Source organism: Saccharopolyspora spinosa NRRL 18395 (assembly GCF_000194155.1).
GTDB lineage: Bacteria > Actinomycetota > Actinomycetes > Mycobacteriales > Pseudonocardiaceae > Saccharopolyspora > Saccharopolyspora spinosa.
This window is the reverse complement of record NZ_GL877879.1, coordinates 1,358,767-1,415,448: the sequence shown is the minus strand read 5'-3', so window position 1 is coordinate 1,415,448 and position 56,682 is coordinate 1,358,767. Positions and strand designations below refer to the sequence as shown.

Sequence of the window (56,682 nt, the reverse complement as noted above, 5' to 3'; positions counted from 1 at the left end):
TTATGCACGCACTGCGGGAGGCGGCGGCAGTACGTGCCTACACGGGCTCATCGACAGACCGGGCCGTGGTCGCACGAGTGAACGGGCTTGGGGTGCTACAAGATCTGTCGATACCCGACGCGGAACTCCGCTCCGGTCATCCATCGGCCCTAGAGGGAAAGATCCTGGACGCGATCACTTCAGCACGGGCACAGGCGACCGATGACTCCAATGCGAAGCTGATCGAGGTCCTTCCGGGGTTTGGGAGCTGAAAGGTCTTGTCGAAGCAGTCATCAGAACGCATCGCAGAAGAGTTGGCCCAAGCACAAGACCGCTACAAGCGGGCGGTGCAGCAAGCGGAGGAGCTGCGCGAAAAACAGGTCGTGGTCGACCTGGAAAGTGACCTCGGACAGCTCGTGCTGACCGCATACGGCGAGCTCGTCGCCGTACGGCTGAACACAGAAGAGCTTCGCTACGCCAACGGGCGAAGCTTGGCCGAGGCCATCAAGCGCGCCCTCGAACAAGGCGAAGAACAAGCACGTCAGCTCCGCGAACCCGAAGAGCCGAAGGGCTGGATCTGATGAGCGACTACACAGTCGTCCCCGAAGCGTTGCGCAAGAACGTCAAGTTCCTCTACGACGCTGCCGACGCTTGGGGTGAAGCTCTTCAGGCGCTGACTGGTAAGGATCTCAACGAGGATGACCTCGGACTCCTTGGCGGGCCTTCCGGGGCAACCAGGAGCCACAACCTGGCACTCGATGACGCCCTGGAACGCCTCAAGAAAGGCCAAGAAGTCCTCGAAAAGGCAGGCGACAGCCTGAAAGCAGTGGCTGACGACTACGAAAGCCGAGACGTCGAGTATTACGAGCAGTTCGGGTACCTGAAAGACGATATCAATCAGTGACTTCGCCGCAGAGGAAGGAATGCTGTGACCGTCACGTTTGAGCCCCTTGCGCCGTTTCCGGAGGACGCGGCGCAAAGAGTGTTGGAGTATGCGAAAAAGCTTGGGCTGGAAGCTGTCTCTAAGATTATAGATACGATTCGCGACTTGTTCGGTCACCCAGAGAACATCGGTGCTCGTATCGACGCTTGGGGTGATAAAGCGAAGCGGGCGATCGATGATTCAATCGATTCAATAACGAATTCTAGGGCCGACCTCAAGGCGTACTGGGAGGGTTCTGCATATGATAGTTATAGCATATACGTGGACCATCTCGAAAAAGTATTCAACACGGCTGCGCAAGTGTTCGGGAAGATGAAGGATCATCTTCAGGATATCGCGGCAACAATGACGGATTTGTACAACAAAGCGATTCGTTTTCTTGTTGACTGTGCGACCATTATCGTCCGCGCCACTGGCGGCATAATTGCGAACATTAAAGAAGCTTTCTTTGGTGTAGCGGAGCCGGTTGCCAATGCGATCGCATCATTTATTGACAGTGTTGGAAATGTTGTCACCGAAGTCAATGCCGTTATTTCAGAATATCGACGTTCCGGTCAAGATTTAAAATTTGAGATCACGGAGTTGAAGGTTCCTGAGACGATTCCGATGTCATCCGTCGACGCCGACGGCTGGGAAGTCCGGAAAAGGAAGTAAAGGCATGCGGAAGATTGCTGCTCGATTTGGGCTTTCATTCGGCATGGTAGGAGCACTGCTGCTCGGCGCGTGTGGCACACCTCCTCCTGCTGCTGCGCCAGACCCCTTCTTGTCGCTACCGGATGCCTGCGAAGTGCTCAGTCGGCAAACTATTCAGGAAATCGTCGGCGGCACACCTGGTCGCAGCAGGTCGGCCGACGCCAAAACGGGTAAATCCTGCCAATGGCAATACAGCGCGGACAATGCCCCAGTTCCACCTCTGCAAGGCGTTACCCCTAGCGACCTGGGGCTGTCTGTGACGCTCTACCTGTACGAGAGGCTCCCCAGTCAACAGGATGTGGGTGGCGTCCAGATGGCCAGTGACTCCTTCGCTGCTGGGCGCAACCGCCAAGGTGTGGCCGACAGTGATTCGATCGACGGGATCGGTGACGAAGCATATGGCAATTTTAACGATGCGAATGGATCCCTCACATTCCGTACCGGAAATGTCATCGTTGAGTTGCGCTACCAAGGCTCGGGCGAGTCACAGCAGGGGGCGACTGGCTTGGGGCGAGAGGCAATCCATGTAGCATTGACCAAGGCTGCAAAAGATATCCCCCAGCATCTTCGGAAATAGTATCGCGGAATGGATGCTCAATTGGCTGGTGTGACAGCTTGTGTTCGCGCCGGGAACGATGCGTGACGATCGGCGATTTACGTGAGGTGTGCTGGTGTCAGGGCGAAACGACCCGTCCGTGCTGCGGTGGCTGATCGGCGTGGAACTCTCCGCGTACCGCAAGCATGCCGGACTCATGTTGCCGGAACTTGCGACGGCAACCGGCATCACCAAGCCGAAGCTCGGCCACATGGAAAGTGGTCGCTACCAACAGCACCTCGACGACATCGCTACAGCGCTGCGGGCTTGCGGCGCGGACGAGCGAACCGTCGACCGGTTGGCGTCCCTGAGCGGCCGAGGTGATTCCAAGTCCTGGTGGGCGCCCTGGGCGCATGTGGTGCCGGACTGGTTGAAGACCTTTGTCGGTTTGGAAGGGCTGGCAGACTCGGAGTCCTTGTACGAGCCAACGGTCCTACCGAGGATGATGCAGACGGAGGACTATGCCCAAGCCGTGACCGCTGCGACAGGTTTCGTCCGACAGAACCACAGCGAACGCGCTTGAACCCGCTGAATCGGTTGAATTCGTGAAAGCATTGATGTCCGAGACGTAGCCGGAGGGACACCGTGTCCGCCCCAGTCTGGAGAAAGTCGAGCTACAGCGCGAACAACGGAGTCTGTGTCGAGGTTGCGTTCGCGACCGCCGATGCAGCTGGCTGGCGGAAGTCCAGTTATAGCACGAACAACGGCGAATGCGTCGAGGTCGCCTTGGCTGACGAGGTCGTCGGGGCTCGGGACTCGAAGAATCCTGGTGGGCCGGAGCTTTGGTTCGGTGGGGCTCGGTGGGGGAGCTTCGTCGCCGCCATCAAGGCCTTGGCGGTTCGACCTCGCATGACTGCCTGAAGAGGCTGTTTTGGATGTGGTGCAGCAGGTCGTGGCATTGCCGGTGATGGGTGGATGAAGCGAACGGACCGTTTGTGCCGTCTATTGGCGTGAACGGTCCGTTCGCTTCAACCAGCAGCTGCGGCTTACGTGGGACGCCGCCTGATCGACGGGATCCGGTAACCCCAGTAGCAGCAACGCGGAAGGCCGGTGGTCGCGCCCACCGGCCTTCCGCTCGCGGTTGGCTCAGGGGGTGAAGAAGTTGGCCACCACGGCCTGATTCTCCGACGCCCACTTCCGCGCGGCGTCGTCCTCCTTGCCCTTCTCCGCGCTGTTGATCGCGTTCTCCAGCGACGCGAGCTGGACGTCGTCCAGCTTGAACTTCTTCACCATCTCGGTGACCTCGGGGAAGTCCTGGCTGAAGTTCTTGCGGCCGATCGCGTGGATCTGCTCGGCCTTGCCCATCGCACCCAGCGGATCCTGCAGGTCCTTGATCGGGTACCGGGCGTAGGCCCAGTGCGGGTGCCACAGCGTGACCACGATCGGCTTCTGCTCCTTGGTCGCCTTCTCCAAGGAGGCCAGCATCGCGGTCGTCGACGAGGTCTGCAGGGTGAACTCGCCGCCGAGCCCGTAGGCCGGGATCACGTTGTCCTTGGTGATGCGGGTGAGCCCGGCGCCCGGGTCGATGCCGGTGATCATGCCGTTGAACTCCGCGCCCCTGCCCTTGAGGTCGGCGATCGAGTTCACGTCCGTCATGTACTTGGGCACCGCGAGGTTCAGCGTCGCCTGGTCGTACCAGACGTTGAGGTCCTCCAGCTGCGGGCCGTACTGCTTCCAGTAGTCGGCGTGCGTCTCCGGCAGCCAACTGTCCAGGAACAGGTCGATGTTGCCCTGCGCGAGCCCGGCGTACATCGGGCCGGCCTCCAGCTCCTGGGCGTTGACCTTGTAGCCCTTCTGCTCCAGCAGCACCTTGTAGAGGTGGGTGACCGCGATGTCCTCGTCCCACGCGATGAAGCCGATGTTGATCGCCTTCGCCTGCTGGCCGGTCTGCGCCGAGCGACCGCCGCACCCCGCGGCCACCGCCACCAGCGCGACCAGCGCGGCGAAGAGAGCGAGAAGGCGTCTTGATCTTCTTCCGGTGAACATTCCTGCCCTGCCTTTCTGCGAAAACGTCATCCGGTCCGGGCCGCCTTGCGCTCCGCCCGCGCGACCGGCGAGCGGTCCGACAGCACGGCTGTGATCCGGTCCAGGTAGACCGCGAGGATCACCACCGACAGGCCTGCCTCGAAGCCGAGGCTGAGCTGAACCCGGGTGACCGCCTGGTAGATGTCGGTCCCCAGTCCCTGCGCGCCGACCATGCCGGCGATGACCACCATCGACAGCGACAACATGATCACCTGGTTGATCCCCGCCATGATCGACGGCATCGCCAGCGGCAGCTGGATGCCGGTGAGGATCTTGCGCTCCGGCGCGCCGAACGCCTCGCCGGCCTCGACGACCTCCTTGTCCACCTGCCGGATGCCCAGTTCGGTGAGGCGGACCCCCGGTGGCAGCGAGAAGACCACGGTCGCCACCACGCCCGGCGTTGTCCCGATGTTGAAGAACAGGATCGCCGGGATCAGGTAGACGAAGGCCGGCATGGTCTGCATCAGGTCCAACACCGGCCGCACGACCATGCTGACCCGGGCGCTGCGCGCCGCCCAGACTCCCAGCGGGATGCCGATCAGGACCGCGATCACGCTGGCCACCAGCACCAGCGACAGGGTCTGCATCGCGGCGGTGAACTCCCGCATGCTCGCGATCAAACCGAAGCCGATCAGGCTGAACAGCGCGAACCGCCAGCTGCGCAGCCACAGCCCCAGCGCCGCGAACAGCAGCACCATGCCCAGATCGGGCAGGAAGGTTAACGCGTAGGTAAGGCCCGTAACGGCCGATTCCACCACCAGGATGATGAAGTCGAACAACGGGCCGATGTTGTTGTTCAGCCAGTTGACCAGGCTCGTGAACATGTCGCCGATGGGGATCCGCGGCAGCTCGAACTGGGCGGCGTGGAGGAACGCATTAGACATCGGACGCCTCCTCGATCTCGGCGTGTTCGCCGTCGCCGACCGCCGGAACCTCCCGGCACAGCGCCTTGAACACCGCAGCCGGGGTGACCACGCCGAGCACCCGCTGCTGCTCGTCGACCACGGGAACCGGGACCGCGCGGGCGCTCATCCTGGTGAACAGGTCCGCCATCGGCGTGTCGGAGGGCACCGGATCCTCCCCTGGAGGGGCCGTGGCCTGCGGCTCGACGATGGACGCCGCGGTGAGCACCCGGCTGCGGTCGACGTCCTTGACGAAGGTGGCGACGTAGTCGTCGGCTGGCTCGTTGAGGATCTGCTCGGCGGTGCCGACCTGCACGATCCGCCCCGCCCGCATCATCGCGACGCGGTCACCTAGCCGCATCGCCTCGTTGAGGTCGTGGGTGATGAAGATGATGGTCTTGCCGAGCTTCGCGTTCAGGTTCAAAAGCTGGTCCTGCATCTCCCGCTTGATCAGTGGGTCCAGCGCGCTGAACGCCTCGTCCATCAGAAGTACGTCGGTCTGGGCGGCTAAGGCGCGGGCGAGTCCGACGCGTTGCCGCATGCCGCCGGAGAGCTGCTGGGGGTAGCGCTCCTCCCATCCCTCCAGGCCGACCAGGCTCAGCGCCTCGCGTGCCTGCTCATTGATCTCGGACTTGCTAGTGCCCCGGATCTGCAGGCCGTAGCCGGCGTTGTCCAGCACGGTGCGGTGCGGGAACAGGGCGAAGTGCTGGAATACCATGCTCATCTTTTGCTGGCGCATCGCGCGCAGCGCCGGGGCGGACATCCCGGTGATGTCCTCGCCGTCGACGAGTACCTGGCCGGAGGTGGGCGTGAGCAGCCCGTTGAGCATGCGGATCAGCGTCGACTTGCCGGAGCCGGACAGCCCCATCACGACGAAGGTCTCGCCCTCTCCGACTTCGAACGACGCGTCTACCACCGCGGCGGTGGCGCCCGCCGCCTTTATCTCTTCCTGGTCGGCTCCTGCCTCCAGGCGGCGAACCAGCTCCGTCGGCTGTGGCCCGAAGATCTTGTAGAGCCGCTCCACGCGTACCGATGTCACCGATCGCCTCCACCTGCTTCGCCGGAGCCGGATGGTTTTCACCCGGCTGTCGGGGTCTGCGCGAATTGTCGGTTCTCTGCCGATCAACTCACCGTGTCGCGAATTCGCGTTCGCGTTCTCTCGTCTGGGCCTTGATCATACTTAGCGGGATGTCCATGTCCAGCCATTCGGGTGAAGATCTGATTGCGTTACGACTGTCCGATTTGACTTTTCAGTCCGGTTTCCTGAGCCGTTGCCAAGCCTCTGACGTGCGAATATTCGACTTCTAAAGGGAATGATCCCACCTCGGCACCGGCGTCGCGAAGTGACGAATTCGGATGATCTGAATGGGTGGTTATGCGTTGTTTAGTACGATTTTTCCGCTCTGCTAATTGATCTTTTGCCGAGACGAGTTCGGTTAGTTGTTAACTTGAATGTAGCTTGTTTTGGTAAAGATTTTTTCGCTCGGTGGGGATTCGAGAAGTCGCCGATCTTCCCACTATGTGATACGGCCGATGGTCCGGTCGGGGGCGTCCACCCGCCTCGGACGTTTAAGGTCGGATGCATGCAACCCTGGTCATCGGTTCCCGTGCCTCAGGTGCCGGGCACGCCCAGCCCGCTGCACCTCTTCGACACCGCCGCCGGTGAGGTCAGGCCCACCGAACCCGGGCCCGTCGCGAGGATGTACGTCTGCGGCATCACACCGTATGACGCGACCCATCTCGGCCACGCCGCGACGTACCTGGCGTTCGACCTGGTCCACCGGGTTTGGCTGGACAACGGTCACCAGGTGCACTACGTGCAGAACGTCACCGACATCGACGACCCGCTGTTGGAGCGCGCCGAGCGCGACCGTGAGGACTGGATCGTACTCGCGATGCGCGAGACCGCGCTGTTCCGCGAGGACATGGAGGCGCTGCGGGTGGTGCCGCCGGCCGACTTCGTCGGCGCGGTCGAGTCCATCCCGGAGATCGTCGAGGCGATCGGCAAGCTGCTGGCCTCGGGTGCGGCCTACCGGGTCGACGGCGAGCACCCCGACATCTACTTCCGGCACCAGGCCTCCGGCAACTTCGGCTACGAGTCCAACTACGACGAAGCGACCATGCGCGACTTCTTCGCCGAGCGCGGCGGAGACCCCGACCGGCCCGGCAAGGAGCACCCGCTGGACGCGCTGCTGTGGCGGATGGCCCGCGACGGCGAACCGTCCTGGGAGTCCGAGCTCGGCGCCGGTCGGCCGGGCTGGCACCTGGAATGTTCGGTGATCGCGCTGAACCGGCTCGGCCTCGGTTTCGACGTCCAGGGCGGCGGCTCGGACCTGATCTTCCCGCATCACGAGTTCAGCGCCGCGCACGCCGAGTCGCTGACCGGCGAGTTCCCGTTCGCCAAGCACTACGTGCACGCCGGGATGATCGGCCTGGACGGCGAGAAGATGTCGAAGTCCAAGGGCAACCTGGTGTTCGTGTCCCGGCTGCGCGGCGACCGGGTGGACCCGATGGCCATCCGGCTGGCACTGCTGGACGGTCACTACCGCACCGACCGGTCATGGACGGATGACGCGCTGATCAACGGCTCCGCGCGCCTGGCCCGGTGGCGGGAGGCCGTTGCGCTGGATGCGGCTCCGGCAGCGGAGCCGGCCGTCGCACGGCTGCGCGAGCGGCTGTCGGACGACCTGGACACCCAGCAGGCGCTGCGCGCGATCGACGCCTGGGCCGACGAGACGCTGGCCTCCGGCGGCTCCGACCGGGGCGCGCCACAGCTGATCCGCACCGCTGTCGACGCCCTCCTCGGCGTCGAGCTCTGAAACCGCTGACCGACACCGCGGCGAACGGAAGCCGGGATCCCGGCTTCCGTCCCGGTCGCGTTCAGTAGGCGTCGTGGGCCTCGGCGAACTCGGTGCCGTGGTAGGCATAAAAATGGACTAGACCATTGAGCGGGTCAAGGTCCAGTCCATTGGTTGCCAACGGCCGCGCCGGTCAGCCGGGGCCGGGCCCCAACGGGCCCTTGCCGCCGGGTCCGCCGGGTCCGCGGCGGCGCAGGTAGCGCTCGAACTCCGCCGCGATCGCGTCGCCGCTGGCCTCGGTCAGCTTGACCTCGGCGTCCCCGCGCTCCTCCAGCGCGCGGACGTAGTTGCGGACGTCCTCGTCCTCCTCCGCCATCTCGCTGACGGTCTGCTCCCACTCCTCGGCCTGCTCCGGCAGATTGCCGAGCGGAACCTCGACGTCGAGCGCGTCCTCGACCCGGTGCAGCAGCGCCAGCGTCGCCTTCGGCGACGGCGGCTGCGAGACGTAGTGCGGCACCGCCGCCCAGAACGAGATCGCCGGGATCCCGGCCTGCACGCAGGCGTCCTGGAAGACCCCGACGATCCCGGTCGGGCCCTCGTAGCGGGAGCGCTCCAGGCCGTACCGGGCCGCCGAGTCGGTGTCGTAGGCCGCGCCGCTGACCGGCACCGGCCGGGTGTGCGGAGCGTCCGCGAGCAGCGCACCGAGGGTGACCACGGTGCGGGCCCCGATCCGCTCGATCTGCTCCACGAGTTCGGCGCAGAACGCCCGCCAGCGCATGTTCGGCTCGATGCCGTGCACCAGCACCACGTCGTGATCGCAGCCGGGCGGGCGGCAGACCGTCAGCCGGGTGGTGGGCCAGGAGACCTGGCGGGTGATGCCGTCCACCAGCTTCACCGTCGGACGGGTGACCTGGAAGTCGTAGTACGGGTCCGGGTCGATCTCGCTCAACGGCGTCGCGTCCCAGATGAGCTGGAGGTGCTCGATCGCGGAGCTGGCGGCGTCGCCGGCATCGTTCCAGCCCTCAAAACCAGCTATGACGATGGGGCTCTCAAGCTGGGGAAGGTCTTGCTTCTCGCTCACGCGAACCTCCCTCCGAAGCGACGGCGCGATCGCGGCGGTTGGGAAAGCCCGCCGGTCCAGCCCTCGAAAGCGCTGACCACGATCGGATCGGCCAGTTGGGGCGGTTCGGCGCGCGGTTGTTCGGTGTCGTGTGCGTCGCGATCGGTCACGGCGCCAGCCTACGACGCCACGCCGACGCGAGCGCCCGACGTCCGTGCACCGCTCGTGACCGTCCGGGCACCACAGGTTGCCGGTTTGACGTGAGGTTTCGGTGGCAAGACCCTTTACCCAAGTCACCGTGGGTGTCAGCGGAGAGGGAACCCGATCCAGCAAGTGGACAGCACCAGATCGTCACCGAGCGAGGGGACTGGGATATCCCCGAAGTCCCGGTTGCGGTTGTCGATCGGCCGCCGCCCCGCGGACCTCGCCAAGCTGCTCGTCGCCAGCGGGCTGCTCACGCTGAGCGTGCTGCTGGTGCTGGTGCCCGCCAACCCCGTCGAGGTCGCGATCTACCAGCAGCTCGGGCGGATCCCGGCGATCTCCGATCCGGTTTGGGTGGTGCTGGTCTGGCTTGGGAGCTGGGCCGGGATCGCCGGGGTGACCGCGGTGGCGATGTACTTCGGCTGGATCCGGGTGGCGCTGCTGTGCGCGGGATCTGGCGTGCTGACCTGGGGCCTCGCCCAGGTCATGCACCAGGTGCTGCCCGCCCGGGCGGTGCCCGCGCCGATCTTCGAGCCGCCGGGCGGATTCCCGTTCCCCTCCAGCGAAGTGGCCATCGTGACGGTGCTGGCCGTGGTCGCCGCGCCCTACCTGGGCGGGCCCGCGCGGCGCGTCGGCTGGGGTCTCACCGTGCTGGTCGGCGTCGCCGTGGTCCACCTGGGTGTCCAGCTGCCGTTGGACACGGTGGGTGGCGCGCTGCTGGGTTGGGGCGTCGGGATGCTCTGCCACCTCGTCTGGGGCGCGCCCGGCCGGAAGGTCTCCCAGCACGTGATCTTCGGCGAGCTGGAGCTAGCCGGGCTGAAACCGGTCTCGATCGTCGCGCTGCGGCACCGGCTGCTGGTGCCGCGCGAGTTCGCGGTGCGGACCGGGGACGGGCGGACGCTGCTGGTGAAGGTGGTGCGGCGGATGAGCCGCCGCGCCGGACCCTGGTACAAGATCAAACGGCTGCTCACGCTGCTCGACGTCCAGGACGAGCCGCGGCTGTCGACCCCGCACCACGAGGTGGAGCACGAGGCCTACGTGACGCTGCTGGCCGAGCGGGCCGGGGTGCGCACCCCGCAGGTCGTGCTGGCCTGCGACGTCAAGCACGCGCCCGCGCTGCTGGTGGTCGGGCAGGTGCGCGGACGCCGGTTGTCGGAGATGCGGGGCGACGACGTCGACGACGAGCTGCTGGCGGCGATCTGGGCGCAGCTCGCGGCCCTGGCCGGGGCCCGCATCGCGCACCATGACCTGCGCGCGAAGAACATCCTGGTGGACGACGAGAACCGGCCGTGGCTGCTGAGCTTCACGTTCAGCCACGCGGGTGCGGACGAGGCGCGCTGCGCCCAGGATCTGGCCGAGGCGATGCTCTCGCTGGCGACGGTGGTCGGCACCGAGCGCACGGTGTCCACCGCGATCCGCGAGCTGCCCGCCGAGCAGCTCGCGGCGGCCCTGCGGAACCTGGTCCCGCTGGCGCTGCCCAGGCGGATCAGGAACCAGGCGCCGCACGGCCGCTTCCTGCTGCCCGAACTGCGCGAAGCCCTGGCCGACGGGTTGGGCCTGCCGATCCCGGGGTTCCGCTCGCCGGTCCGCCCGATCACCGTGATCGGCCTGCTGCTCATCGCCGCAGCCGTCTACCTGCTGCTCCCGGAGCTGTCCAGCATGGGCGCGGTGCTCACGGCGGTGCAGCACGCGAACTGGGTCTGGTTGGGTGTGGCGGTGGCGACCGGATTCCTGGCGATCCTGCTGTCGTCGATTTCCGTGCAGGGCTCCAGCCGGGTTCCGCTGCCGTTCTGGCAGACCCTCCTCGTGCAGGTGGCGGCCGCGTTCACCGGGCGCACCACGCCCAGTGGTGCCGGGTTCTTCGGCATCAACGTGGTGTACATGGAGCGGCTCGGGCTGCGGCGGCGGGTGGCGGTCGGGGTGACGCTGCTGAACCAGGCGGGCACCGGAGCGGTGGCGTTCGTCGTGGCCGTGTTCGGGGTGTTCGCGGTCGGCTTGTCCGGGACGTTCACCAACCTCTCTATCCCGACCGACTGGCCGGTGGTGGTCGCCGTGGTCGCGGTGCTGGTGGTCGCCGTGGTCGTGGTGGCCTCGCCCTTCGGCCGCCGCCGGATCGTGGCACCGTCGGTGGAGGTCGGGCGCGAACTGCTGGAGACGCTGCGCCACCCGGTGCGCGCGCTCCAGCTGTTCGGCGGCGCGCTGGGCTACCTGGTGGTCTCGGGCTTGGGCTTGGCGGCGTCGCTGGCCGCGCTGCACCCGGACTTCTCGTGGGTGGCGGTGACGGTCGTGTTCATCATCGGCAACACCCTCGGCCACCTGGTGCCCTCGCCCGGCGGGCTCGGCGCCGTCGAGGCGGTGCTGCTCGCGGGCCTCGGTGCCATCGGCGTACCGGCGACCGCGGCGATCACGGCGGTGCTCATCTCCCGCCTGCTCACCTACTGGCTGCCTGTGCTCCCCGGCATCCTCGTGTTCCGCTACCTGCAACACCGCGGCGTGATTTGAGGGCCACCCCGGGTACCACAGTGTGGGAATCCGGTTGGCCGCCGCTCGTACGCTGGTTGGCATGCCGCATTCTCCCTGGTCACCCCTGCTGGAGGCGCTGGAGCGCCGAGTCCTCGTCGCCGACGGCGCGATGGGCACCATGCTGCAGGAGGTGCCGCTGGGCCTCGACGATTTCGCGGGGCTGGAGGGGTGCAACGAGATCCTCAACGCCACCCGCCCGGATGTGGTGCGCGACGTGCACCGCGGGTACCTGGCGGCCGGGGCGGACGCGATCGGGACCAACACCTTCGGCGCGAACCTGGCCAACCTCGGCGAGTACGGCATCGCCGAGCGCATCCGCGAGTTGGCCGAGCGCGGCGCGCAGCTGGCGCGGGAGTGCGCCGACGAGTTCGCCACCACCGGCCAGCCCCGGTTCGTGCTGGGCGCGATGGGGCCGGGCACCAAGCTGCCGACGCTGGGGCACGTGGGCTTCGAAGCGCTGCGCGACGCCTACGAGGAGCAGACCGTCGGCATGCTCGACGGCGGGATCGACGCGGTCCTCGTGGAGACCTCGCAGGACCTGCTGCAGACCAAGGCGTCGGTGCTGGCCGCCAAGCGCGGCATGGCGCGGGCCGGGCGGCGGGTGCCGATCATCGCGCAGGTGACCGCGGAGACCACCGGCACGATGCTGCTGGGCACCGAGATCACCGCCGCGCTGACCGCGCTGGAGCCGCTGGGCATCGACCTGATCGGGATGAACTGCGCCACCGGACCGGCGGAGATGAGCGAGCACCTGCGGCAGCTGGCCAAGCATTCGCGCGTGCCGCTGTCGGTGATGCCCAACGCCGGGCTGCCCGAGCTCGGGCCGAGCGGAGCGGTGTACCCGCTGACCCCGGAGGAGCTGGCCGAGGCGCTCGCCGAGTTCGTCGCGAACTTCGGCGCCCGCCTGGTAGGCGGCTGTTGCGGCACGACCGGCGAGCACATCCGGCAGGTCGTCGAGGCGGTGCGGGAGCTGGACCCGCCGCCGCGCGAGCCGCGGCCCGAGCCGGGCGTCAGCTCGCTGTACCAGGCGGTGCCGTTCGACCAGGACGCGTCGGTGCTGGTGATCGGGGAGCGCACGAACGCCAACGGCTCCAAGGCTTTTCGCGAGGCGATGCTGGCCGGTGACTACGACGACTGCATCGAGATCGCCAAGGCCCAGACCCGCGACGGCGCGCACCTGATCGACCTCTGCGTGGACTACGTCGGCCGCGACGGGACCGCCGACATGGCCGAGCTGGCCGCGCGGCTGGCCACCGCCTCGACGCTGCCGGTGATGCTGGACTCCACCGAGCCTCCGGTGCTGCGCGCCGGGCTCGAACGGCTCGGCGGCCGGTGCGTGGTCAACTCCGTCAACTACGAGGACGGCGACGGCCCGGACTCCCGCTACCGGCGGGTCGTGGAGCTGGTCCGCGAGCACGGCGCGGCGGTCGTGGTGATGTGCATCGACGAGGACGGGCAGGCCCGCACCAAGGACAGGAAGCTGCGAATCGCCAACCGGATCATCGACGACCTGACCGGCAACTGGGGGTTGGCCGAGTCGGACATCATCGTCGACACCTTGACCTTCCCGATCTCGACCGGCCAGGAGGAGGTGCGCCGCGACGGCATCGAGACCATCGAGGCGATCCGCGAGCTCAAGCGCACGCGCCCGGAAGTCCGCACCACGCTGGGGATTTCGAACGTCTCATTCGGACTGAACGCGGCGGCCCGCCAGGTGCTGAACTCGGTGTTCCTCAACGAGTGCCGGGAAGCGGGGCTGGACACCGCGATCGTGCATGCCTCGAAGATCCTGCCGATGAACAAGATCCCGGACGAGCAGCGGCAGGTCGCGCTAGACCTGGTCTACGACCGGCGCCGCGACGGCTACGACCCGTTGCAGCGGTTGATGGAGCTCTTCGAGGGCCAGACCGCGAAGTCCAGCCGTGCCTCGCGTGCCGAGGAACTCGCGGCGCTGCCGCTGTTCGAACGACTGGAGCGGCGGATCGTCGACGGCGAGCGCAACGGGCTCGAAGCCGATCTGGCCGCGGCGATGGCGGAGAAGCCGCCGCTGGAGATCATCAACGAGAACCTGCTGGCCGGCATGAAGGTCGTGGGCGAGCTGTTCGGTTCCGGGCAGATGCAGCTGCCGTTCGTGCTGCAGTCCGCCGAGGTCATGAAAGCCGCGGTCGCTTACCTGGAGCCGCACATGGCGAAGGACTCCGCCGGCGGCAAGGGAACCCTGGTGCTGGCCACGGTCAAGGGCGACGTGCACGACATCGGCAAGAACCTGGTCGACATCATCGTGTCCAACAACGGGTACAACGTGGTCAACCTGGGCATCAAGCAGCCGATCGGCACGATCCTGGACAGCGCGCGGCAGCACGGCGCGGACGCCATCGGCATGTCCGGGTTGCTGGTGAAGTCCACGGTGATCATGAAGGAGAACCTGGCGGAGATCAACGCCAGGGGAGTGGCCGAGGAGTTCCCGGTGCTGCTCGGCGGCGCGGCGCTGACCCGGTCCTATGTGGAGAGTGACCTCGACGGGCTGTACGAGGGCGAGGTGCGCTACGCCCGCGATGCCTTCGAGGGCCTGCGGCTGATGGACTCCATCATGGCCCGCAAGCGCGGCGGCGTGGTGGCCCCGGACCCGGCCGAGGAGGCGAAGAAGGCCGAGCGCAAGGCTCGCCGGGAACGGTCGCTGCGGATCGCCGAGAAGCGCAAGGCAGCGGTGGAGGAACCCGCGCCGGTGAGCCGCTCGGACGTGGCTGCCGACGTTCCGGTGCCGACGCCGCCGTTCTGGGGGCGGCGCGAGGTGCGCGGCGTGCCGGTCGGCGAGTACGCCGCCTACCTGGACGAGCGGGCCACGTTCCTCGGCCAGTGGGGGCTGCGCGGCGCGAAAGGCGGTCCGTCCTACGAAGAACTGGTCGAGTCCGAGGGGCGCCCGCGGCTGCGGTACTGGATGGACGAGCTCGCCACCGAGGGGATCCTGCAGCACGCGGCGGTGGTCTACGGCTACTTCCCGTGCGTGTCCGAGGGCGACGACCTGGTCGTGCTGGACAAGGACGAGGCGGACGCGCCGGAGCGCTGCCGCTTCACCTTCCCCCGGCAGGCCCGCGACCGGCACCTGTGCCTCGCGGACTTCTTCCGCTCGCGGAAGCGCGCCAAGGAGTCCGGGCAGGTGGACGTGCTGCCGTTGCAGCTGGTCACGATGGGCCAGCCGATCGCGGACCACGCCAACGAGCTGTTCGCCCGCAACGCCTACCGCGACTACCTGGAGATCCACGGCCTCGGGGTGCAGCTCACCGAGGCGCTGGCGGAGTACTGGCACCGCCGCGTCCGCCAGGAACTGCTGTTCGCCTCCGGCGCCCCGGTGGCGGCGGAAGATCCGTCCACAGTGGAGGAATTCTTCCGGCTCGGCTACCGCGGCGCGCGCTTCTCGCTGGGCTACGGCGCCTGCCCGGACCTGGAGGACCGGGCCAAGATCGTCGACCTGCTGCAACCGGAACGGATCGGCGTGACCCTCTCCGAGGAGTTCCAGCTGCACCCGGAGCAGTCCACCGACGCGATCGTCGCCCACCACCCGGAAGCCAAGTACTTCAACACCTGATCCGACGAGGGATTGGACACTTTCGCTGGGGGTGATCGGGCACCGGATGCTGTACTGGAGGCGGTCCTGGTCAAAACCTCCTCCCCGAACGGAGAATCCCGAGTGACCCGCGACGCCGGTCAAACCTCGCCCGCCGCAGTGCTGTTCGACATGGACGGCACCCTCGTCGACTCCGAGAAGTTGTGGACCATCGCGCTGGGCGACTACGCAAGGCATCGCGGGGGCGCGCTCACCGACGCCACCAGGGCGGCGATTGTCGGCTCCAACATGACGCGCAGCATGCGGATGTTGTTGGCTGATGTTGGGATCGCGGGCACCCCAGAAGAAATCAGCACTGCCGAGGTCGACGCGGCGGCCGAGTGGGTCACGGCCCGCATGGAGGAGCTGTTCGAGCAGGGCCTGCCGTGGCGGCCGGGCGCGCAGGAGGCGCTGCGCGAGGCCCGTGAGCTGGGCATCCCCGCCGCGCTCGTGACCTCCACGATCCGGTCCCTGACGGAGCTCGCGCTGGAGACTCTCGGCCGCGGTTCGTTCGACCTGACGGTCTGCGGCGACGAGGTGGACGGCAAGAACAAGCCCGCCCCCGAGCCGTACCTGAAGGCCGCGCGACTGCTCGGCGTGGACCCCGCGGACTGCGTCGCGATCGAGGACTCACCGACCGGCGTGGCTTCGGCGGAAGCCGCCGGCTGCCTGGTGATCGCCATCCCGTGCGAGGTGCCGCTGCAACCCGGCCCGCACCGGGTGCTGCGCGACTCGCTGTCGGACGTCGACTTCGCCGCCCTCGGCGAGCTGTTCGTGCGAGCGGCGTGATGATCGAAGTCCCGATCCTCCTGGCCGGGTACGGCCCGGTCGGACGCGAGTACGCCGAACTCGTCCGGCAGTACCGCGCGCAATGGTGCGACCAGTACGGCGCCGACCTGCGCGTCGTCGCCGTGCGCGGTCGCAGTTCGCAGGCCGAGATCGCCGACGCTGTGCCACCCCGCGAGCAGTGGGCTCCCGCCGAGGAGGTTGCGGAACTGCTCGCCCGGACCGGTGCCCGGGTGCTGGCGCAGGCCGTGCCTTCCGACGGCGGTGAGCAGCCCGCGCTGGACGCGTTGCAGGCGCTGCGGCAAGGCGCGCACGTCGTGACCGCGACGAAGTCGCACCTGCTGACGCACTGGCGGCAGCTCGACGAGACCGCGCGGCGGGCCGGGCGGTCGGTGCGGATCTCGGGGGCCACCGGGGCCGCGATGCCCGCCGGTGACCTGGCCCGATCGGTGCTGCGCGGCTTCGACGTCCGCGCCGTGCAGGGTTGCCTGAACGGCACTGCGACCTTCGTCCTCGACCAGCTCGCCGCCGGCCGGGAGCTCGCCGAGGCGGTCGCCGAAGCCCAGCGGCTCGGCATCGCCGAAGCCGATCCCACTGCGGACCTCACCGGCAAGGACGCGGCAACCAAACTGCGGCTGCTCGCCGGCCTGCTGTGGGGCTGGGATCCGGCGGACATCGCGGTCGAAGCGGAGCCGATCCGCGACCAGCTGCCGGCCGCCGACGACGGGCATCGGCTCCGGCAGGTCGCCGGCGCCTCGCGCGACGAGCCCGGCTTGGTCCGGGTCGAGCTGCGCGCCGAGCCGGTGGCGGGCCCGCTCGGGGCGCTGGTCGGGCCGGAGAAGGCGGTCCGCTACGACTGCGGCGACGCCGGCGCGGTGGCCGTCACCGGCGGCCGGTCGAGCCCGCGGGGCGCCGCGCTGGCCATGATCAAGGACACGCTGGGCGCGGCCCTGGAGGCGACCACCGGGTTCCGGTGAGATGGCCACCAGGTGACGTGTCGTGATGGAACCCGCGAACGACCGGGTCCGCCGTCGAGGTCGGCGACCCGGGATGCAAGGATCGTGCACTGTGAAGACCTTCGACGAGTTGTTCGCCGAACTGCAAGATCGGGCCCGCACCCGGCCGGAAGGCTCGGCGACGGTAGCCGCGCTCGACGCCGGGGTGCACGCCCAGGGCAAGAAGGTCCTCGAAGAGGCCGGCGAGGTGTGGATCGCCGCCGAGCACGAATCGGACGAACAGCTCGCCGAGGAGATCTCGCAGCTGCTGTACCGGCTGCAGGTCATCATGCTGGGGCGCGGACTGTCCCTCGAGGACGTGTACCGCTACCTGTGAACCCGACCCAGGAATAACCGAGGAGATCGAGTCCCATGCTGCGTGTGGCTGTGCCCAACAAGGGCACGCTGGCCGGTCCCGCCTCCGAGATGCTCGCGGAAGCCGGGTACCGGCAGCGCCATGAGCAGCGGGACCTGACCGTCCTGGACACCGCCAACGAGGTCGAGTTCTTCTTCCTGCGTCCCAAGGACATCGCGATCTACGTCGGCTCCGGCGAGCTCGACCTGGGGCTCACCGGCCGCGACCTGGCCCGCGACTCCGGCGCGCCGGTCGAGGAGCGGCTCGCGCTCGGCTTCGGCGGCTCCACGTTCCGCTACGCCGCCCCGGCGGGCCCGCACGAGTGGACCGTCGCGGACCTGCAGGGCAAGCGGATCGCCACCTCCTACCCGAAGCTCGTCACCAACGACCTCGCGCAGCACGGCGTGACGGCCGACGTCATCCGGCTCGAGGGCGCGGTGGAGATCTCCATCCAGCTCGGCGTCGCGGACGCCATCGCCGACGTCGTCGGCTCCGGCCGAACGCTGCGCCAGCACGGCCTGGTGGCCTTCGGCGATCAGATCTGCAACTCCGAGGCGGTGGTCATCGAGCGGCGCGGCTCGGACGAGGAGCAGGCGAAGAACCAGCTCATCGCCCGGCTGCAGGGCGTGGTGTTCGCCCAGCAGTACGTGATGCTGGACTACAACTGCCCGCGCGAGCTGCTCGACGACGCCACCAAGGTGACCCCGGGCCTGGAGTCGCCGACCATGTCGCCGTTGGCCGACGACCGCTGGGTGGCGGTGCGCGCGATGGTCTCCCGCAAGGAGGCCCCGGCGATCATGGACCGCCTCGCGGCCGTCGGCGCCAGGGCGATCCTGTCGTCCGACATCCGCGCCTGCCGCCTCTGACGGCTGCGCTGAACGCGCGGTTGTCCGAAAAGTCGGGATGCTCCACCGAATTGTGACCCGACTGCCCCACCAGGCCGCACCCGTTGCGGATAATGGGGGCGAGGCGATCTCGAGCGAGCCGGTGGGGGGGACGAAATGGCCGTCGTGGTACCGGGGAAGACCCCGCCTCGGTGGGAGCTCTACGAAGGAATGCCCTGCTGGATAGAGCTGATCACCACGGATCTGGAACGGGCCCGCGAGTTCTACGCCGGGCTATTCGCCTGGGAGTACGAGACCCACAGCGACCCGCTCTCCGGCGAGCACGTGATCGCCCTGCACGAGGGGTTCCCGGTGGCGAGCCTGCGCGCCGCCTCCGGCGACGAGTCGAGCTGGCGGCTCTACCTGGCCACCGCGGACTGCGCGGAGTTCACCGAGCGGGCCGTCAACCACGGCGCCGTCGTGACCGTTCCGCGCAACCACGTGCCCGGGTTGGGCACCAAGACCGTGCTGTTGGGGCCGGCTGACGCCGAGTTCGGGCTGCTGGAACCCGAGGAGTCCTGGCAGTTCGATGTCGGGCTGCCGGGCACCCTGATGTGGGCCGAACTGGTCACCATCAAGGCGCAGACCGCAGACAACTTCTTCCAGGAGCTGTTCGGCTACAGCGCCGAGCAGTTCGGCACCGAGCACCGCTCGGACTACTCGGTCTGGTACCTCGGCGACGAATCGGTGTGCGCCCGGGTCAGCATGATCCGCGACTTCATCACGGAATCCACCCGGCCGCACTGGCTGCTGTACCTCGGCGTGGACGCGGAGGTCGGCACCGACGCGCTGGTGCGCAACGCGATCACCCTCGGCGGCCGCGTGCGGGTGGACCCGTACGACTCCAGCATCGGCCGGGTCGCGGTCCTCCGGGACCCCACCGGCGCCCGCTTCGCGGTCATCGACCCCACCCAGGCCGGTGACTTCGGCACCGCCGCCAACTACGACCCCTACGAGGACTGAGCCGGACCGGTCAGTCGGCGCGGTCGAGGACGGATTCGGGGCCCGGGTCGGGCTCCGGCCAGCCCGGGTATGGCGGTGGGGTGCCGTCGAAGGCCGGGCACAGCGGCTTGTGGTCGCAGTAGTCGCACAGGCGGCTCGGGTTCGGCCGGAAGTCGCCGGTCTTGCCCGCCCGCAGGATCGCCTGCCAGATCGCCTCCAGGGTGCGCTCGAAGCGGCGCAGCTCCGTCTCGTCCGGCGTGTACGCCAACCGCTGCTTGCTGGCCAGGTACATCAGCAGCAGCTGGCGCGGGATCTCGCCGCGGGTGCGCCACAGAACCAGGGCGTAGAACTTCATCTGGAACATCGCCTTGGCCTCGCCGATCTCCCGCGGCGCGGCACCGGTCTTGTAGTCGACCAGCCGGATCTCGCCGGTCGGGGCCACGTCGACCCGGTCGATGAACCCGCGCAGCAGCACCCCGGAATCCAGCTCGGTCTCCACCCGCAGCTCGCAGGCCTGCGGTTCCAGCCGCTGCGGGTCCTCCAGCTCGAAGTAGGCGTCCAGCAGCGCGTTCGCCGACTCCAGCCAGCCCGCCAGCTCCGGGTCGTCGGGCCCGTCGAACAGCTCGCCCAGCTCGGGCTGCTGCGCGAGCAGCTCCTCCCAAGCCGGCTGCAGCAGTGCCCGCGCCTGCGTCGGGTCGCGCTCGGCCGTCGGCAGCCCGAAAAGCCGCTCCAGCACCGAGTGCACCACCGTGCCGCGCACCTGCGCCTTGGTCGGCGTTTCCGGCAACCGGTCCACGGCGCGGAACCGGTACAGCAGGGGGCACTGCTTGAAGTCGCTCGCGCGGGACGGGGACAGCGCAGGACGCCTGGTCCCGCCGTCCTGGAGCGTCCCGCCTGTTGCCGCCTGCGCTGATTCCGTCATGGCCCGAAACCCTAAACGAGCGGACCGACACGCGATCACCCGCCGCACGGATCACAACCGCCTCACGTGTGGCGCACTACCCTGCGTGCATGCCGTCGACCGCATCCCCGCCTGCCCGGCCCAAGCTGAACGACGGCGGCCTGCTGCTGTGCCGCGTCGCCGGAGTGCCGGTGCTGCTTTCGCCGTCGTGGTGGCTCGGGGCGGCGCTGATCGTGCTGCTGTACACGCCGCTGGTGGGCCGGATCCTGCCGGACGCGGGCATCTGGGAGAGCGCGGTGCTGGCGGCGGTGTTCACCGTGCTGCTGGCGGTTTCGGTGCTGCTGCACGAACTCGGGCACTGCATCGTCGCGCTGCGCCTGGGGCTGCCGGTGCGGCGCGTCCGGCTGTTCCTGCTCGGCGGCCTGTCGGAGATATCCCGGACGCCGCCGAAGCCGACCCAGGAGGGCCTGATCGCCGCGGCCGGGCCGGCGGTATCGATGGTGCTGGCATTGGCCACCGGCATCGGCTGGTTCGCCCTGGTGCCAGGCGGCGCGATCTGGCTGCTGGTGGCGCAGACCTGCGTGGCGAACCTGGCCGTGGCCGTGTTCAACCTGCTGCCGGGGCTGCCGCTGGACGGCGGCCGGATGCTGCGGGCGCTGACCTGGCGGATCACCGGCAAGCGCGCAGCAGGCACCACGGCGGGCGTGATCGGCGCGGGAGCGGTCGCCGCGGCCCTGATCGCCTGGGCGCTGGTCGGGCTGCTCGACAACGCCCAGGACCAGTGGTTGCGGCTGGGCGTGTGCGTGCTGATGGCGTGGTTCGTGGTTGCCGGGGCCAGCGCGGAACACGCCGCCGAGCAGCGCAAGAGCTGGCCGACCGGGCTGGAGCTGCGCGACCTGGTGCGCCCCGTCCTGCAGCTCCCGGCGGAGAGCCCGGTGGGCGATGCGCTGCTGGCGGCGGCAGGCCGGGGAGTGGTGCTGGTGCGCGCCGACGGCATCGCGGCCGGCCTGCTCGACCAGACCGCGGCGGAGCGGCTGGCGACTCACGCGCCCAAGGAACCGGCCGAGCGAGCCGCCGAACCGGTGGACCCGGACACCATCCTGCTCGACAGCGAAACCCCGGACGCGATCCTGGAGCGCGTCCAGTCGGTGCTGGCCTGGCAGTTCCTGGTGGTCGACGGCGAAGGCCGGCCGAGCGGAGTCCTGCGCCGCGAGGACCTCCGCAGCGCCTTGCGCACCCGTCGCGCGTGACGGCGGGTCGTTTCCCTTCGCCACGCACGTCGCCCGCACCACCGAGCAAGCCGACCCGAATACTCCTTGGGTCTTCTGCGACGATGGTGCGCTGTACCAGCGTGGAGAAGGTAGGCAGCAGTTGAGCAGCACCGTCAGCGGTGAGTTCCAGCCCGGCGACCGGGTTCAGTTGACCGACCCGAAGGGCCGCAAGTACACGGTCGTCCTGGAGCGGGGTGGGGAGTACCACACGCACCGCGGTGCGCTCGCGCACGACGACCTGATCGGCAAGCCGGAGGGCTCGGTGGTGGCCTCGGCGGGCGGCACCTCGTTCCTGGCGCTGCGCCCCCTGCTGGCCGACTATGTGCTGTCCATGCCGCGCGGGGCCCAGGTCATCTACCCCAAGGACGCGGCGCAGATCTTGATGTGGGGCGACATCCGGCCGGGCGCGCGGGTGCTGGAGGCAGGTGCCGGATCTGGCGCGCTGAGCTGTTCCCTGCTGCGCGCGGTCGGCCCGGGGGGCAGCGTCACGTCGTTCGAGGTGCGCGAGGACCACGCGGAGCACGCGGAGCGCAACGTGCGGCGGTTCTTCGGCGAGAAGCCGGACAACTGGACGTTGCAGCTGGGCGACGTGCAGGAGTACGACGGCGAACCGGTCGACCGGGTCGTGCTCGACATGCTCGCGCCGTGGGACGTCCTGGAAGCCGTCCACGGCAAGCTGCGCCCAGGTGGGGTGCTGATCGTCTACGTCGCCACGACGACCCAGCTGTCCCGGATCACGGAGGCGATCCGCGAGCAGCAGAACTGGACGGAGCCCGAGGCCTGGGAAACCCTCCTGCGCCCGTGGCACGTGGTGGGCATGGCGGTCCGCCCCGAGCACCGGATGGTGGCCCACACGGCGTTCCTCCTGACCACCCGCCGCCTGGCCGACGGCGTGACCCCACCCCGGGTGCAGCGCCGCCCGAGCAAGGGCTGACGCGAGGAGGCCCGCCCCCCGAATCGGGGGCGGGCCTCCGCACGTGATCAGGTGTGGATCAGCAGAGCTTCCAGGAGCCGTCTTCGACGATCAGCTTGAACTCCTCGTCGATCGGCTGGTCGGGGATCAGGTCGGCCAGGTTCTGACCCATGATCTCGACGTCGGCGGTGATGCTCATGTTGCCGGTGACCTTGGCCGTGGCGGTGTTGTCGCCGTTGTCCTTGACGTTGCCCAGCTGCAGCTCGATCTTCATGCCGTCGATCAGCTTCTGGATGTCGGAGTCGGTGACGCCGAATTCCTTGAGCTCGTCGAACTCGCCACTTTTGCCCTCGAAGGTGTCGAGCATCTTCTGGAAGTCTTCCTGGTCCTTCTTGCAGGCCAGCGGCTGCAGACCGGCGAAGTCCTTGGAGTTGATCATGTCGACGCCCTGCTGGGCGACCTTCCGGGGGTCGCCGGGGCCCCCGGTGAAGACCACGATAAGGGTGATCACCAGGCCGATGACGAGCAGACCGCCGACGCCGCCGAGGATCCAGGGGAGCGGGGACTTCTTCTTCGGGGCGGCTAAGCCCGGCTGGCCGTATCCGCCGCCCTGCGGCGGGTACGGGGGCTGCTCACCGAAGCCCTGCTGCGGCTGCGGCCCGCTCTGCGGGTACGCGCCGCCCGGCTGGCCGTACCCCTGCTGGGGCTGACCGCCGCTGGGCGGGTAGGCGCCGCCTGGCTGCTGCGGCTGGGGGGGGGCTGCTGCGGCTGGCCACCGCTGGGCGGGTACTGGCCGCCGGGCTGCTGCCCCCAGCCGCCCTGTCCGGGTGGCTGCTGCGGTGGGTACGTCATGGGTCCTCCCCCGTTTTGAAATTCTCAGCTTGCGGGCTCACTGGTCGAGTTGACAGACCTTCCAGGTGCCGTCCTCGACGATCAGGCCCATCGTCTGGTCCACAGGTGTGGACGATCCGTCGGCCTCGTAGGTTCCGGTCAACTTTGCGGTGGCCTGGTCGCCACGCTCGGTGACGTTGCCCAGCTTGATGTTGAATTTCCACTGCTTGAGCTGGCCCATGTCCTTGTCCAGCTGGGCCTTGTTGGACTGGCAGAACAAGCCGCTGACACCGGCGAAGTCACCGGCGTTGACCTTGTTCACGACCTCCTGGGCCACCGGACGGGCCTCGCCGGGGCCGCTGCCCAGCCAGAAGAACACCCCGACGCCGATTCCGGCGACGACGACCAGCGCCCCGACCAGACCGAGGATCAGCGGCAGCTTCGACTTCTTCTGCCGCGGCGGCTCGACGTCGGCGAAGCCGTTGGGTTCCTGGAGCCAGGAACCGGGGCCGAACTCGCTGCCCCACTGCGGGGGCATGGGCGCCTGCTGCGGCTGTTCCTGCTGCTGGCCCCAGCCGGTGTGCTGGTTGCCATACCAGGCGGGTTGCTGCTGCGGGGTTCCCGACGGGCCCTGCTGCGGGAATCCGTTGCCCGTGGGTTGCTGGCCCCACCCGCCCGGTCCAGGTTGCTGTGGCGGATAGGTCATGAACTCCTCCCCCGGAGTGGTGTTGAGTCTCGCGGCCGCAGTGTGCGCGGCGGCCGTAAGTAGATCAGAGCCTGCGGCGTGACGTGCATGGAGTGGACTTTTCGGCATTTAAACGTCACGGAGCGTTCGTCCCGCGTGAGTGGTGTCCGAGCGCAGTTGTTCCAAATGATGGGAGAAGTGCTGCGTGTGCCGACGTGCGGACCGCCGCAACGCCACCCGGTTGCCGGATCGGTTAACCCGGATGTCCGCCGACCGCCGCGATCCGCGTGGCGCAACGGAAAACCGGTGCTCGCGGGGCCGAGCGACCCGGCGTCGAACGTATCGAACGGACCATGATCGTCAACGCAACGTGTCCGCCCGGCCGGGGAATTGCCCGACCCGCGGGTATCAACCTTGCCCAACTCGTGGGTATTCGCGGATTTTTGTGGCACGCTGGGCGATCCGGCGGGCATCAACGACGCCGCCGTCGTCGGTGATCGCCGGTACCGTGGTGGTACGAGCACGGGAGGAGGGTGCCGACATGCAGCACGACCGTCCCGGCAGCCGGCCTGAGGAGGGCGGCGAGCAGTACAGCGGTGGCTCCGCAGAACTCCGCAGCCAGATTCGTCTCCTGGAGGACGAGGTTGCGCTGCTGCGCCGCAGGCTCAACGAGTCTCCCCAACAGGTCCGGTTGCTGGAAAAGCGGCTGGCCGAGGCATCCGAGCGAGTGAGTCAGCTCACCGAACGGAACGCCAAGCTCACCGAGACCCTAAAGGAAGCGCGGGGCCAGCTGATGGCGCTGCGCGAAGAAGTCGACCGACTTGCCCAGCCCCCCAGCGGCTACCTGAACCGCTACGAGGACAGCACGGTCGACGTGTTCACGTCTGGTCGCAAGATGCGGGTGGCGGTGTCGCCCAACGTCGAGACGGAGGAACTGAGACTGGGCCAGTCAGTGCGCCTCAACGAGGCCCTGACGGTGGTGGAGGCTGGTGCGTTCGAACAAACCGGTGAGGTCTGCACCTTCCGGGAGCTCATGTCCAGCGGTGCCGGGGAGAGCCCCCGGGCGCTGGTGCTGGGCCACACCGACGAGGAACGCGTGGTGTGGGTCACCGAACCACTGGCCACGTCCGGCCTGAAGTCGGGCGACTCGGTGCTCGTCGACAGCAAGGCGGGCTACGCCTACGACGTCGTGCCGAAGGCCGAGGTCGAAGACCTCGTGCTGGAGGAGGTGCCCGACGTCGGGTACCAGGACATCGGCGGGCTGGCCGGCCAGATCGAGCAGATCCGGGACGCGGTGGAGCTGCCGTTCCTGCACTCCGACCTCTACATCGAGTACCAGCTGCGGCCGCCGAAGGGCGTGTTGCTGTACGGCCCGCCTGGCTGCGGCAAGACGCTGATCGCCAAGGCTGTCGCCAACTCGCTGGCGAAGCAGGTCGCCGCCGCGCGCGGGGACGACGACGGTCAGGCCAAGTCCTACTTCCTGAACATCAAGGGCCCCGAGCTGCTCAACAAGTTCGTCGGCGAGACCGAGCGGCACATCCGCCTGATCTTCCAGCGGGCTCGCGAGAAGGCCTCCGAGGGCACCCCGGTGATCGTGTTCTTCGACGAGATGGACTCGATCTTCCGGACCCGCGGCAGCGGGGTTTCCTCCGACGTGGAAACCACCATCGTGCCGCAGCTGCTCAGCGAGATCGACGGTGTCGAGGGGCTGGAGAACGTCATCGTCATCGGCGCCTCCAACCGCGAGGACATGATCGACCCGGCGATCCTGCGCCCGGGCCGACTGGACGTGAAGATCAAGATCGAGCGTCCGGACGCCGAGTCCGCCAAGGACATTTTCTCCAAGTACCTGACCAAGTCGCTGCCGATCCACGAGGAGGACCTCAAGGAGTTCGGCGGCGACAAGGGCGCGTGCGTGGAGGCGATGATCCAGACCACGGTCGAGCGGATGTACGCCGAGACCGAGGAGAACCGGTTCCTTGAGGTCACCTACGCCAACGGCGACAAGGAAGTTCTGTACTTCAAGGACTTCAACTCGGGCGCGATGATCCAGAACATCGTGGACCGGGCGAAGAAGGCGGCCATCAAGTCGGTGCTGGAGACCCGCCAGCCGGGTCTGCGCGTGCAGCACCTGCAGGACGCCATTATCGACGAGTTCGCCGAGAACGAGGACCTGCCCAACACCACCAACCCGGATGATTGGGCCCGCATCTCCGGCAAGAAGGGCGAGCGGATCGTGTACATCCGCACCCTGGTCAGCGGGAAGAACCAGGAGTCCGGTCGAGCGATCGACACGGCCACCAACACGGGCCAGTACCTGTAAGGAAGCAGCCGGGGCCGCCATCCCCACGCGGGTGGCGGCCCCGAGCTGTGCGGCGCAGCGACAGCGATTACTTTCCAGGCATGTTCCCAGCCCAACAACCCGTACAGCGCCTAGGACTCGGCCTCGCCGCGCTCGGCAGGCCCGCCTACATCAACGTCGGGCGCGCCGACGTGCTGCCCGTGCAGCGCACCGCGCAGGCGATGCGGGAACGCACCCGAACGGTGCTCGACGCCGCGTACGCGAACGGGATCCGCTGGGTGGACACGGCACGCTCCTACGGCAGCGCCGAGCAGTTCCTCGCGGAATGGCTGCGCGAACGCGGCCACCAGGACGTCACGGTGTCCAGTAAGTGGGGCTACGCCTACGTCGCGCAGTGGCGCATCGAAACCGAGGTGCACGAGGTCAAAGAGCACTCGGTGGAACGCCTGCGCACCCAGTGGGCGGAGACCCGGACGCTGCTCGGCGACCGGATCGACCTGTACCAGGTGCATTCGCTGACCACCGGCAGCCCGCTGTTCGAGGATCTGGCGCTGCAGCACGAGCTGGCCCGGATCCGGGACGCCGGGGTGCTGCTGGGCTTCTCCACCAGCGGCGCGGCGCAGGGCGACACCATCGAAAGCGCCTGGGAGATCGAGGTCGGCGGGCGGCAACTGTTCGGTGCCGTGCAGTCCACCTGGAACACCCTGGAGCCGTCCGTGGGCCGGTACCTCGCCGAGGCGCACACGGGGGGCTGGCGGGTGCTGGTGAAGGAAACCCTGGCCAACGGGCGGCTCGCGGTGGACCCGCCGCCGGCGATGGCCAAGATCGCGGACCGGCACGGCGTGGGGACGGACGCCATCGCGCTCGCGCACGTCCTGCGCCAGCCCTGGGCCGGCGTGGTGCTGATGGGCGCGGCCAGCGTCGAGCAGCTGGAGTCGAACCTGGCGGCGTGCCGGGTGGAACTGACCGATCGGGACATCGACGCGCTCCGGCCGCTGGCCCGCGACGCCGCGACCTACTGGGGCGAACGAGCCGAGCTGCCCTGGCGCTAGGGCGTACCGGGCCACCAATTCATCGCCCGCGCTCATTCCCCGATCGTCGCGTCCACCCTTCGAGGCACACGCGTTGCGCCGAATCGGGTCACAGTTCGGACCTGTCGGATACCTGTGGCGTGCGGCACTCCGCTTGGTCGGCGATACCCCGTACGCTGCGTGGTATGCGGCGGATCATGGGAACCGAGGTCGAGTACGGCATCGTCGTGCCGGGCGACTCCAGCGCCAACCCGGTGCTGACCTCCACGCACATCGTGCTGGCCTACGCGGCGGCGGCCGACATCCCGCGGGCGCGGCGCGCACGCTGGGACTACGAGGTCGAGTCGCCGCTGCGTGACGCCCGTGGTTTCGACCTCAGCACCGTGGCGCAGCAGACCAACGGCTCGGACGGCGACGACCTCGGCGCGGCCAACGTCATCCTCACCAACGGCGCGCGGCTGTACGTCGACCACGCGCACCCGGAGTACTCGGCCCCGGAGGTGACCAACCCGCGGGACGCGGTCATCTGGGACAAGGCCGGCGAACGCGTCATGGAGGAGGCGGCGATGCGGGCGGCCAGCGTGCCCGGCACCGCGCCGATCCAGCTGTACAAGAACAACGTCGACGGCAAGGGCGCCAGCTACGGCACCCACGAGAACTACCTGATGTCGCGCACCACCCCGTTCACCTCCGTGATCGGCGGCCTGACCCCGTTCTTCGCGTCCCGCCAGGTGATCTGCGGCTCGGGCCGGGTCGGCATCGGGCAGGCGGGGGAGAAGGCCGGGTTCCAGCTCTCCCAGCGCTCCGACTACATCGAGGTCGAGGTCGGCCTGGAGACCACCCTCAAGCGCGGCATCATCAACACCCGCGACGAGCCGCACGCCGACGCCGACAAGTACCGGCGGCTGCACGTCATCATCGGCGACGCGAACCTCGCGGAAACCTCGACCTACCTCAAGCTCGGCGCCACTGCCCTGGTGCTGGACATGATCGAGTCCGGGCAGCGCTTCGACGACCTGAAGCTGGCCGACCCGGTGCAGGCCGTGCACCTGATCAGCCACGACCCGACCCTGAAGCAGACCGTCGAGCTCACCGACGGGCGCCGGTTCACCGGCCTGGACCTGCAGCGCGCCTACCACGAGCGCGCCGCCCGGCACCTCGACGAACACGGCGCCGAGAGCGCGGCCCGCGACGTGCTGGAGTCCTGGGGCGAGGTGCTGGACCTCCTAAGCGGTGACCCGATGGACTGCGCCGACCGGCTGGACTGGCCCGCCAAGCTGCGGCTGATGGAGAGCTACCGGACCCGTGACAGCCTGGGCTGGGCGTCGCCGCGGCTGCACATGATCGACCTGCAGTACTCCGACGTGCGGCTGGACAAGGGCCTGTACAACCGGCTGGTCGCCCGCGGCTCGATGAAGCGTCTGGTCAGCGAGGACGAGGTGCGGGACGCGGTCACCGCGCCGCCGGAGGACACCCGCGCCTACTTCCGCGGCCGGTGCCTGGAGCGCTACCCGGCCGAGGTGGCCGCGGCGTCCTGGGACTCGGTGATCTTCGACCTGGGCCGGGAATCCCTGGTGCGCATCCCGACGTTGGAACCGCTGCGCGGCACCAAGGCCCACGTCGGCGCGCTGCTGGAGGCCGCGGCCAGCGCCGAGGAGCTGGTTGACTCGCTGACCAAGGGGTGAGACTCCGGGAAACCACGTTTCGCGCACGTCAGGCCGGTGCGATGATCGAAATTCCGCTCGGCTGGACGTGGGCTAATGGGTGTCGGATGGGTAGTGTTCACAGCAGGGTGTCCCCGCTGCGGGGACAACACCCGAAAGGGCAACCACCGGGAGGCAAGATGTCCCAGGAAAAGGTTCAGCGGCACGGCGGCGGAGAAGGCGACGAAGAGCAGGGCCCGGAGGCCGCCGGTCAGGAACGTCGCGAGAAACTCGGCGAGGACGTCGACGCCATCCTGGACGAAATCGACGACGTCCTGGAGGAGAACGCCGAGGACTTCGTCCGCGCCTACGTGCAGAAGGGCGGCCAGTAGTCCGCGGGCCCGATCCGACGCCGTCGGCACGGGCCGCGCCGGGCCGGCACCTCCGGCCCGGCGTCTCCCGCTGCGCGCCGGATCATGATTAGAGTGCTACCGAAGTCGCAAGCCCTTCGATCGGGAGACGATGTCGCTGATGGAACCGAGCTCGGCCCAGTTCCCGGGTCAGGCCCTGCCCGCCGCCTACCTCACGCCGGGGTCTTCCTCGTTCACCGACTTCCTCCGCGCCACCGCGCCCGAACTGCTGCCCGGCGGCCGGGCGGTGCCGGAGGGGACGGTGCTGGCCCCGCACGGCACCACGATCGTCGCGGTGGCCTTCCGCGGTGGCGTGCTGCTCGCCGGTGACCGGCGAGCCACGATGGGCAACCTGATCGCCCAGCGGGACATGGAGAAGCTGTTCGTCACCGACGCGTATTCGGCGGTGGGCATCGCCGGTACCGCCGGTGTGGCTCAGGAACTCGTCAAGCTTTACGCGGTCGAACTGGAGCACTACGAGAAGCTCGAAGGCATCCCGCTTTCGCTGGACGGCAAGGCGAACAAGCTGGCCACCCAGCTGCGCGGCAACCTGGCGGCCGCGATGCAGGGCCTGGCGGTCGTGCCGCTGTTCGTCGGCTACGACACCGAAGCCGAGGACCCCGACCGGGCCGGTCGGATCGTCTCCTACGACGTCGTCGGCGGCCGGTACGACGAGGTCGGCGGCTACCATGCTGTCGGTTCGGGTTCGCTGTTCGCGAAATCGGCGCTGAAGAAGCGCTTCGACCCGGACGCCGACCTGGACACCGCGGCGCGCTCCGCGGTGGAGGCGCTCTACGACGCGGCCGACGACGACACCGCCACCGGTGGCCCGGACGTGTCCCGGCGCATCTACCCGTCGGTCATCACGATCACCGGCGCGGACGGCGCGGTGCGGATGCCCGAGGAGCGGACCTCCGAGATCGCCACCGAGGTGGTCAACGGCCGGTTGGAGAACCCCGGCGGCTGACCCAGGCCAGATCCAACCCGCTCGCAGCGAGCTGATTCGAACCAGGAGTGCACAGCTGTGACGATGCCGTTCTACACCTCCCCCGAGCAGTTGATGCGGGAGCGCTCCGAGCTGGCCCGCAAGGGCATCGCGCGGGGCCGCAGCGTGGTGGTCCTGAAGTACGCCGGTGGCGTGCTGTTCGTCGCCGAGAACCCGTCGCCGACGCTGCACAAGGTCGCCGAGATCTACGACCGCATCGGATTCGCGGCGGTGGGCCGCTACAGCGAGTTCGAGGCGCTGCGGGTGGCCGGCGTGCGCATCGCCGACGTCCGCGGGTACTCCTACGACCGCCGGGACGTCACCGGCCGGTCGCTGGCCAACACCTACGCCCAGCACCTGGGGGCGATCTTCACCGAGCAGATCAAGCCGTTCGAGGTGGAGATCTGCGTGGCCGAGGTCGGTTTCACCGCCGACACCGACCAGCTGTACCGGTTGACCTACGACGGGTCCATCGTGGACGAGCCGCAGTACGTGGTGATGGGCGGCCAGGCCGACGCGATCGCCAGCACGCTCAAGGATTCCTTCAGCGACGGGCTGGAGCTGACCGCCGCTGCCGAGCTCGCGATCCGCGCGCTGTCCTCCGGCGGGGAGAAATCGCGGGAATTGGGCGTCAAGCAGCTTGAGGTCGCCGTGCTCGACCGTGCCAAGCCGAACCGGACGTTCCGCCGGGTCATCGGTGCGGCGCTGGAAGCGCTGCTGCCCAAGCAGGAAGAGGCCGATGCCGAGCCGGAAGCCGGCTCCGAGGACAAGCCGGAGAACGGCGACTAGCCGCACGATGCCGGCACGTTGGTGACGCCCCGGCCGCCGATGGCGGTGCGGGGACCCTGCCAAGGGGAAGCTAGTGCGTCAGGTACCCGACCCGGAAACCGCACCGTTGGTCCGGAAATGGCGGAGCGGGCGCTATCTGGAGAACCACTGACGCGGATCGCCAACGACCTGAACGCGCGCGGTATACGCACCCGCACGGGCGTTCCCTGGTCGCTCGGCGCTGTACGGCGAACCGTCGTCTCACCAACCTACGCCGGGCTACGAGTGCACCAGGGCAAGGTGTTGGAGAACGTGCGAGCCGACTGGGAGCCCATAATCTCCCGGGATCTGCACGATCAACTATCGACACCTGGGCGACGGGGACGCGTCGGCGAGCTGACCGCCGCCGCGCCGCATTCTTCTCTTGAAGACGGCATCCGTTCCAGTAAGGAAGACCCGGCCGACGGCCGGGTCTTCTTCCTTACGCAGAAGGTCAGGCCGCGTCGTCCGCGTCGTCTTCGTCCAGGTCGTCTTCCCAGTCCTGTGATGCCGCAACGGGGGTGTTCAGCCACTCGTACGCCCACGTTGCGTGCCCGGTGACACTGTCCAGGCTGTTTTCCAGTAGTTCCTCCGCTGCCGCTTGCTGTGCGGCATCGACCACCGCCCCAGCGACGGCACGGACGCGCTTGCCGCTGATCTTGCGGTTCCCCATCTCCATCCTGATCGTGACCGTCAGGACCTTCGTTCGCTTCGCCACGTGGGCTCCCCTTGAGAGTGGCCGGTCACCGCGAGTGCGCACCGGCTCCGGCTCACCGATCGCAGGATGACTAGTCGCGTTACTTCGGAAACACAGTCGGTGACTCTGGCGATCAGTCAAGCGTGCGGAAGTGGATCGTGTGGCCCTCGATCGGAGGCGTCACGCTCGGGCTTACGGGTCTCGTCATGTGGGGTGTGGTCGGCGGCAAGAGCGACGGCTGGTTCTCGGCCTGGGGGAATGGGTCGGCGGGGTCGGCTCGATCGCCGCCGCGGCCACCGCGCTTTGGATCGCTCATCAGGACTGGCGCCGCGCCGATGCCGAGCAGAACGATCGAGCGAAGGCGCAGGCACGACTCATCGCGTTGAGGGTCGGCGGCATAGGCGCCATCAACATCGATGTGACGAACCACAGTTCCGAACCGGTGTTCATGGTGGAGATCGAGAGGATCGCGCTTGGCCAACGGCCGAAGCTGGAATGGAGAGTGAGGCGCACCGCGAGGGGAAACCCCTCAGACTTTCGGCAAATACTGCTCGCAGGAAAGACCCACACGGTACCTGTCGAGCTGCTTGATCAGCAGGGTGAGCCCATCGCGCGTGGGCTTGGGGAGCAGAATGACGGCTACCTGGTGACGTTCAGTTTCGCTGACGCAATGGGGCTGCGCTGGCACAGTACCGGCAACGGCGAGCCGAAACGGATCCTCAACGAGGATTGACCTGGCCGGTACTTCCGTCTTCGGAGCCGAAGTATCCGTCGCCTCAGCTCACCCGCCGCTCGACTCGCATTCGCCGCACCGTCCGTAGCCGCGCGGGACGATGCCCCCGGGTGGCGGCCAGCACACGGATCCGCAGGTCGCGACCCACGCCACTGACCCGCCCAGCGTGATGTAGCGGGCCTGGTCCGGGATCTGGTGCAGCAGCCGCCGAGACACACCCGGCCACCACCGAAGCGACTCCGTCATAGTTCGGTCCGCTTCGTGTCGTTCACGGCGGGCGCCGCCTCCTGGCCACGCAGTCCGGCGGCGAGTTCTTCAAGCACGGCGGCGAGTGCCTCTCAGTCGGCGTCAGTGCAGCGTCCGGCGGGGAGATCGTGAGCAGTGTCGTCAAGCGCCCATTGCGCTTTGCGCAGCAGCACCGCGAGCACGGTGTCCCGGCGGGTCATCGGGCGCCCGCCCGGTGGTGTGTGGCGGCCCCGAGGGGCTTCGGGGTCATCCGCTTCGGGCCGCCACGAGTCGAGGGAATCGCTTGAGTGGTCGGGTGATGTCGCGCCAGCGGGCGCGCCAGAGGATCTGAGCGTCGGAGTCTGGCCACCAGGTGGTCAACGCCGAGAGCGCCCACAACGCGGGAATCGTCCCCACAGCGCCGAGTAGCGCGAGCGCGAGGAGGAGCGGGTGTCCGGCGTCTGAGTTCACGCGCCGAAGTGTGCCGGTGCGGCAAGCATTAAGCAAGCATTCACGCGCATAGTTACTGCATAGGTGTGTTCAAGTGTTGACGATGCGTGACTATGTGTCGAAGATGCTCGGCGACCCAACCCACCTTGAGGAGATCGCCATGCGGCTGACGTTCCTGGGCACGACCTCGTCGAAGGGGCAATGCCCGAATTTGTACGAGACCGATCGGGACACCTATGTGGTGCAGGGCTACGAGATCACCGATCCTGAAGCGCTGGCTGCCCTGCGGGAACGTGGCATGCCCGACCACGAGACGGCCGTGGAGATCCCGAAAGCCCTGCTCGGGTTCGCGCCCCGTGACTGAACTGGTGACCGGCGACGACTTCGCCGAACTGTTCGCCACCTTCGAGCGCACTGCATGGCGCTGGGAGGCCCAACCCAGCTACGCCGAGGAGTACGAGCTGGGGCCGCTCGAAGCGTGGCGCACAGGTCAGCCCGACGATCTCGAATGGATGGGCGACTGGCTCGATGACATCCGCGCGGCCACCACAGCGGGCAAGCTGTTCGGCCGCGTCCGAGTCTTCAGCGATCCGCCGACCGACTGGCAGCGGTGGCAGATCGACCGGGTGATGCGGGCGAACCTCGACGCAGGGGAAGACATTCGGGTCCTGGACGCCCGGCGGGCTGCCGCCCTGGAGTTGCCCGAGCAGGACTTTTGGATCTTCGACGATCGGAAGGTGGCCGTCATGCACTTCGACGCGGCGACGCTCGCGTTTACTGGCGCGGGGATCGTCACCGCCTCCGAGCAGGTGGCGCGGTACCGCAGGTGGCAGGTGCGCGCGTGCGATCATGCGTTGACCCTCGACGACTACCTGAGTACCACGCCACCGGGGAGCACGTGAGCGAACTCGAACACCGCCGCGCCGCGTTCGGCGAACGGCTGCGCCAGCTCCGCGAAGCTGCCGGATTCCCCAGCGGTAAGCGGTTCGCCGATCACTGCGGCTGGCCGCAGTCCAAGGTCTCCCGCATCGAAACCGGCGCACAACTCGCCTCCGATGCGGACCTGACCACCTGGACCGAGGCCACCGGCGCCGATGAGTCGGTGGCCTCGGAACTGCGTGCCGAACTCCGTGAGATCCGTCTGGCCGCTGCGAGCTGGAAACGCCAGCTGCGGCACGGCAACGCCGCCCGGCAAGTCGTGGCCGCCGACCTGGAGACCCAGGCGCAGGTGATCCGCGTGGTCGAGACCGCGCTGGTGCCCGGTCTTCTTCAGACCGCTGACTACGCGCGCCATGTGTTCGCCCTCAACGCCGAGTTCATGGGCACCCTGGCGGATGTGGAGGAGTCGGTGCGGGCACGCATCGCCCGGCAGCAGGTGCTTTACGACTCCAGCAAGGAAATCGAGATCCTGGTGACCGAGGCGGCGCTACGGTCGCCAGTGTGCCCGCCGGACGTGATGGCCGGACAGCTCGACCGGTTGGCCACACTGCTGGAACTGTCGACGTTTCGGCTCGGCATCGTCCCGCTGGACGTGTGCCTGCCGGTGATCCCGCTGCACGGCTTCTGGATCCTGGACGATCAGGTGCTCATCGAAACCGTCAACACGGAGATCATCGTGACCGACCCGGCCGAAATCGACCAGTACCGCCGACAAGCGGACGCGCTATGGACCGTCGCAGCCGAGGGCAACGAGGCCCGCGCACTGCTGGCGCGCCTACCCCGCTGAAGCGGCTGCGCGGCGGATCATCAACTACATGACCAGCACTGATAGCACCGGCACCGCCGTGCCGCGCGGCTTGGAATTCAAGGACGTCGCAGCGCCAGCACGCCCGACGCCACGTACTAGCCGGGTCGCGGTTGTAGAGCACGTGGTGGCTGTGACCGGCGTCCGTGACCACGACGGCGATGTGATCGTGCCCGGCGCGTTCGCCCGCACACTGCGGGAACGACGCCCCAAAGGCGTGCTTGACCACAATTGGAACAACCCCGTGGCGAAGGTATTGGGAGATCCGCGAACTGCGCACTGGTGGCCCGCGCCTGCCTAGGCGCACCGACGGCGTGCCCCGTGGCCGGCCAGTGCGGGGCGCGTTGTGGGTCCGGGCCGAGTACAACACGCGACGGCTGATGCCGTGCTACGTATCGGATCGCCCAGCGACAGCGCCTGGCCGACTTCGCCATCGGATTCAGGACGCGCGAGGAGGCCACTCGTCGAGAAACGCGATGATGGCCGGAAACTCTTGCGACGGACCAGGTACGCGTCGGTTCTCAGTCAGTCCACTGTGTGCGGACGGTAGACGTTCAGGGCTTTCTCGTGCGTGGTGAAGGAGAATCGCCGGCCCGGCCGGCGTACCTCGCCGTCGGTCGCCAGCGCGACCGGGGTTCCCCGTACCACGACGTCCATCCGGGACACCTGGCGCTCGACGTAGGTGCGGCTGCGGTGCAGTGCCCCCGTCATCGCCGCGAGCGTGAAGCGCAGTCTGGAGAACCGCCGGTCGGCGCGGACTATGCGCACGTCCAGCGTCCCGTTGTCCAGGCGGGGGCGCCAGACTGGCGCGAAACCCCGTGGCGCGTACCCTCCGTTGCCGACGAACAGCACCCACACACGGTGGCGTTCGCCGTCGATCTCCACGTCCAGCGGGCTGGACTCGTGGAGCACCCGGATCAGGGCCATCGCGGCGGCCGGCCACTTGCCCCAGCGCGGTTCCCACTTCTCGCGGAAGCGCACCATGTCCGGGTAGCCACCGAGGCTTGCGGTGTTGATGAACCGGCAGGCGGGGACGCCGTCGATGGCGACCGCACCCAGGTCGACGGTGGCTCCTGAGCCGGTGGAGACCGATTCGGCGACGGACGTGGGATCGTCCACCCCGATGTCGCGGGCGAAGTGGTTGAGCGTGCCCGCGGAGATCACTGCCAGCGGCAGGCCGTGGTCGGACGCCATCGTCGCCACTGCGGCCACGGTGCCATCACCGCCAGCCACGCCCAGGGCCCGGACGGAATCGCGGTCGCGGGCGAGCAGCTCGCGCAGCCCGTCGACCAGGTCGGCCTCCGGCTGCGGGTGCACGACCACCGCCTTCGGCCAATGCTCGCCGACCCACTGCCCGGGGTCGAGCTCGCCGTTTCCGGAGCCGGGGTTGACCAGCGCCAGCATCCCGTCCCCGTCGTCGAGCGCGGGGAGCCCGGCCGGGTGGTTGCTGGCGGCGGTGGTGTCCGGTCGCACCGGCCACCACCGCCTGGTCGCCCACGCCACACCCGCCCCGAGGGCGGCCCCGCACACGACGTCGGTCGGCCAGTGCACGCCGGTGTGCACCCGGGAGTACGCGACCGCTGCCGCCACCGGGGCGATGACCGCTCCGGTCACCGGGGATTCCATCGCGGCCGCCGTGGCGAATGCTGCGGCCGACGCCGCGTGTCCGGACGGGAACGATGACGACGTGGGTGGGTCGCTCAGCCGGCGGCGCTGCGACATCAGCTCGGCGGCAGGGCGCCGCCGTGGGAACAGCGGCTTGCCGATCAGGTTGGTCGTCGCGCTCGCGCCGGCGATGGCCACCACGCCCCGCAGCGCCGCCCTGCGGGGAGCGCCCTTGCGGCAGGCCAGCACCGCCGCGATGGTCAGCCAGAGCGCGCTGTGGTTCGCAGCCGTGCTGAGTGCCTTGAGTCGACGGTCGGCGACTGAGGCGGGCAACCGGGCACTGTGGCGTGCTAGTTCGCTGTCGACCGCGTTGATGGTGTGGCGCAACCTCCTGAGCATCCCTGCGATGCTACCTGCGAATTCGATCGAGATCGCCGCAACGCGTGAGCCTTCCGACGCCGGGTGCGACGGTCAGAATCCCCTGGTTACCAAGTAACCAGGAGTGACATCACGCTGGCAGAACCTTTTCGACCTGCAACGAGGCCCGAACGGCGGACCGCCGAAAAGCGGAGTTTGCGCCTAGTGTGGAACCATGCAGCGGCGGATCTTCGGCATCGAAACCGAGTTCGGGGTCACCTGCACGTTCCACGGGCAGCGGCGGCTGTCCCCGGACGAGGTGGCCAGGTACCTGTTCCGGCGGGTCGTGTCGTGGGGAAGGTCGTCGAACGTCTTCCTGCGCAACGGGGCCCGGCTCTACCTCGACGTGGGCTCGCACCCGGAGTACGCCACGGCGGAATGCGACGACCTCGTCCAACTCGTAACCCACGACAAGTCCGGCGAGCGGATCCTGGAGGACCTGCTCATCGACGCCGAGCGCCGACTGTCCGACGAGGGCATCGGCGGAGACATCTTCCTGTTCAAGAACAACACCGACTCGGCGGGCAACTCCTACGGCTGCCACGAGAACTACCTGGTCGGCCGGTCCGGGGAGTTCTCCCGGATCGCCGACGTGCTGCTGCCGTTCCTGGTGACCCGCCAGCTCATCTGCGGTGCCGGGAAGGTGCTGCAGACGCCGCGCGGCGCGGTGTACTGCCTGTCGCAGCGCGCCGAGCACATCTGGGAGGGCGTCTCCAGCGCGACGACCCGTTCGCGGCCGATCATCAACACCCGTGACGAGCCGCACGCCGACGCCGAGCGGTACCGCCGGCTGCACGTCATCGTCGGCGACTCCAACATGTCCGAGGTGACCACGCTGCTCAAGGTCGGCTCGGCGAACCTGGTGCTGGAGATGGTCGAGCAGGGCGTGCAGTTCCGGGACTTCAGCCTGGACAACCCGATCCGCGCGATCCGCGAGATCAGCCACGACCTCACCGGGCGGCGCACGGTCCGGCTGGCCGGCGGCCGGGAGGCGTCCGCGCTGGACATCCAGCGGGAGTACTACGGCCGGGCGGTCGACCACGTGGCGCGGCGCGGTTCGGACCCGATGACCGAGCGGATCCTTGAGCTGTGGGGCCGCGCGCTGGACGCGATCGAGCAGCAGGACTTCTCGCTGATCGACCGGGAGATCGACTGGGCGATCAAGCACCGGCTGCTGGAGCGGTACCGCGGCAAGCACGGGCTGGAGCTGTCCAGCCCGCGCATCGCCCAGCTCGACCTCGCCTACCACGACATCCGCCGGGGCCGAGGGCTGTTCGACATGCTGCAGCGCAAGGACCTGGTGGACCGGGCGACCGAGGACGGCGAGATCGAGGCCGCCAAGGACACCCCGCCGCAGAGCACCCGGGCCAAGCTGCGCGGTGACTTCATCGCCGCCGCGCAGGCCGCGGGCCGGGACTTCACGGTGGACTGGGTCCACCTGAAGCTCAACGACCAGGCCCAGCGGACCGTCCTGTGCAAGGACCCGTTCCGCGCGGTGGACGAGCGGGTGGAACGCCTGATCAGCTCCCTCTAACGGTCGGGTGTCGAGCCGACGCGTCAGACCTCCCACGGCATCTTCATCCGGCGCCACAACGGGGTGCGCGATCCCTTCGGCGGGGTGAAGCGGCCCCGCGTGTAGCGCACGTCGGGGGAGTCGTCGGCGAGGGTGCCGGCCCACTCGGCGGCCTTGCGTAGCGTCGGGGCTCCGTCGAGCTCGGCGGCGGCCAGGCCGACCGGGTGGGCCGTCGCGGCCCACAGCTCTTCCCACTGCGCCGCGCTCAGGTTGAGGTAGAGCAGGCCATCCAGGTCGCCTAGCACCGCGATGTCGCACACCTCGGCGGCGGCCAGGTCCAGCCCGTACAGCCGCGGGCAGGTGCGCAGCGGGGCGAGGTCGACCGGTTCGCCGGTGGCCAGCTTCAGCAGCCGCAGCGTCGGGTGCTCGGCCAGCGGGGCGAGGTCGATGCGATTCAGGTCGGCGGTCAGCACCTCCACCGGCGCGGCGCGCAGCGGGGAGAGGTCCGCGGTCGGGCAGTTGGCCAGCTCCACTTCCCACAGCGACGGCGCGTTCCGCACCGGGGCGAGGTCGACCAGGTGCGAGTTGGCGACGACGAGCCGCTGGATGCCCGGGTGGATTTCCCGCAGCGGAGCGGAGTCGCCCCCGATGCGCAGTTCCCGGTCCAGGGCCGTCGCGTCATCCCGGTGGAACAGCCGGAGGCGCCCGTTCTTGTACTGGTAGGAGAAGTTCTCCAGCGCCTCGACGTCGCGCCGCAGCAGGCTCGTCACCGAATCGGCGACGTAGACCGGGCCGTCGTGGTCGTGCAGGCCGATGCGGATCACTTGGCCGGGGTGGCCGTTGGGGCCGGGATCCATGTCCACCGCGAGGAACTCGCCGCCGGTGTCGTGCGCGAATGGAATCCAGCCGGGCAGGTGCTGCGCGCGGCGCACCGCGCCTGCGGGATGGGTGTCGTAGCGGACTTCCCGCAGCAGCACCCGGTCCCAGTCCCGCACGATCCACGAGCGGTTCTCGGGGCGGTCCTTGTCGCTCAAGGCGGCGAGGCCCTTCAATTCCAACCAGTGGAACCCGTTGAGCAGGCCGGCCCGGTGGTCGCCGTCGGCCCGGCCGTACAGCGCGCGGAGGTCGTCCGGCAACGGCACCGGGAGGTGCCCTTCGAGGAACTCGCGCTCGGCCGCTTCCAGCGGTTGCGGCAGCTTCTCCTGGAAACCGACGATCTCCGCGCGCCGCCGCAGGTAGCGGTCCAGCAGCTGCAACGCCTCCTGCGGGTCGCCGGCCTGCACCGCCCGGGTGGGGCCGGGCTGGAACGCCGCGGGTTCGGCGGGTAAGGCGTCGGGCCGCAGGAGGTAGGTGAAGCCCCCGCGGCCGGCGCGCGGCGAGCGGCGCAGCGATTCGCTGGTGACCGCCTCGAACTTGCCGGTCGGGTGGACGACGAGCTCGATGGTGAGCCGGTCCGCGGCCCGCTCCAGCTCGTGCACCAGGCACATCTCGTAGTGCAGGTCGACGGAGGAGCCGGTGCTGTCGAGCGACCGCGGCTCGTACACGGGCCCGCGGTGACCGGAGCCCGTGCCGTCGGCGAATCCCTCCAGCACGGCGCGCCGCCAATCCTTCGGCGCAGCCGCGGCGATCTTCACGGCCATCTCGCGCAGCACGGCGAGGGTCTCGGGATCGTGCTCGGTCGTCACGGACCAGATCCGCCTTCCGGTCGGCATGGTGGGCTCGTTTTCATACCGCACCGGCCGGGAGCCGCCCGCCACGCCCCGGCCCGGGCGGGATCACCACAGGGGTTGACTGACCATCAGGACGCGATCTGGCATGCGGTCAGCCTAGCTATGAACATTCTTCATCTTCGCGATGCCTTTAGCGGCGGCCGAAACCAATGCGGTTCTGAGACGAGGAAAAATCGCCGCGGGTCGGCGCGCCACGATGACTCCATCCCGCACCACTAGGCATGATGTGCACCGACCCAAACACATGATCGAATACTGCGGAGCTAGAGTTTCGAAGTGGCCACTGTGCGCGCTGAACGCTTGGTGAACCTGGTGCTGTGTCTCCTGTCGACCCGCCAGTACCTCACTGCGGAGCGGATTAGGGCGATCGTGCCGGGCTATGCCGGCGCGCCCACCGGCGAGGCCTTCTTCCGGACCTTCGAACGCGACAAGGCCGAACTGCGCGACCTGGGGATCCCGCTGGAGACCGGGCGGAACTCCGCCTTCGACTCCGCCGACGGGTACCGCATCGCCCGCCGCGACTACGAGCTCGGCGACATCGACCTGGAGCCAGACGAAGCGGCCGCGGTCGCCCTCGCGGTGCGGCTGTGGGACTCCCCGGAGTTCACCTCGGCGGCCCGCGGCGCCCTGCTGAAGCTGCGCGCCGCCGGGGTCGACGTCGACGAGCGCTCCTCGGCGGCGGTCGAGCCGAAAGTGCGCACCAGCGAACCCGCCTTCGCGTCGCTGCTGGCGGCGGTGCAAGCCGGGCGCGTGGCGGAGTTCGACTACCGGCGCCCGAGCAGCCCGGACGTGCACCGCCGGACGGTCGAACCGTGGGGCGTGGTGTCCTGGCGCGGCCGCTGGTACCTGGTCGGGCACGACCGCGACCGGCAGGCGCCGCGCTGTTTCCGGCTGTCCCGGATCCTGGGGCAGGCCAAGGCGGTCGGCCCGGCCGGTCAGGTGCAGCGGCCGCCGGACACCGACCTGCTGCGGCTGGTGGCCGGCGAGCAGCGCGAGCCCCCACCCAGCACGCTCGCGCGGGTGTGGGTCGCGGCCGGTCGTGCGCAGGGCTTGCGGCGCCGGGCGACCGTCGTCGAGCAGATGGAGCTCGGCGGCGATGCGGGTGACGTGCTGGAGCTGGACCTGCTCTTCCCCGAGTCGGCGGCGAGCTGGCTCGCTGGATACGGGCCGGACGTCGCGGTGCTGGAGCCGGACACGCTGCGCAAGACGGTGCACGAGATCCACCTGGACGTCGTCGACCAGGAACGCGGGTTCGACCAGGAGGGCCGATGACGAGCGCGACCGAGCGGCTGCCGAGGCTGCTGGCGCTGGTGCCGTACCTGCTGAGCCGCCCGGGCATCCCGATCGCCGACGCCGCGGGCGACTTCGGCGTCACCGAGCAGCAGCTGCGCAAGGACCTGGAGCTGCTGTGGATGTGCGGGCTGCCGGGTTACGGGCCCGGCGACCTGATCGACCTGTCTTTCGAGAGCGACTCGATCACCGTCACCTACGACGCGGGCATGCGGCGCCCGCTGCGGCTCACCGCATCCGAGGCCACGGCGCTGCTGGTGGCGCTGCGGGCGCTGGCCGACACCCCGGGCATCACCGACACCGACGCCGTGCAGCGCACCCTGGCGAAGGTGGAGGACGCCGTCGGGCAGGCGCGCCCGGCAGGCGTGGTGGTCGGGCTGGAGGGCCGGGAAGGCGCGGTGCGGCCGGGAGTGCGCTCGGCGGTGCAGGACGCTACGACCCGCCGCCGCGCGGTGCGGATGCGCTACTACACCGCCTCCCGCGACGACATCAGCGAGCGGATCGTGGATCCGATGCGACTGCTGCTCATCGACGGGCGCAGCTACTTGGAGGCCTGGTGCCGCAGCGCGGCCGGGGTGCGGATGTTCCGGCTGGACCGCATCGACGACGTCGAGGTGCTGGACGAGGCCGCGCAACCGCCGTCGGAGGCCGAGCCGACCGACCTGTCGGCGGGGCTGTTCCGGCCGGCCCCGGACCAGTTCGTCGCCGAGTTGGAGCTGGAGCCCGACGCGCGCTGGGTGGCCGAGTACTACCCGGTGGACGAGCTGGTCGAGCTGCCGCGGGGGCGGGCCCGGGTGCGGATGCGGTACTCGGACCGGTCGTGGATGGCCCGGCTGCTGCTGGGCCTGGGCGGCCAGGTGCGGGTGCTCAGCCCCGACGAGCTGGCATGTGGCGTGCGTCAACGCGCGAAAGACGCGTTGGCACGGGCGCGTCATCTCCCGTCCACTTGAGCCCGCTACGGTGACGCCGTGCCTTACACGTGGAGTCTTGTCCTGCTGGCCGTCGGCCTGGTCCTGCTCGCATGGCTGCTGATCCGGTTGTTCCGGGAGCTGCGCAGGTTCAAGGCCGTGCAGCGGCAGGTCTTCCACGACTTCGGTGATCGCAGCGGCCTGGTGAAGGCACGCGTGGCCGGTCTGAAGGTGGCGTTCGCCCAACGTCGCACCCGGTGATGCGCAACAGCCCTGTTTGCCGGCCCCTGCCTTGCGTACCATTGCGCCAGCAGGGACATCACGAAAGGTTGGACTCGAATGGGTTTGCCAGGTGGCTGGGAACTGATTCTCATCGTCTTGGTCTTGGTGCTCCTCTTCGGGGCCACCAAGCTTCCGCAGATGGCCCGTTCGCTCGGCCAGTCGGCTCGCGTCTTCAAGGCAGAGGCGCGCGGCATGAAGGCCGATGAGGAAGCGGCCAAGAAGGAGACGGCCGAGCGGGAGCCGAAGCCGGAGCTGACCTCCGGTGAGTCCAGCGCGCCCCCGGCCACGTCCGCGTTCGACGAAAAGCAGCGCAACGACTCCAAGAACTGACTGAGGACGGGAACGACAAGGTGGGTGCCAGTGCAGTGGGGCGCCTGAACCCGTTCCGCAAGGATCGCCGTCGGTGGGGGCGCAGGCACAACCCCGATGGCATCATGACGCTCGTCGATCACCTCTACGAGCTGCGGTACCGGTTGGGCGTGGCCGTCGTGGCGGTGGTCGTCGGCGCGATGTTGGGGATCTGGTGGTTCTCCCACTCGGTCTTCGGGCTGCCCACGCTCAGCGATGTGCTGCTCGAACCGTACTGCCAGCTGCCGGTCACCCAGCGGCTGAGCCCGAACGGGACGTGCCAGCTGTTGCAGACCGAGCCGTTCGAGATCTTCATGCTGACGCTGAAGGTCGGCGTGTCGGTCGGCGCGGTGCTGTTCAGCCCGGTGTGGCTCTACCAGTTGTGGGCGTTCATCACGCCCGGGCTGTACGCCAAGGAGCGCAAGTTCGCCCGGCTGTTCGTTAGCTGCGCGACCGTGCTGTTCGTCGCCGGGGCGGTGTTGGCGTACTTCATCCTGCCGACGGCGCTGGGGTTCATGTCCGGGTTCGGCGGGGACGCGTTCTTCACCGCGCTCACCGGTGGCAAGTACATCAGCTTCATGCTGCTGCTGCTGATGATCTTCGGCGTCAGCTTCGAGCTGCCGCTGATCCTGGTGATGCTCAACCTGGCCGGGATAGTCAGCTACACCAAGCTGAAGAGCTGGTGGCGGGGGCTGGTCTTCGCGCTGTTCGTGTTCGCCGCGATCGCGACGCCCGGGCAGGACCCGTTCTCGATGCTGGCGCTGGCGACCGCGCTGTGCGTGCTGTTCGCCATCGCGATGCTGATCTGCCGGGTCAACGACAAGCGCCGGGCCAAGAAGCTCGAAGGCCAGGGCCTGGAGGGCCTGAGCCCGGACGAGGCTTCGAAGATCGACTTCCGGGCCTCCGAACTGGACAGCACGCCGTCGCCGAGCCCGAAGCAGCACGACGACGTGACCTGATTTTGCTGGCCAACTCGGGTCCGGTGGGCGAAGATGCTCCCTCGTGCGCTGCGTCCTGTTGATCAACCCTGCCGCCGGTGGTGGACTTTCCGCGAAGTTGGTCGGCGAAATCGTCGGCCACCTTCGCGGCGTTTGCGACGTGCGGACGGTGCTCGCCGCTGATGCCCGCAGCACCGCCGACGCCGCGAAGCGGGCGGTTGCCGACGGGGCCGACGTGCTCGCCGTGGTCGGTGGCGACGGCGTTGCGCACCTCGCGGTGCAGGCGTGCGCGGAGTCCGCGACAGCGTTGGCCCTGATCCCGGCCGGGACCGGCAACGACCTGGCCCGTGGGCTCGGCGTTCCGCCCGACTCCGGTGTTGCGCGATTTCGAAGGTCCGATTTCCATTGAAATCGCCCATCGAGGCGGGGCGCGCCGTGGCGGATGCGTTGCGCGCACAACGCCTCCGCCGCATCGATCTCGGCAAGGTCACCGGCGGGGGCTGGTTCGCGACGGTGCTGTGCGCCGGGTTCGACTCGCGGGTCAACGCGCGTGCGAACCGGATGCGCTGGCCGCGCGGGCAGCGCCGGTACGACCTGGCGGTGGTGCGGGAACTGGTGGGCCTGTGCCCGATGCCGCTGCGGGTGGAGACCGAGACCGGCACGACAGAGCTGACCGCCACGCTGGTCGCGGTCGGCAACACGCCCTGCTACGGCGGCGGCATTCCGGTCTGCCCGGATGCCGATGCGGCCGACGGGCTGTTCGACCTGACGGTGGTCGGCGAGGTAACCCGCCGCGACCTGGTGCGGGTCCTGCCGTCGCTGCGCACGGGGCGGCACGTGGAGCACCCGGCGGTGTGCACGCTGCGGGCGCAGCGGGTGCGGCTGGGCGGCGAGAACGGCTGGCTGGCGTACGCCGACGGAGAACCGCAGGCCCGCCTGCCGCTGAGCATGCGCTGCGTTCCCGGCGCACTCACAGTGGTGGGTTCCTGACCCGGCCTGCGCAAGACGAGCCTGGAAACAGGGTTGTGATGGGGTGCGCATGGCTCCTGGCGCTGGGGCTGCGACGCACGTCGGTGCGATGTGAAAGCCTTGGGGTGTGGCTGCCAGCCGTTCGTACCCCACCAAGCCGTCCCCGGCCGACGCCTTCTCGGCGCACGCCCGTCGCACCGCGCACCCCCAGTTGGCCGAGTTCGCGGGCGAGCTGTCCTTCGAGCTCGACCCGTTCCAGCGCACCGCCTGCCAGGCCCTGGAGGCCGGGCGCGGCGTGCTGGTGTGCGCACCCACCGGGGCCGGAAAGACCGTGGTCGGCGAGTTCGCCGTGCACCTCGCGCTCAAGGAGGGCCGGAAGTGCTTCTACACCACGCCGATCAAGGCGCTGTCCAACCAGAAGTACGCCGACCTGTGCGAGCGGCACGGTAGCGACGCGGTCGGGCTGCTGACCGGCGACACCTCGATCAACGGCGAGGCGCAGGTGGTCGTGATGACCACCGAGGTGCTGCGCAACATGCTCTACGCGGGCTCCCGCAGCCTGGACCAGCTCGGCTACGTCGTGATGGACGAGGTGCACTACCTCGCCGACCGCTTCCGCGGCGCGGTGTGGGAGGAAGTGATCCTGCACCTGCCGGAGTACGTGCAGGTGGCGAGCCTATCGGCGACGGTCAGCAACGCCGAGGAGTTCGGCGAGTGGCTGCAGGAAGTGCGCGGCGACACCACGGTCGTGGTCGACGAGCACCGGCCGGTGCCGCTGTGGCAGCACATGCTGGTCGGGCCCCGGATGTTCGACCTGTTCGGCGGCGAGACCCAGAACCGGGAACTGCAGATCAACCCGAACCTGGTGCGGCACACCCAGCAGTTGGCCCGGGTGCACCTGCCCTACGGCGGTCGGCGCGGCGCACCGAACGCCAAGCGCAAGGGCCCGCGCCCGCCGCGGTTCTACCCGCCGTCGCGGGTGGAGATGCTCACCGGGCTGGACGCGGCCGGGCTGCTGCCAGCGATCGTGTTCATCTTCAGCCGCAACGGCTGCGACCAGGCCGTCTCCCAGTGCATGCGGGCCGGGCTGCGGCTGACCACCGACGCGGAGATCGACGAGATCCGTGAGGTGATCGACGAGCACACCGCCAACCTGCCGGAGTCCGACCTAGCGGTGCTGGGCTTCTGGGAGTGGCGGGAGGCGCTGGAGCGCGGCCTGGCCGCGCACCACGCGGGCCTGCTGCCGGCGTTCAAGGAGACCGTCGAGGAGCTGTTCGTCCGCGGCCTGGTCAAGGCCGTGTTCGCCACCGAGACGCTGGCCCTGGGCATCAACATGCCCGCCCGCACGGTGGTGCTGGAGCGGCTGGTGAAGTTCAACGGCGAGTCGCACGTGGACCTCAGCCCCGGCGAGTACACGCAGCTCACCGGCCGGGCCGGGCGGCGCGGCATCGACGTCGAGGGCCACGCGGTGGTCGTCTGGCAGCCGGGCGTCGACCCCAAGCAGGTCGCCGGGCTCGCCTCGACCCGCACGTACCCGCTGCGCTCGTCGTTCCGGCCCGGCTACAACATGGCGGTCAACCTCGTGCAGCGCGTCGGCCAGGACGCCGCGCGGGAACTGCTGGAGCAGTCGTTCGCGCAGTTCCAGGCCGACCGCTCGGTGGTCGGCCTGTCCCGGCGCGTGGAGCGCAACAACGAGGCGCTGACGGGCTACTCCGAGGCGATGCACTGCCACCTGGGTGACTTCGACGAGTACTTCCAGCTGCGCCGCCGCATCTCCGAGCGGGAGAAGCACCTGGCCCGGCAGAACCGCCAGTCGCGGCGCGCGGAGGCGGCGAAGTCGCTGGAGAAGCTGCGCAAGGGCGACGTGATCGCGGTGCCCGCCGGGCGGCGCTCGGGGCTGGCGGTGGTCATCGACCCGGGGCTGGAGCCGCTGGGCGAGCCGCGGCCGCTGGTGGTCACCGAAGACCGCTGGTCGGGGCGGCTGTCGGTCGCCGACTTCACCTCGCCGGTGGAGCCGCTGGGCAAGATCAAGCTGCCGAAGCACGTCGACACCCGCTCGCCGAAGTCCCGCCGGGACCTCGCCGCGACGCTGCGCAACACCGGCCTCGAGGCTCCGGGCGGACGCAGCCGGTGGCGCTCCGACGCGACCGACGACGCGGAGCTGGCGACGCTGCGGCGAGCGTTGAAGGCGCACCCGTGCCACGGCTGCGACGAGCGCGAGAGCCACGCCCGGTGGGCCGAGCGGTACGAGCGGCTGCGGGGCGAGAACGAGAACCTGCGGCGCAAGGTCGCCGCGACCACGCACTCGCTGGCCCGCTCCTTCGACCGGATCGTCGCGCTGCTGACCGAACGGGACTACCTGCCGGTGGCGGGCTCATCGGAGGGCGCGGTCACCCAGCACGGGCGGCGGCTGTCGCGGCTCTACAGCGAGTCGGACCTGCTTGCTGCCGAGTGCCTGCGGGTCGAGGCGTGGCGCGGGCTGGGGCCTGCCGAGCTGGCGGCCGTGGTGTCGTCGCTGGTCTACGAATCGCGGCGGGAGGGACTGGCGCCGCAGGTGCCGGCCGGTGCGGTCAGCGACGCGCTGGCCACCACCTGGCGGCTGTGGGCGGAGTTGGAGGACGACGAGCGGCGGCACAAGCTGGACCGCACCCGCGAGCCGGACGCCGGTTTCGCCTGGCCGGTGTTCCGCTGGGCGCGCGGCGAGTCGCTGGAGAAGGTCCTCACCGCGGCCGAGTCCAGCGGGCACGAGCTGTCGGCCGGTGACTTCGTCCGCTGGTGCCGCCAGGTCATCGACCTGCTCGACCAGATCCGCGAGGTCGTCGGGGCGGCGGACCCGGTGGGTTCGTCGGCGGCGAAGGCGGTCACCGCGATCCGCCGCGGCGTGGTCGCCGCCGGCGCCGTGTGACCGCCGCCCGGCCGATTCGGGCGGCCGGGCTGTTGTGGTTGGACTCGACCGTCTGGTCCCGTTCGTGGAAGCGCTGACCGTTGTGCCCGTTATTCTCGGTTGTCTGTTTTGAGGCGGTGCGCATGGTCAATCCAGTAGCAACCGGGAAGTTCTCGCTAGACGTGGTGCTAGTCGACGGTCGGCGCTGGTGGGTGTGCACGATCGGCGGGCCCGAGTGCGGACACGTGCTCACAGACTGGGGGCAAACAGCGCTCGACGCGTTGGAGATCCACGCGCTGGCATGGTGTGGGAGCTGGCTGCCCGAACTGCGGGCACTGAATCATGAGCTACGTCAGCACATCGAGTCGCCTTGTCAGCTTGTCCAAATTTTCCTTGCCCCGTACAGAGTTGACTGTGGTCATTGCCCGCCGGGCCGCTTCTGCCTGCTCTCGTGCATCCGCGACCCGGCCCTGCGCTAGACGGACCAGGCCGAGACGGACCATGACCGTGACCCTCCCACGGCCCCTCTCCGGGCCGAATCCCCTGAGGGCTTGCTGGCAGCACGAGGCAGCCTTTTCGTACTCTCCGATCGCTTTGTACGAGTCGCCCAGTATCGCGCACAGGTGCGGTTCCGACAGGAATCCTGCCCACGTGGGCAACCCTTCCGGGTGATCCTTGCCGATCAGATCTTCAGCCATACCTAGCAGGTTCTTGGCTTCTCGGATCTCCCCCGCGTTGCCAAGGTGGAGGGCTCTTCCAGCCGCCACATTGGCACGCTCCAACGGATGGACCCCGCTCTCTTGGGGGATTCCCGTAAGCATCGCCGCCGCGTCTCGCGGCATCGTCTCCATGAACGCGGCAACGTTCAGCCGAACATGTGCGGTAAGGGTCGGATCGTTTCCCTCGCTGCTTGTACGGATCGCCAACTCAGACAGACGCCGAGTCTGGTACTTAAGCCCGGAATCGTGGAAGGACCACGCAACCCTGTCCGAGAGCGACGCCACGGCACTCGAAAGGGCCTTGCGGGTTTCGGATGTCATGGGTCGATCTAAGAGGCTTACGGCCCACCTCAGGGACTCGCCAGCAACACCTGCGGCGACCTTGCCGCCATACTGGAGATCCATCGCTGAGTGGTGCCGGGCGGCCTCCCGAACGGCCTCGACTTCGATCCTGCCAACTTGCCCGGATTCCGCTGGGGCTACCAGTCCGTCAAGGAGTCGTGCCAGCGGTTCGCCTGTCGCAGTTGCAGCTAGCGCCACGAGTAGTGATCTTCGGTCCATGTCGTCTGCCAGTCCTTTCACGCCTAGCGCACGCTCGTACGCCTTTATGTGCTTGTGGAGTACCGGTCGCTTGCCGGTCTCAAGCAGAGACAAATATGAGGAAACCATGTGAACTCGCTGCGACATCTCGCGGAGACTGACTCCAGCACCTTCGCGTGCCGCCCGGAGTGTGGCACCCATATGGGTCAAGGCTGCCCCTCTGCAAACCCCTGTCAACACTTATTCACTTCCCAGGATAACGGCATCTGATCATTGTGGAAGCCAGCGCGGGCCCGGTTCGCAGAAAACCTGGGAGCTGCATCCGACGGGGCAGCAGCAAACTGGTTTGTCTTCCCCTCGACCGGGCCGGGTCCGCTCACCCAAATGGACGGCACTGGGCAGGTGTTGCTGTGGTCAATGCAGCTCTGGAACAAATCTCCTGGGATCTCATCCGAGTCGCTTACCGGATCATCGATGATTCGGCGGTATCTCAGGATGATTTGAACAAGCAAGCTGAGACTCTGACTGAGATAGTCGATAGGCTCCGAAAGCTAGAGCTGCCATGAGGCCAGCCGTGAGCGCGTGGTTTTCTGTGGCTGGGGAGCTGGAGCCGGACGACCACAAATGGTATCCGGGGATTTTCCGCGCACTGCGGCACCGCGTCGGACCGGACACACGCGAAGTGACGTTAGGCGGACGCGTTTTCCGTTTCTCGCTATGCGGGTCCCCGGTTGTGAACAGGGAGGCTTCCCAGAGTATCGAGCAGTGCTGTAAGTGCCTTCGGCACCCTTGAGCCTGAAAGGCCCCGGTAGCGGTTATCTGCCGGGGACCATCAAAGACTCTACCGCATGAGCCGTGAGATGATGAATAAAGGTGGACGAGTTGCCAGCAGAGACGTTTTCTTCCGATTTCCCCGAGATGTGGAAGTGCGCCGCAGACCGGTGCATGTTCAAACACGAGGACCCGGATGTCGTGGGGCAGCACGAGCGCGACGCCCACGGCCCCGCGTGGATGGCGAGGGAATACACCGTGATTATTAGATCCTGTGAGCGGCCCTGTGCATGAAGGATCGCCCACCGCAGGTACCTCAGCAGCGCGCTCACCCTCGAGGAAACCCGGCACCTGCCACTAATCGAGTCCGGTTTGCCGGTCGATGACCGGGAAGCGCTGGCACGGCATCCCGGGATGGTGCGCCGCCTTCTAGCCGCGCTGCAACCTCTCCCTCTGACTCGGTGGGGACGGCCCTCCGTACCTGCGCCGTTACCGACAGGTTGGCCAGGTACACGGATGGTCAGGCGGCGGAAGCCCCCCGACGTCGTCTGACCATCCACCCCAGCTCCCCGGCACGGGACGGTTCAGCGTGATGGCCGTATGGGACCGGTTGCGGCATCGCGCCGCAACCGGTCCCACCCGTGCCGGGGGCACCCCGAAGTGCCGTGGAAGAACAAGACAGCCCACATCATTTCAGGTGTGGGGCTGTATCTTGCTCCGAGACACGCCCGCCGCCGACGCTGTGTGACCGCCGCCCGGCCGATTCGGGCGGCCGAGTGCCTGCGTCGACAGGGTGGTTGTGGGCTCCGCACCGGCGCCCACAACCTATCTCTTAGCGGCCAACGGCGGAGCACTCCGGGACGATGAAATGGGGGACAATCACGTGGTAGACGACGTGTGTCGTTGGGCGCTCAGGGGCGGTGCGGGTGGCGCAGCGGGTGGGGTCCATCACGGCGTGGCGTAGGTTCGGTTTCGCGGTCGTTGGCTGGCTCTTGGTGCGAGTAGCTGTGGACATGTCGTGGTCCTCCTGTCGTGCGGTTGCAATCACGGGAGCGTGGTCTCGCCCCGTCCCTCCGGTGCACCGGAGGGAGTATCGGTTGGCTCCACCGTGGTGGTGTCCTTCATTGCCATCCAGATCGACCCCGACTCGCCGGACAACAGCGCCGCGCGCTCGTCGTCGGCCAGGTCCGGCACCTGCGTGACCATCGTCTGCGGGTCACGCAGGTACTCGCTCAGCAGGGACGGGTCCGACGCCAGCTGAGCCAGATATGTGGCAAGCGCGTTGGGATAGCGAGTGGGCAGATAGTGGTCCGGAACTCCCGTCCCGGTCAACTGGACGGACTGCGGCCGGTTCCCGGCCATCCCCAGTCGTTCGGCCATGTCGTCGTCATAGCCCGGCGCGACAACTGGCGGCACGTACAGAGTGGACGCAGAGTCCAGAGGTTCGTCACGCAGGTCGCGCAACGCGACGGTGTGGATCAGCGGACCACACACCGGGTAATGGGCCGCGTGGTAGTGGGTGACCTGATGCTCCGGCGGGTAAAACTTCTCCAGATACTCGACAAGCATCGGGCGATTGCGGGAATTGTCGATGCCGTCGAAGCGGAAGCCGAGATCGCCCACACAGCCCACCTGCCAGATCACCACGTGTGACTCGGTCAACAGAGTTCGGTTGCGCACCAACAGATCGGTGGCCTCGACCTCCTGACAGCCCATCGTGGCTGGGTCCACGCCCAGGTCGGCGAACAAGGAATCCAATGCCGACACGCCGGGCATCATCATGGCGGGAACGCCTTCGGCCCGCAGCACCCTGATCGCTTCGTGGCCCGGATAGGCGAACACACCGGGATGTCCGTAGAACACCCCGCACACCGTCAGACCACCGCGTACCGGTTTGACGAGCGCGTCCACCATCTGCGCATAGGTTTCCCTACGCGGCTTGTCGTTGCCGTAGAACACCTGCAGATCCTCAGAGGACCTGCTGTGTTCTTGAATCCACACCTCGGTCACAGGGTCGGACAGGCAGTACGCGACATGGTCGGCCTGCTCGATCCACCCCGCAGCCTCGTAGGTCAACTGCCCGATGCCTCTAATGCCTGTACCGACCACGACCAGCGACCCCGCCGACATGCTGCGACCTCCGCACCTTGTCCGAATTCCTCGGCGACCGCAGTCGCCCGATACGCCCACAAGCACTAAAAATCACTGCGCGCCAGCTCGCAGAGCGAACCCCCTGATCAGGTGAGGAAAAAGAGCGAAGTCGTCCGCGGCTAATGGTGAAAACCTGGGGCGCTCAGTGTCGCCCCCAGACCCCGGCCGGTCTCCGGGAAGTGGCCGCGCATGTGTGCTGCGGTCCGGGCGGAGCGCAGTCCTCTTCCCGCCGACCTCCATGAGGGCTATCAGACAGACCACGTAAACCGTGGAAGAACAAGACAGCCCCACATCATTTCAGGTGTGGGGCTGTATCTTGCTCCGAGACACGCCCGAGGACTCTACGGACAAACCCCGAGTTCGGAACATGACCCGCCCAGGCACTTACCAGACGGTGCCGATGCCCTTAGGACTTCGCCACATGGTCGAGAGTAAGTTCTGCACATATCAGAACTACGGCCCGCCGGGGGGCTATCCCCAGTGGGGGCCGCAACCCCAGGGGCCTGGGATGCGGCCTGCGGCGCCGGGCTATCCGCAGCCGGGTGGTTTCGCGCCGCGGCAACCACCCCAGCGGCCGCCGCAACCGCCCCAGCAGCAGCCTTACGGCTACGGCCAGCCGCAGTACCCGCAGGGCGGGCAGGACCCGGCACCGGGCGGCTTCGGGCGGTTCGACCAGTTCGAACGGCCGAAGAAGAAGCGCTCGGCGCTGCCGTGGGTGCTCGGCGGGATCGGTGCGGTCCTCGTGGTCGGCGTGGTGCTGGTGCTCGGGTTCGTCACGCCGGGCTGGTTCATGCGGCCGGTGTTCGACGCGGCCAGCGTGGAGAAGGGCGTCACACAGACCCTGAAAGGCTCCTACGGGCTGCGGGGGGTCGGGAACGTCAGCTGCCCGAGCGGGCAGCCGGTGGCGGTCGGTCAGCGCTTCGACTGCAAGGTCAGCGTCGACACGGCGACCAAGACCGTCACGGTGACGGTCAAGAACGAGAAGGGCGTTTACGAGGTCGGCCACCCCAAGTGAAATTCGGTCGACGCCTGCCGGGGAGGCAGGCAAGATCGCTGGCGTGAGTCGGCACGAAGTGCGCGCGTTGCCCGAATCCGGGTTCCGTGGGGCGAACGACCTGTTCCGCCGTGCCCTGCTCTGGCAGCCGTTGAGCGACGAGGAGTGGGCGGGCAACGCGGCCTTGTACGAGCCGGGCCGGGTGCTGGGGGCGTTCGTCGACGGTGAGCTGGCCGGGACGACGAGAACGATTACGAACGTGCTGGCGGTGCCGGGCGGTCGGCGGCTGCCGGCGGGCGCGGTGACGGGTGTCGGGGTCCGCGCCGACCAGACGCGTCGCGGGGTGCTGACGTCGCTGATGCGCGCGCAGCTCGAGGAGGTGCGCGAGCGCGGCGAAGCCGTGGCCATGCTGCACGCGTCCGAAGCGGTGATCTACGAGCGGTTCGGTTACGGCGTGGCTACCAGGTGCCGGAGGGTGGAGCTGGACCGGCCCAGCGTGGCGGTGCGCGCCGAGGTGCCGCGCGGCGGCCGGGTGCGGCTCGTGGACCAGGCGAAGGCGGAGCCGCTCCTGCCGGCCATCTACGAGCGGTGCGGCCTGGACCGGCCGGGCCGGATCGGGCGCGCCGACGCCTGGTGGTCGGCCCGGTGGTCGATGTGGGGCAAGGGACTCACCGTCGCCGTGCACGCCGACGAGGACGGGGTGGACGATGGGTTCGTCATCTACGAGCCGAAGACCGACGACAACTGGTCCATCACGGTGCGGGTCATCGACGTTTCGGCGGCCGATGCCACGGCGGCGGCGGAGCTGTGGCGCTTCCTGCTCGACCTCGACCTGGCGGACCGGCTGGTGGCCGGGATCCGGCCGGTGGACGAGCCGCTGGAGTGGTGGCTGACCGATCGCCGCCAGTGCCGGATCACCACGGTCGAGGACGACCTTTGGGTGCGCTTGGTGGACGTGCTCGCCGCCTTTCGCGCGCGGACCTTCGGCGCGGCCGAGCCGGTGGTGGTCGAGGTTCGCGACGCGTTCCTGCCGGAGAACGAAGGCCGCTACCGCGTCGCCCCGGACGGCGTGCACCGGTGTTCCGGCGAACCCCAGCTCAGCTTCGACGTTGCCACGCTCGCGGCGCTGTACCTGGGTGACCAGTCCGCGTCGGCGCTCGTGGCGGCGGGCCGCATCCAGGCGCACGACCCGGCGGCCGTCCCGGCGGCGGACTCCCTGTTCGCCACCGTCGTACCGCCTTGGTGCGGCACCAGCTTCTGAGCGCCATCCCGCGGAATGTCGCGGCGTTGCGGACGGTGGGTGATCAGCTGGCGGAACTGCTCGAAAGCGTTTGGACGGAAGAAATTTGATGCGGACAGTCCACATTGCACGCCGGTGCTGCGCCAATTCCAGAACCGGGCCCAGGAAGACGGCCCGCAGCGGAAGCGGAACCAGGGCCGGCTGCACGACCTGGTGACCGCTCACCGGGGCGAGATCGAGGTGTTCTGCGCGCACGACCCGATCCGCGGCCGTTAGGTGCGCCCTTCGCCCGGCAGCTTCCCGTTCGGCAAGCCCGGCCTTTCGTTGAGAGGTGCCTTCACCCGTGAACGGCTCAGGGGGTCATGGCCGCGATCAGGCGGTCGATGCTGGCACCCAGGCCCCAGGCGCGTTGGAGCTCGCGCAGGCGGTCGGTGTCCACAGGGGACTGCGGGAGCGCATCCGGGCGGTCCTGGACCACCGGGGCATCGCGGGCCACGCGGACCACCGACGGGGCCGCGGCCAGGTAGTCGGCCGCTTCCGCGAGCTTGCCCCGGATCCTTGGGGTCAGGCGGGAATCGGCGCTCTCGGCCGCCGCGAGGAGCGCTTCCAGCGAGCCGAACTGGGTGATCAGCTTCGCCGCCGTCTTCTCGCCGATGCCCGCCACCCCGGGCAGCCCGTCCGACGGATCTCCGCGCAGCACCGCCATTTCCGCGTAGTCGTCGCCGGCGCGGTCGGCCGACAGGGCGTACTTCTCCGCTAGTTCGGCCGGTCCGTAGTCCTGCGCCTTCGCCAAGCCTGCGCCGACGTAGACCACCCGGACAGCGGTGGGCTGCGTGCGCACCAGCTGGAACAGGTCCCGGTCGCCGGTGACGACCTCCACCGGGTCTCGGTCCTCGCGGTCGGCCAGCGCGCCGATGACGTCGTCGGCCTCGTAGCCCTCGGCTTCGGCGGTGGCGATGCCCGCCGCGTCGAGGACTTCGAGGATCACCGGGATCTGCGGGGACAGCGTGTCCGGGACCTCTTCGGCCGCTGGGTCGTCCTCGGCGACGCGGTGCGCCTTGTAGGACGGCAGCGCGTCGACGCGGAACTGCGGCCGCCAGTCGTTGTCCAGGCACGCCACCAGCCGCGACGGGCGCCGGTCGGTGATCAGCTTGGCGAGCATGTCGCAGAAACCGCGCACCGAATTCACCGGCGTGCCGTCCGGGGCGGTCAGCGAATCGGGTAGGGCGTAGTACGAGCGGAACCACAACCCGGCTGAATCGACAAGCATCAGGGGACCAGTCACAGTTCGCCAGCTTGTCACGTCCTCGCCCACCGGTGTGCACGACCTGCCGGGCAGGCGCGTGCCCCATGCCGGGGACCTCGACGATCCGGGCCCCCGGAATCGGCGCGGTGGCGGATGCCCGGAATTCGCCACCGCGCCTCGTGTCTCGAAGCCTTGACAATACGGCAACAAGGGGCACAATCAAGCAACACCAGACATTAACCGGAGGACAACGGGCATGTACGGGGCGGAGCGCCAGCAGCTGCTGGCGCAGCGGGCACGACGCGACGGGCGCATCGACGTCACCGCCGCAGCGGCCGAGTTCGAGGTGGCACCCGAGACCATCCGCCGTGATCTCGCCGCGCTCGAACGCCAAGGCCTGGTGCGGCGCGTCTACGGCGGCGCCATCCCGGTCGAGCGGCTCGACTTCGAACCCGGGGTGTCGCTGCGAGACCAGACCAATGCCAGCGAGAAGGAGCGCATCGCCCGCGCCGCGCTGGACCGGGTGCCCAGCCGGGGCACCGTGCTGCTGGACGCGGGCACCACGACCGCGCGGCTGGCGGGCCTGCTGCCCGCCGACCGCGAGCTGACCGTCGTCACCAACTCACTGCCGGTGGCCAACCAGCTGGCCACCCGCAACAACTACAACGTGCACCTGCTCGGCGGGCGGATCCGCGGCACCACGCTGGCGACGGTTGAGTCCTGGGCACTCGACGTGCTGCGCGGCCTCACCATCGATGTGGGGTTCTTCGGCGCCAACGGCTTCTCGGCCGCCCGCGGCTGCACCACCCCGGACCCGGCGGAGTCCGCGGTGAAGGCGGCGATGGTGGCCGCCTGCCGCAGGCGGGTGCTGCTGGCCGACCACAGCAAGTACGGCGACGACCAGTTCAGCCGGTTCGCCGAGCTGTCCGAGATCGACGTCGTGGTGACCGACGAGGGCCTCGACGAGGCGGCGCTCGGCGAGCTCGAACAGATCGAAGCGGAAGTGGTGCTGGCGTGATCGTGACCGTGACGCCGAACCCGAGCCTGGACCGCACCGTCCAGGTGGACCGGCTGGTTCCAGGTGCGGTGCACCGAGCCTTCCGGGCGCACCTGGACCCGGGCGGCAAGGGAGTGAACGTGGCCCGCGCGCTGGCCGCGGCCGGCGTGCCGACGCTGGCCGTGCTGCCCTCCGGCGGCGCGGTGGGCGCGCGGCTGGCCGAGCTG

The 56,682-nt window shown here is 68.6% G+C and carries 57 protein-coding genes (1 of these 57 only partly in view); 43 read left to right on the top strand and 14 right to left on the bottom strand.

Going from position 1 to position 56,682, the window contains the following annotated elements:
- The 7 genes from SSPN_RS45775 to SSPN_RS51920 form a co-directional block, all read left to right on the top strand.
- Positions 1-251, top strand: the 3' portion of a protein-coding gene (locus SSPN_RS45775; protein WP_010310616.1) for a YbaB/EbfC family nucleoid-associated protein. The gene continues 58 nt to the left of window position 1, outside the view; only the last 251 of its 309 coding nucleotides appear in the window; the start codon falls outside the window, past its left edge; its stop codon occupies positions 249-251.
- A gap of 6 nt (positions 252-257) precedes the next feature.
- Entirely contained in the window at positions 258-560 is a 303-nt protein-coding gene (locus SSPN_RS0125595) for a hypothetical protein (RefSeq protein WP_010310614.1), read from the top strand.
- Positions 560-883, top strand: coding sequence for a hypothetical protein (locus SSPN_RS0125590; protein ID WP_010310612.1), 324 nt, complete (start codon positions 560-562; stop codon positions 881-883). The genes SSPN_RS0125595 and SSPN_RS0125590 overlap by 1 nt, the downstream gene beginning before the upstream one ends.
- Positions 884-907: 24 nt before the next feature.
- On the top strand, positions 908-1,576 hold the full coding sequence (locus SSPN_RS0125585) for a WXG100 family type VII secretion target (protein WP_010310604.1): 669 nt from the start codon (positions 908-910) through the stop codon (positions 1,574-1,576).
- A 4-nt stretch (positions 1,577-1,580) separates the two neighbouring features.
- Positions 1,581-2,192, top strand: coding sequence for a DUF3558 domain-containing protein (locus SSPN_RS55400; protein WP_143539730.1), 612 nt, complete (start codon positions 1,581-1,583; stop codon positions 2,190-2,192).
- Positions 2,193-2,286: 94 nt separating this feature from the next.
- Positions 2,287-2,733 carry a Scr1 family TA system antitoxin-like transcriptional regulator gene (locus tag SSPN_RS45770; protein ID WP_237710723.1) on the top strand — a complete coding sequence of 149 codons (447 nt, stop codon included), beginning with the start codon at positions 2,287-2,289 and terminating at the stop codon, positions 2,731-2,733.
- 62 nt (positions 2,734-2,795) lie between these two features.
- On the top strand, positions 2,796-3,071 hold the full coding sequence (locus SSPN_RS51920) for a DUF397 domain-containing protein (protein WP_010310601.1): 276 nt from the start codon (positions 2,796-2,798) through the stop codon (positions 3,069-3,071).
- 225 nt (positions 3,072-3,296) lie between these two features.
- On the opposite strand, the gene SSPN_RS0125575 is transcribed toward SSPN_RS51920, so the two are convergent.
- From SSPN_RS0125575 to SSPN_RS45765, 3 genes are read right to left on the bottom strand one after another with little or no spacing between them, the layout of a single operon-like run.
- Positions 3,297-4,226, bottom strand: coding sequence for a glycine betaine ABC transporter substrate-binding protein (locus SSPN_RS0125575; RefSeq protein WP_237710722.1), 930 nt, complete (start codon positions 4,224-4,226; stop codon positions 3,297-3,299).
- Positions 4,223-5,119 carry an ABC transporter permease gene (locus SSPN_RS0125570; protein ID WP_010310591.1) on the bottom strand — a complete coding sequence of 299 codons (897 nt, stop codon included), beginning with the start codon at positions 5,117-5,119 and terminating at the stop codon, positions 4,223-4,225. The genes SSPN_RS0125575 and SSPN_RS0125570 overlap by 4 nt, the downstream gene beginning before the upstream one ends.
- Positions 5,112-6,176: a quaternary amine ABC transporter ATP-binding protein gene (locus tag SSPN_RS45765; protein ID WP_101376967.1), complete on the bottom strand. Its 1,065-nt coding sequence runs from the start codon at positions 6,174-6,176 to the stop codon at positions 5,112-5,114. The genes SSPN_RS0125570 and SSPN_RS45765 overlap by 8 nt, the downstream gene beginning before the upstream one ends.
- A 544-nt stretch (positions 6,177-6,720) precedes the next feature.
- Here SSPN_RS45765 and mshC point away from each other — a divergent pair.
- Positions 6,721-7,956, top strand: a complete 1,236-nt coding sequence (gene mshC, locus SSPN_RS0125560) for a cysteine--1-D-myo-inosityl 2-amino-2-deoxy-alpha-D-glucopyranoside ligase (RefSeq protein ID WP_010310585.1) — start codon at positions 6,721-6,723, stop codon at positions 7,954-7,956.
- 172 nt (positions 7,957-8,128) lie between these two features.
- On the opposite strand, the gene SSPN_RS0125555 is transcribed toward mshC, so the two are convergent.
- Positions 8,129-9,016 (bottom strand): PAC2 family protein, encoded by an 888-nt coding sequence (locus SSPN_RS0125555; RefSeq protein WP_010310583.1) that lies wholly within the window; start codon positions 9,014-9,016, stop codon positions 8,129-8,131.
- Positions 9,017-9,328: 312 nt separating this feature from the next.
- Between SSPN_RS0125555 and SSPN_RS0125545 the strand changes: the two genes are divergently transcribed.
- The 7 genes from SSPN_RS0125545 to SSPN_RS0125515 all read left to right on the top strand — a co-directional run bounded on the left by SSPN_RS0125545 (position 9,329) and on the right by SSPN_RS0125515 (position 19,306).
- Entirely contained in the window at positions 9,329-11,698 is a 2,370-nt protein-coding gene (locus SSPN_RS0125545; RefSeq protein WP_143539729.1) for a lysylphosphatidylglycerol synthase domain-containing protein, read from the top strand.
- Positions 11,699-11,759: 61 nt separating this feature from the next.
- Positions 11,760-15,305 (top strand): methionine synthase, encoded by a 3,546-nt coding sequence (gene metH, locus SSPN_RS0125540; RefSeq protein WP_010310577.1) that lies wholly within the window; start codon positions 11,760-11,762, stop codon positions 15,303-15,305.
- A gap of 102 nt (positions 15,306-15,407) precedes the next feature.
- Positions 15,408-16,112, top strand: a complete 705-nt coding sequence (locus tag SSPN_RS0125535; protein WP_010310575.1) for an HAD family hydrolase — start codon at positions 15,408-15,410, stop codon at positions 16,110-16,112.
- Positions 16,112-17,086: a hypothetical protein gene (locus tag SSPN_RS0125530; RefSeq protein ID WP_010310574.1), complete on the top strand. Its 975-nt coding sequence runs from the start codon at positions 16,112-16,114 to the stop codon at positions 17,084-17,086. Before SSPN_RS0125535 ends, SSPN_RS0125530 begins: the two co-directional genes overlap by 1 nt.
- 91 nt (positions 17,087-17,177) lie before the next feature.
- Positions 17,178-17,441, top strand: coding sequence for a phosphoribosyl-ATP diphosphatase (locus SSPN_RS0125525; RefSeq protein WP_010310572.1), 264 nt, complete (start codon positions 17,178-17,180; stop codon positions 17,439-17,441).
- A 35-nt stretch (positions 17,442-17,476) separates the two neighbouring features.
- Positions 17,477-18,325, top strand: coding sequence for an ATP phosphoribosyltransferase (hisG, locus tag SSPN_RS0125520; RefSeq protein WP_010310570.1), 849 nt, complete (start codon positions 17,477-17,479; stop codon positions 18,323-18,325).
- A 135-nt stretch (positions 18,326-18,460) separates the two neighbouring features.
- A complete protein-coding gene (locus tag SSPN_RS0125515; RefSeq protein ID WP_010310568.1) occupies positions 18,461-19,306 on the top strand; it encodes a VOC family protein in 846 nt (281 codons plus the stop codon).
- Positions 19,307-19,316: 10 nt separating this feature from the next.
- On the opposite strand, the gene SSPN_RS0125510 is transcribed toward SSPN_RS0125515, so the two are convergent.
- Positions 19,317-20,207, bottom strand: a complete 891-nt coding sequence (locus SSPN_RS0125510; RefSeq protein ID WP_010310566.1) for a RecB family exonuclease — start codon at positions 20,205-20,207, stop codon at positions 19,317-19,319.
- Positions 20,208-20,296: 89 nt separating this feature from the next.
- Between SSPN_RS0125510 and SSPN_RS0125505 the strand changes: the two genes are divergently transcribed.
- Together SSPN_RS0125505 and SSPN_RS0125500 are read left to right on the top strand one after the other, a co-directional pair.
- Complete coding sequence (locus SSPN_RS0125505; protein WP_010310563.1) at positions 20,297-21,436, top strand: site-2 protease family protein; 1,140 nt, start codon at positions 20,297-20,299, stop codon at positions 21,434-21,436.
- 121 nt (positions 21,437-21,557) lie between these two features.
- Positions 21,558-22,391 carry a tRNA (adenine-N1)-methyltransferase gene (locus SSPN_RS0125500; protein WP_010310562.1) on the top strand — a complete coding sequence of 278 codons (834 nt, stop codon included), beginning with the start codon at positions 21,558-21,560 and terminating at the stop codon, positions 22,389-22,391.
- A 58-nt stretch (positions 22,392-22,449) separates the two neighbouring features.
- Here the strand turns inward: SSPN_RS0125500 and SSPN_RS57040 are convergent, their stop codons facing one another.
- A complete protein-coding gene (locus tag SSPN_RS57040; RefSeq protein ID WP_158309647.1) occupies positions 22,450-22,866 on the bottom strand; it encodes a hypothetical protein in 417 nt (138 codons plus the stop codon).
- A 393-nt stretch (positions 22,867-23,259) separates the two neighbouring features.
- Positions 23,260-23,907 carry an Rv0361 family membrane protein gene (locus SSPN_RS0125490; RefSeq protein ID WP_010310558.1) on the bottom strand — a complete coding sequence of 216 codons (648 nt, stop codon included), beginning with the start codon at positions 23,905-23,907 and terminating at the stop codon, positions 23,260-23,262.
- 520 nt (positions 23,908-24,427) lie between these two features.
- Here SSPN_RS0125490 and arc point away from each other — a divergent pair.
- The 7 genes from arc (at position 24,428) to SSPN_RS62935 (ending at position 31,625) form a co-directional block, all read left to right on the top strand.
- Positions 24,428-26,209, top strand: a complete 1,782-nt coding sequence (arc, locus tag SSPN_RS0125485; protein ID WP_029535715.1) for a proteasome ATPase — start codon at positions 24,428-24,430, stop codon at positions 26,207-26,209.
- Positions 26,210-26,289: 80 nt separating this feature from the next.
- A complete protein-coding gene (locus SSPN_RS0125480; RefSeq protein ID WP_029535714.1) occupies positions 26,290-27,240 on the top strand; it encodes an aldo/keto reductase in 951 nt (316 codons plus the stop codon).
- Between the two features lie 164 nt (positions 27,241-27,404).
- The gene (gene dop, locus SSPN_RS0125475) at positions 27,405-28,904 is read left to right on the top strand and encodes a depupylase/deamidase Dop (RefSeq protein WP_010310553.1); all 1,500 of its coding nucleotides are present in this window, start codon (positions 27,405-27,407) and stop codon (positions 28,902-28,904) included.
- Positions 28,905-29,062: 158 nt separating this feature from the next.
- Positions 29,063-29,254 (top strand): ubiquitin-like protein Pup, encoded by a 192-nt coding sequence (locus SSPN_RS0125470; RefSeq protein ID WP_010310552.1) that lies wholly within the window; start codon positions 29,063-29,065, stop codon positions 29,252-29,254.
- Between the two features lie 139 nt (positions 29,255-29,393).
- On the top strand, positions 29,394-30,239 hold the full coding sequence (prcB, locus tag SSPN_RS0125465; protein WP_010310550.1) for a proteasome subunit beta: 846 nt from the start codon (positions 29,394-29,396) through the stop codon (positions 30,237-30,239).
- Between the two features lie 57 nt (positions 30,240-30,296).
- On the top strand, positions 30,297-31,046 hold the full coding sequence (gene prcA / locus SSPN_RS0125460) for a proteasome subunit alpha (RefSeq protein ID WP_010310547.1): 750 nt from the start codon (positions 30,297-30,299) through the stop codon (positions 31,044-31,046).
- A gap of 39 nt (positions 31,047-31,085) precedes the next feature.
- A complete protein-coding gene (locus SSPN_RS62935; RefSeq protein ID WP_083822113.1) occupies positions 31,086-31,625 on the top strand; it encodes a recombinase family protein in 540 nt (179 codons plus the stop codon).
- Here the strand turns inward: SSPN_RS62935 and SSPN_RS57835 are convergent.
- Entirely contained in the window at positions 31,519-31,782 is a 264-nt protein-coding gene (locus SSPN_RS57835; RefSeq protein WP_010310545.1) for a hypothetical protein, read from the bottom strand. The two genes, SSPN_RS62935 and SSPN_RS57835, sit on opposite strands and share 107 nt — an antisense overlap.
- Before the next feature lie 130 nt (positions 31,783-31,912).
- On the opposite strand from SSPN_RS57835, the gene SSPN_RS0125450 reads away from it, so the two are divergent.
- Complete coding sequence (locus tag SSPN_RS0125450) at positions 31,913-32,494, top strand: hypothetical protein (RefSeq protein ID WP_148272039.1); 582 nt, start codon at positions 31,913-31,915, stop codon at positions 32,492-32,494.
- A 48-nt stretch (positions 32,495-32,542) separates the two neighbouring features.
- Here the strand turns inward: SSPN_RS0125450 and SSPN_RS0125445 are convergent, their stop codons facing one another.
- Entirely contained in the window at positions 32,543-32,740 is a 198-nt protein-coding gene (locus SSPN_RS0125445; protein WP_010310540.1) for a hypothetical protein, read from the bottom strand.
- A 532-nt stretch (positions 32,741-33,272) separates the two neighbouring features.
- Between SSPN_RS0125445 and SSPN_RS0125440 the strand changes: the two genes are divergently transcribed.
- Genes SSPN_RS0125440 through SSPN_RS55395 form a run of 4 tightly spaced genes read left to right on the top strand, consistent with a single transcriptional unit; the run spans position 33,273 to position 35,214 of the window.
- Positions 33,273-33,533: a hypothetical protein gene (locus tag SSPN_RS0125440; protein ID WP_237710721.1), complete on the top strand. Its 261-nt coding sequence runs from the start codon at positions 33,273-33,275 to the stop codon at positions 33,531-33,533.
- Positions 33,526-34,071, top strand: a complete 546-nt coding sequence (locus SSPN_RS0125435) for a DUF6879 family protein (RefSeq protein ID WP_010310537.1) — start codon at positions 33,526-33,528, stop codon at positions 34,069-34,071. The genes SSPN_RS0125440 and SSPN_RS0125435 overlap by 8 nt, the downstream gene beginning before the upstream one ends.
- Complete coding sequence (locus SSPN_RS0125430) at positions 34,068-34,895, top strand: helix-turn-helix domain-containing protein (RefSeq protein WP_010310536.1); 828 nt, start codon at positions 34,068-34,070, stop codon at positions 34,893-34,895. The genes SSPN_RS0125435 and SSPN_RS0125430 overlap by 4 nt, the downstream gene beginning before the upstream one ends.
- Positions 34,896-34,923: 28 nt before the next feature.
- Positions 34,924-35,214 carry an HK97 family phage prohead protease gene (locus SSPN_RS55395; protein WP_101376963.1) on the top strand — a complete coding sequence of 97 codons (291 nt, stop codon included), beginning with the start codon at positions 34,924-34,926 and terminating at the stop codon, positions 35,212-35,214.
- Positions 35,215-35,438: 224 nt separating this feature from the next.
- Here SSPN_RS55395 and SSPN_RS0125425 read toward each other — a convergent pair whose 3' ends face one another.
- Positions 35,439-36,917 (bottom strand): bifunctional phosphatase PAP2/diacylglycerol kinase family protein, encoded by a 1,479-nt coding sequence (locus SSPN_RS0125425; protein WP_029535712.1) that lies wholly within the window; start codon positions 36,915-36,917, stop codon positions 35,439-35,441.
- Between the two features lie 193 nt (positions 36,918-37,110).
- Here SSPN_RS0125425 and pafA point away from each other — a divergent pair, with 193 nt between their 5' ends.
- Positions 37,111-38,469, top strand: coding sequence for a Pup--protein ligase (gene pafA / locus SSPN_RS0125420; RefSeq protein ID WP_010310533.1), 1,359 nt, complete (start codon positions 37,111-37,113; stop codon positions 38,467-38,469).
- A 23-nt stretch (positions 38,470-38,492) separates the two neighbouring features.
- On the opposite strand, the gene SSPN_RS45760 is transcribed toward pafA, so the two are convergent.
- Entirely contained in the window at positions 38,493-40,160 is a 1,668-nt protein-coding gene (locus tag SSPN_RS45760; protein WP_010310531.1) for an SMI1/KNR4 family protein, read from the bottom strand.
- Between the two features lie 294 nt (positions 40,161-40,454).
- On the opposite strand from SSPN_RS45760, the gene SSPN_RS0125410 reads away from it, so the two are divergent.
- From SSPN_RS0125410 to SSPN_RS0125380, 8 genes are all read left to right on the top strand, one after another.
- On the top strand, positions 40,455-41,450 hold the full coding sequence (locus tag SSPN_RS0125410) for a helix-turn-helix transcriptional regulator (RefSeq protein ID WP_010310529.1): 996 nt from the start codon (positions 40,455-40,457) through the stop codon (positions 41,448-41,450).
- On the top strand, positions 41,447-42,418 hold the full coding sequence (locus tag SSPN_RS0125405) for a helix-turn-helix transcriptional regulator (RefSeq protein WP_010310527.1): 972 nt from the start codon (positions 41,447-41,449) through the stop codon (positions 42,416-42,418). The genes SSPN_RS0125410 and SSPN_RS0125405 overlap by 4 nt, the downstream gene beginning before the upstream one ends.
- Before the next feature lie 18 nt (positions 42,419-42,436).
- Positions 42,437-42,637, top strand: coding sequence for a bacteriophage holin (locus tag SSPN_RS0125400; RefSeq protein ID WP_010310525.1), 201 nt, complete (start codon positions 42,437-42,439; stop codon positions 42,635-42,637).
- Positions 42,638-42,715: 78 nt separating this feature from the next.
- Positions 42,716-42,988 carry a Sec-independent protein translocase subunit TatA gene (gene tatA / locus SSPN_RS0125395; protein WP_010310523.1) on the top strand — a complete coding sequence of 91 codons (273 nt, stop codon included), beginning with the start codon at positions 42,716-42,718 and terminating at the stop codon, positions 42,986-42,988.
- Between the two features lie 104 nt (positions 42,989-43,092).
- Positions 43,093-43,965 (top strand): twin-arginine translocase subunit TatC, encoded by an 873-nt coding sequence (gene tatC / locus SSPN_RS0125390; protein WP_083822203.1) that lies wholly within the window; start codon positions 43,093-43,095, stop codon positions 43,963-43,965.
- A 43-nt stretch (positions 43,966-44,008) separates the two neighbouring features.
- On the top strand, positions 44,009-44,353 hold the full coding sequence (locus tag SSPN_RS62930; RefSeq protein ID WP_010310513.1) for a diacylglycerol/lipid kinase family protein: 345 nt from the start codon (positions 44,009-44,011) through the stop codon (positions 44,351-44,353).
- A complete protein-coding gene (locus tag SSPN_RS62925; protein WP_010310511.1) occupies positions 44,350-44,934 on the top strand; it encodes a hypothetical protein in 585 nt (194 codons plus the stop codon). The genes SSPN_RS62930 and SSPN_RS62925 overlap by 4 nt, the downstream gene beginning before the upstream one ends.
- 106 nt (positions 44,935-45,040) lie before the next feature.
- Positions 45,041-47,818, top strand: coding sequence for a DEAD/DEAH box helicase (locus SSPN_RS0125380; protein ID WP_010310509.1), 2,778 nt, complete (start codon positions 45,041-45,043; stop codon positions 47,816-47,818).
- A 326-nt stretch (positions 47,819-48,144) separates the two neighbouring features.
- On the opposite strand, the gene SSPN_RS0125375 is transcribed toward SSPN_RS0125380, so the two are convergent.
- Together SSPN_RS0125375 and SSPN_RS45750 are read right to left on the bottom strand one after the other, a co-directional pair.
- Positions 48,145-49,257: a helix-turn-helix domain-containing protein gene (locus SSPN_RS0125375; RefSeq protein ID WP_101376961.1), complete on the bottom strand. Its 1,113-nt coding sequence runs from the start codon at positions 49,255-49,257 to the stop codon at positions 48,145-48,147.
- A 1,614-nt stretch (positions 49,258-50,871) separates the two neighbouring features.
- The gene (locus SSPN_RS45750; RefSeq protein WP_010310504.1) at positions 50,872-51,957 is read right to left on the bottom strand and encodes an SAM-dependent methyltransferase; all 1,086 of its coding nucleotides are present in this window, start codon (positions 51,955-51,957) and stop codon (positions 50,872-50,874) included.
- A 442-nt stretch (positions 51,958-52,399) separates the two neighbouring features.
- Between SSPN_RS45750 and SSPN_RS61780 the strand changes: the two genes are divergently transcribed.
- From SSPN_RS61780 to SSPN_RS57035, 3 genes are all read left to right on the top strand, one after another.
- Entirely contained in the window at positions 52,400-52,993 is a 594-nt protein-coding gene (locus tag SSPN_RS61780; protein ID WP_029535711.1) for a DUF4333 domain-containing protein, read from the top strand.
- A gap of 43 nt (positions 52,994-53,036) precedes the next feature.
- Positions 53,037-54,233, top strand: a complete 1,197-nt coding sequence (locus tag SSPN_RS0125350) for a GNAT family N-acetyltransferase (protein ID WP_010310502.1) — start codon at positions 53,037-53,039, stop codon at positions 54,231-54,233.
- Positions 54,234-54,347: 114 nt separating this feature from the next.
- A complete protein-coding gene (locus SSPN_RS57035) occupies positions 54,348-54,488 on the top strand; it encodes a hypothetical protein (protein WP_010310501.1) in 141 nt (46 codons plus the stop codon).
- A gap of 76 nt (positions 54,489-54,564) precedes the next feature.
- On the opposite strand, the gene SSPN_RS0125340 is transcribed toward SSPN_RS57035, so the two are convergent.
- Positions 54,565-55,482, bottom strand: coding sequence for a 5'-3' exonuclease (locus SSPN_RS0125340; protein WP_010310499.1), 918 nt, complete (start codon positions 55,480-55,482; stop codon positions 54,565-54,567).
- A 232-nt stretch (positions 55,483-55,714) separates the two neighbouring features.
- Here SSPN_RS0125340 and SSPN_RS0125335 point away from each other — a divergent pair, with 232 nt between their 5' ends.
- On the top strand, positions 55,715-56,476 hold the full coding sequence (locus SSPN_RS0125335; RefSeq protein ID WP_010310498.1) for a DeoR/GlpR family DNA-binding transcription regulator: 762 nt from the start codon (positions 55,715-55,717) through the stop codon (positions 56,474-56,476).
- Positions 56,473-56,682 (top strand): PfkB family carbohydrate kinase (locus SSPN_RS60310; protein ID WP_010310495.1); only part of this gene is annotated, 210 nt, incomplete at its 3' end. The genes SSPN_RS0125335 and SSPN_RS60310, both read left to right, overlap by 4 nt.

Excerpts from the sequence above, each read along its gene's own strand:
- SSPN_RS0125480 (WP_029535714.1), top strand. The coding sequence starts at position 26,290 with ATGTTCCCAGCCCAACAACCCGTACAGCGCCTAGGACTCGGCCTCGCC.
- tatA (WP_010310523.1), top strand. The coding sequence starts at position 42,716 with ATGGGTTTGCCAGGTGGCTGGGAACTGATTCTCATCGTCTTGGTCTTG.
- SSPN_RS0125490 (WP_010310558.1), bottom strand. The coding sequence starts at position 23,907 with ATGACCTATCCGCCACAGCAACCTGGACCGGGCGGGTGGGGCCAGCAA.
- tatC (WP_083822203.1), top strand. The coding sequence starts at position 43,093 with ATGACGCTCGTCGATCACCTCTACGAGCTGCGGTACCGGTTGGGCGTG.
- SSPN_RS0125405 (WP_010310527.1), top strand. The coding sequence starts at position 41,447 with ATGACGAGCGCGACCGAGCGGCTGCCGAGGCTGCTGGCGCTGGTGCCG.
- hisG (WP_010310570.1), top strand. The coding sequence starts at position 17,477 with ATGCTGCGTGTGGCTGTGCCCAACAAGGGCACGCTGGCCGGTCCCGCC.
- pafA (WP_010310533.1), top strand. The coding sequence starts at position 37,111 with ATGCAGCGGCGGATCTTCGGCATCGAAACCGAGTTCGGGGTCACCTGC.
- mshC (WP_010310585.1), top strand. The coding sequence starts at position 6,721 with ATGCAACCCTGGTCATCGGTTCCCGTGCCTCAGGTGCCGGGCACGCCC.
- SSPN_RS0125470 (WP_010310552.1), top strand. The coding sequence starts at position 29,063 with ATGTCCCAGGAAAAGGTTCAGCGGCACGGCGGCGGAGAAGGCGACGAA.
- SSPN_RS45760 (WP_010310531.1), bottom strand. The coding sequence starts at position 40,160 with ATGCCGACCGGAAGGCGGATCTGGTCCGTGACGACCGAGCACGATCCC.
- SSPN_RS0125505 (WP_010310563.1), top strand. The coding sequence starts at position 20,297 with ATGCCGTCGACCGCATCCCCGCCTGCCCGGCCCAAGCTGAACGACGGC.
- SSPN_RS62935 (WP_083822113.1), top strand. The coding sequence starts at position 31,086 with ATGGCGGTGCGGGGACCCTGCCAAGGGGAAGCTAGTGCGTCAGGTACC.
- SSPN_RS55400 (WP_143539730.1), top strand. The coding sequence starts at position 1,581 with ATGCGGAAGATTGCTGCTCGATTTGGGCTTTCATTCGGCATGGTAGGA.
- SSPN_RS0125510 (WP_010310566.1), bottom strand. The coding sequence starts at position 20,207 with ATGACGGAATCAGCGCAGGCGGCAACAGGCGGGACGCTCCAGGACGGC.
- SSPN_RS0125340 (WP_010310499.1), bottom strand. The coding sequence starts at position 55,482 with ATGCTTGTCGATTCAGCCGGGTTGTGGTTCCGCTCGTACTACGCCCTA.
- SSPN_RS0125575 (WP_237710722.1), bottom strand. The coding sequence starts at position 4,226 with ATGACGTTTTCGCAGAAAGGCAGGGCAGGAATGTTCACCGGAAGAAGA.
- SSPN_RS0125590 (WP_010310612.1), top strand. The coding sequence starts at position 560 with ATGAGCGACTACACAGTCGTCCCCGAAGCGTTGCGCAAGAACGTCAAG.
- SSPN_RS0125530 (WP_010310574.1), top strand. The coding sequence starts at position 16,112 with ATGATCGAAGTCCCGATCCTCCTGGCCGGGTACGGCCCGGTCGGACGC.
- SSPN_RS55395 (WP_101376963.1), top strand. The coding sequence starts at position 34,924 with ATGACCAGCACTGATAGCACCGGCACCGCCGTGCCGCGCGGCTTGGAA.
- SSPN_RS0125445 (WP_010310540.1), bottom strand. The coding sequence starts at position 32,740 with ATGACGGAGTCGCTTCGGTGGTGGCCGGGTGTGTCTCGGCGGCTGCTG.
- SSPN_RS0125335 (WP_010310498.1), top strand. The coding sequence starts at position 55,715 with ATGTACGGGGCGGAGCGCCAGCAGCTGCTGGCGCAGCGGGCACGACGC.
- SSPN_RS0125375 (WP_101376961.1), bottom strand. The coding sequence starts at position 49,257 with ATGGGTGCCACACTCCGGGCGGCACGCGAAGGTGCTGGAGTCAGTCTC.
- SSPN_RS61780 (WP_029535711.1), top strand. The coding sequence starts at position 52,400 with ATGGTCGAGAGTAAGTTCTGCACATATCAGAACTACGGCCCGCCGGGG.
- metH (WP_010310577.1), top strand. The coding sequence starts at position 11,760 with ATGCCGCATTCTCCCTGGTCACCCCTGCTGGAGGCGCTGGAGCGCCGA.
- SSPN_RS45750 (WP_010310504.1), bottom strand. The coding sequence starts at position 51,957 with ATGTCGGCGGGGTCGCTGGTCGTGGTCGGTACAGGCATTAGAGGCATC.
- SSPN_RS0125515 (WP_010310568.1), top strand. The coding sequence starts at position 18,461 with ATGGCCGTCGTGGTACCGGGGAAGACCCCGCCTCGGTGGGAGCTCTAC.
- arc (WP_029535715.1), top strand. The coding sequence starts at position 24,428 with ATGCAGCACGACCGTCCCGGCAGCCGGCCTGAGGAGGGCGGCGAGCAG.
- dop (WP_010310553.1), top strand. The coding sequence starts at position 27,405 with ATGCGGCGGATCATGGGAACCGAGGTCGAGTACGGCATCGTCGTGCCG.
- prcB (WP_010310550.1), top strand. The coding sequence starts at position 29,394 with ATGGAACCGAGCTCGGCCCAGTTCCCGGGTCAGGCCCTGCCCGCCGCC.
- SSPN_RS0125425 (WP_029535712.1), bottom strand. The coding sequence starts at position 36,917 with ATGCTCAGGAGGTTGCGCCACACCATCAACGCGGTCGACAGCGAACTA.
- SSPN_RS0125570 (WP_010310591.1), bottom strand. The coding sequence starts at position 5,119 with ATGTCTAATGCGTTCCTCCACGCCGCCCAGTTCGAGCTGCCGCGGATC.
- SSPN_RS0125440 (WP_237710721.1), top strand. The coding sequence starts at position 33,273 with ATGCGTGACTATGTGTCGAAGATGCTCGGCGACCCAACCCACCTTGAG.